This is a genomic window from Gemmatimonadaceae bacterium, from assembly GCA_036003045.1.
Classification (GTDB): Bacteria; Gemmatimonadota; Gemmatimonadetes; order Gemmatimonadales; family Gemmatimonadaceae; genus JAQBQB01.
Genome location: DASYSS010000038.1, coordinates 1 through 57,671 on the forward strand (window position 1 = coordinate 1; position 57,671 = coordinate 57,671).

General features: G+C 66.4%; 55 protein-coding genes (1 of these 55 running past the window's edge). 14 read left to right on the top strand and 41 right to left on the bottom strand.

Annotated elements, in window-relative coordinates; genetic code table 11:
* Positions 1 to 2,490: TonB-dependent receptor (locus VGQ44_09385; GenBank protein HEV8447024.1), on the top strand; the 2,490-nt coding region annotated here is incomplete at its 5' end.
* A 13-nt stretch (positions 2,491 to 2,503) separates the two neighbouring features.
* Positions 2,504 to 3,634: a DUF4249 family protein gene (locus VGQ44_09390; protein ID HEV8447025.1), complete on the top strand. Its 1,131-nt coding sequence runs from the start codon at positions 2,504 to 2,506 to the stop codon at positions 3,632 to 3,634.
* Between the two features lie 87 nt (positions 3,635 to 3,721).
* Here the strand turns inward: VGQ44_09390 and VGQ44_09395 are convergent, their stop codons facing one another.
* The 6 genes from VGQ44_09395 to VGQ44_09420 all read right to left on the bottom strand — a co-directional run bounded on the left by VGQ44_09395 (position 3,722) and on the right by VGQ44_09420 (position 11,523).
* Positions 3,722 to 4,144, bottom strand: coding sequence for a hypothetical protein (locus tag VGQ44_09395; protein ID HEV8447026.1), 423 nt, complete (start codon positions 4,142 to 4,144; stop codon positions 3,722 to 3,724).
* A gap of 2 nt (positions 4,145 to 4,146) precedes the next feature.
* Positions 4,147 to 5,271, bottom strand: a complete 1,125-nt coding sequence (locus VGQ44_09400) for a hypothetical protein (protein ID HEV8447027.1) — start codon at positions 5,269 to 5,271, stop codon at positions 4,147 to 4,149.
* A gap of 126 nt (positions 5,272 to 5,397) precedes the next feature.
* Positions 5,398 to 6,024 (bottom strand): outer membrane beta-barrel protein, encoded by a 627-nt coding sequence (locus VGQ44_09405; GenBank protein ID HEV8447028.1) that lies wholly within the window; start codon positions 6,022 to 6,024, stop codon positions 5,398 to 5,400.
* A gap of 98 nt (positions 6,025 to 6,122) precedes the next feature.
* Complete coding sequence (gene priA / locus VGQ44_09410) at positions 6,123 to 8,390, bottom strand: primosomal protein N' (GenBank protein HEV8447029.1); 2,268 nt, start codon at positions 8,388 to 8,390, stop codon at positions 6,123 to 6,125.
* A gap of 20 nt (positions 8,391 to 8,410) precedes the next feature.
* Positions 8,411 to 10,684: an ATP-binding protein gene (locus tag VGQ44_09415; protein HEV8447030.1), complete on the bottom strand. Its 2,274-nt coding sequence runs from the start codon at positions 10,682 to 10,684 to the stop codon at positions 8,411 to 8,413.
* 35 nt (positions 10,685 to 10,719) lie between these two features.
* A complete protein-coding gene (locus tag VGQ44_09420; protein HEV8447031.1) occupies positions 10,720 to 11,523 on the bottom strand; it encodes a GvpL/GvpF family gas vesicle protein in 804 nt (267 codons plus the stop codon).
* Between the two features lie 179 nt (positions 11,524 to 11,702).
* Here VGQ44_09420 and VGQ44_09425 point away from each other — a divergent pair, with 179 nt between their 5' ends.
* The gene (locus VGQ44_09425) at positions 11,703 to 13,253 is read left to right on the top strand and encodes a M20/M25/M40 family metallo-hydrolase (GenBank protein HEV8447032.1); all 1,551 of its coding nucleotides are present in this window, start codon (positions 11,703 to 11,705) and stop codon (positions 13,251 to 13,253) included.
* 167 nt (positions 13,254 to 13,420) lie between these two features.
* Here the strand turns inward: VGQ44_09425 and VGQ44_09430 are convergent, their stop codons facing one another.
* The 14 genes from VGQ44_09430 to VGQ44_09495 all read right to left on the bottom strand — a co-directional run bounded on the left by VGQ44_09430 (position 13,421) and on the right by VGQ44_09495 (position 27,762).
* Positions 13,421 to 14,167, bottom strand: coding sequence for a hypothetical protein (locus VGQ44_09430; GenBank protein HEV8447033.1), 747 nt, complete (start codon positions 14,165 to 14,167; stop codon positions 13,421 to 13,423).
* Positions 14,168 to 14,513: 346 nt separating this feature from the next.
* Entirely contained in the window at positions 14,514 to 15,800 is a 1,287-nt protein-coding gene (locus tag VGQ44_09435) for an ankyrin repeat domain-containing protein (protein ID HEV8447034.1), read from the bottom strand.
* Positions 15,797 to 16,825: a dipeptide epimerase gene (locus VGQ44_09440; protein HEV8447035.1), complete on the bottom strand. Its 1,029-nt coding sequence runs from the start codon at positions 16,823 to 16,825 to the stop codon at positions 15,797 to 15,799. The genes VGQ44_09435 and VGQ44_09440 overlap by 4 nt, the downstream gene beginning before the upstream one ends.
* Positions 16,822 to 17,829 (bottom strand): serine/threonine-protein kinase, encoded by a 1,008-nt coding sequence (locus tag VGQ44_09445; protein ID HEV8447036.1) that lies wholly within the window; start codon positions 17,827 to 17,829, stop codon positions 16,822 to 16,824. The genes VGQ44_09440 and VGQ44_09445 overlap by 4 nt, the downstream gene beginning before the upstream one ends.
* A gap of 4 nt (positions 17,830 to 17,833) precedes the next feature.
* Entirely contained in the window at positions 17,834 to 18,490 is a 657-nt protein-coding gene (locus VGQ44_09450) for a GvpL/GvpF family gas vesicle protein (GenBank protein ID HEV8447037.1), read from the bottom strand.
* A 10-nt stretch (positions 18,491 to 18,500) separates the two neighbouring features.
* Positions 18,501 to 19,427, bottom strand: a complete 927-nt coding sequence (locus VGQ44_09455; GenBank protein ID HEV8447038.1) for a histone deacetylase — start codon at positions 19,425 to 19,427, stop codon at positions 18,501 to 18,503.
* A 22-nt stretch (positions 19,428 to 19,449) separates the two neighbouring features.
* Positions 19,450 to 19,773, bottom strand: a complete 324-nt coding sequence (locus VGQ44_09460; protein HEV8447039.1) for a hypothetical protein — start codon at positions 19,771 to 19,773, stop codon at positions 19,450 to 19,452.
* Complete coding sequence (locus VGQ44_09465; GenBank protein HEV8447040.1) at positions 19,770 to 20,051, bottom strand: hypothetical protein; 282 nt, start codon at positions 20,049 to 20,051, stop codon at positions 19,770 to 19,772. Before VGQ44_09465 ends, VGQ44_09460 begins: the two co-directional genes overlap by 4 nt.
* Positions 20,052 to 20,063: 12 nt before the next feature.
* Entirely contained in the window at positions 20,064 to 21,419 is a 1,356-nt protein-coding gene (locus VGQ44_09470) for a GAF domain-containing sensor histidine kinase (protein ID HEV8447041.1), read from the bottom strand.
* A gap of 207 nt (positions 21,420 to 21,626) precedes the next feature.
* Positions 21,627 to 22,313: an SDR family NAD(P)-dependent oxidoreductase gene (locus VGQ44_09475; protein ID HEV8447042.1), complete on the bottom strand. Its 687-nt coding sequence runs from the start codon at positions 22,311 to 22,313 to the stop codon at positions 21,627 to 21,629.
* Positions 22,314 to 22,324: 11 nt separating this feature from the next.
* A complete protein-coding gene (locus tag VGQ44_09480; protein ID HEV8447043.1) occupies positions 22,325 to 23,836 on the bottom strand; it encodes a hypothetical protein in 1,512 nt (503 codons plus the stop codon).
* Positions 23,833 to 25,182 (bottom strand): glycine--tRNA ligase, encoded by a 1,350-nt coding sequence (locus tag VGQ44_09485; protein HEV8447044.1) that lies wholly within the window; start codon positions 25,180 to 25,182, stop codon positions 23,833 to 23,835. Before VGQ44_09485 ends, VGQ44_09480 begins: the two co-directional genes overlap by 4 nt.
* 278 nt (positions 25,183 to 25,460) lie before the next feature.
* Positions 25,461 to 26,480: a YpdA family putative bacillithiol disulfide reductase gene (locus tag VGQ44_09490; GenBank protein ID HEV8447045.1), complete on the bottom strand. Its 1,020-nt coding sequence runs from the start codon at positions 26,478 to 26,480 to the stop codon at positions 25,461 to 25,463.
* Between the two features lies 1 nt (position 26,481).
* Complete coding sequence (locus VGQ44_09495) at positions 26,482 to 27,762, bottom strand: adenylosuccinate synthase (protein HEV8447046.1); 1,281 nt, start codon at positions 27,760 to 27,762, stop codon at positions 26,482 to 26,484.
* 413 nt (positions 27,763 to 28,175) lie between these two features.
* Here VGQ44_09495 and VGQ44_09500 point away from each other — a divergent pair, with 413 nt between their 5' ends.
* A complete protein-coding gene (locus VGQ44_09500; GenBank protein HEV8447047.1) occupies positions 28,176 to 28,607 on the top strand; it encodes a hypothetical protein in 432 nt (143 codons plus the stop codon).
* Here the strand turns inward: VGQ44_09500 and VGQ44_09505 are convergent, their stop codons facing one another.
* Genes VGQ44_09505 through trpS form a run of 9 tightly spaced genes read right to left on the bottom strand, consistent with a single transcriptional unit; the run spans position 28,608 to position 35,779 of the window.
* Positions 28,608 to 29,099 carry a DUF456 domain-containing protein gene (locus VGQ44_09505; GenBank protein ID HEV8447048.1) on the bottom strand — a complete coding sequence of 164 codons (492 nt, stop codon included), beginning with the start codon at positions 29,097 to 29,099 and terminating at the stop codon, positions 28,608 to 28,610. It abuts the gene before it with no gap.
* Positions 29,099 to 30,166, bottom strand: coding sequence for a M28 family peptidase (locus VGQ44_09510; protein ID HEV8447049.1), 1,068 nt, complete (start codon positions 30,164 to 30,166; stop codon positions 29,099 to 29,101). The genes VGQ44_09505 and VGQ44_09510 overlap by 1 nt, the downstream gene beginning before the upstream one ends.
* Complete coding sequence (locus tag VGQ44_09515; GenBank protein ID HEV8447050.1) at positions 30,167 to 31,072, bottom strand: dihydrodipicolinate synthase family protein; 906 nt, start codon at positions 31,070 to 31,072, stop codon at positions 30,167 to 30,169.
* Positions 31,069 to 32,289 (bottom strand): type IV pilus twitching motility protein PilT, encoded by a 1,221-nt coding sequence (locus tag VGQ44_09520; GenBank protein ID HEV8447051.1) that lies wholly within the window; start codon positions 32,287 to 32,289, stop codon positions 31,069 to 31,071. The genes VGQ44_09515 and VGQ44_09520 overlap by 4 nt, the downstream gene beginning before the upstream one ends.
* Positions 32,289 to 33,326, bottom strand: coding sequence for a D-2-hydroxyacid dehydrogenase (locus tag VGQ44_09525; protein HEV8447052.1), 1,038 nt, complete (start codon positions 33,324 to 33,326; stop codon positions 32,289 to 32,291). Before VGQ44_09525 ends, VGQ44_09520 begins: the two co-directional genes overlap by 1 nt.
* Positions 33,323 to 34,072: an MgtC/SapB family protein gene (locus VGQ44_09530; protein HEV8447053.1), complete on the bottom strand. Its 750-nt coding sequence runs from the start codon at positions 34,070 to 34,072 to the stop codon at positions 33,323 to 33,325. The genes VGQ44_09525 and VGQ44_09530 overlap by 4 nt, the downstream gene beginning before the upstream one ends.
* A gap of 43 nt (positions 34,073 to 34,115) precedes the next feature.
* Positions 34,116 to 34,619 (bottom strand): hypothetical protein, encoded by a 504-nt coding sequence (locus tag VGQ44_09535; GenBank protein ID HEV8447054.1) that lies wholly within the window; start codon positions 34,617 to 34,619, stop codon positions 34,116 to 34,118.
* 15 nt (positions 34,620 to 34,634) lie between these two features.
* Positions 34,635 to 34,769, bottom strand: coding sequence for a hypothetical protein (locus tag VGQ44_09540; GenBank protein ID HEV8447055.1), 135 nt, complete (start codon positions 34,767 to 34,769; stop codon positions 34,635 to 34,637).
* A complete protein-coding gene (trpS, locus tag VGQ44_09545) occupies positions 34,766 to 35,779 on the bottom strand; it encodes a tryptophan--tRNA ligase (GenBank protein ID HEV8447056.1) in 1,014 nt (337 codons plus the stop codon). The genes VGQ44_09540 and trpS overlap by 4 nt, the downstream gene beginning before the upstream one ends.
* A gap of 29 nt (positions 35,780 to 35,808) precedes the next feature.
* On the opposite strand from trpS, the gene VGQ44_09550 reads away from it, so the two are divergent.
* The 3 genes from VGQ44_09550 (at position 35,809) to ftcD (ending at position 39,073) form a co-directional block, all read left to right on the top strand.
* On the top strand, positions 35,809 to 36,582 hold the full coding sequence (locus VGQ44_09550; protein ID HEV8447057.1) for an inositol monophosphatase family protein: 774 nt from the start codon (positions 35,809 to 35,811) through the stop codon (positions 36,580 to 36,582).
* 340 nt (positions 36,583 to 36,922) lie between these two features.
* The gene (locus VGQ44_09555) at positions 36,923 to 37,432 is read left to right on the top strand and encodes a hypothetical protein (protein ID HEV8447058.1); all 510 of its coding nucleotides are present in this window, start codon (positions 36,923 to 36,925) and stop codon (positions 37,430 to 37,432) included.
* A 117-nt stretch (positions 37,433 to 37,549) separates the two neighbouring features.
* Positions 37,550 to 39,073, top strand: coding sequence for a glutamate formimidoyltransferase (gene ftcD / locus VGQ44_09560; GenBank protein HEV8447059.1), 1,524 nt, complete (start codon positions 37,550 to 37,552; stop codon positions 39,071 to 39,073).
* A gap of 258 nt (positions 39,074 to 39,331) precedes the next feature.
* Here ftcD and VGQ44_09565 read toward each other — a convergent pair whose 3' ends face one another.
* The 3 genes from VGQ44_09565 to VGQ44_09575 all read right to left on the bottom strand — a co-directional run bounded on the left by VGQ44_09565 (position 39,332) and on the right by VGQ44_09575 (position 42,398).
* Complete coding sequence (locus VGQ44_09565) at positions 39,332 to 39,829, bottom strand: LURP-one-related family protein (protein ID HEV8447060.1); 498 nt, start codon at positions 39,827 to 39,829, stop codon at positions 39,332 to 39,334.
* Between the two features lie 58 nt (positions 39,830 to 39,887).
* On the bottom strand, positions 39,888 to 41,291 hold the full coding sequence (locus VGQ44_09570) for a M20/M25/M40 family metallo-hydrolase (GenBank protein HEV8447061.1): 1,404 nt from the start codon (positions 41,289 to 41,291) through the stop codon (positions 39,888 to 39,890).
* 330 nt (positions 41,292 to 41,621) lie between these two features.
* The gene (locus VGQ44_09575; protein HEV8447062.1) at positions 41,622 to 42,398 is read right to left on the bottom strand and encodes a carboxypeptidase-like regulatory domain-containing protein; all 777 of its coding nucleotides are present in this window, start codon (positions 42,396 to 42,398) and stop codon (positions 41,622 to 41,624) included.
* Positions 42,399 to 42,548: 150 nt separating this feature from the next.
* Here VGQ44_09575 and VGQ44_09580 point away from each other — a divergent pair, with 150 nt between their 5' ends.
* The 7 genes from VGQ44_09580 to VGQ44_09610 all read left to right on the top strand — a co-directional run bounded on the left by VGQ44_09580 (position 42,549) and on the right by VGQ44_09610 (position 52,036).
* Positions 42,549 to 44,483 (top strand): amidase, encoded by a 1,935-nt coding sequence (locus tag VGQ44_09580; protein HEV8447063.1) that lies wholly within the window; start codon positions 42,549 to 42,551, stop codon positions 44,481 to 44,483.
* A gap of 17 nt (positions 44,484 to 44,500) precedes the next feature.
* A complete protein-coding gene (locus VGQ44_09585) occupies positions 44,501 to 45,112 on the top strand; it encodes a gluconate 2-dehydrogenase subunit 3 family protein (GenBank protein HEV8447064.1) in 612 nt (203 codons plus the stop codon).
* Between the two features lie 101 nt (positions 45,113 to 45,213).
* Positions 45,214 to 45,546 (top strand): PadR family transcriptional regulator, encoded by a 333-nt coding sequence (locus VGQ44_09590; protein ID HEV8447065.1) that lies wholly within the window; start codon positions 45,214 to 45,216, stop codon positions 45,544 to 45,546.
* The gene (locus VGQ44_09595) at positions 45,539 to 48,223 is read left to right on the top strand and encodes an ABC transporter permease (GenBank protein HEV8447066.1); all 2,685 of its coding nucleotides are present in this window, start codon (positions 45,539 to 45,541) and stop codon (positions 48,221 to 48,223) included. The genes VGQ44_09590 and VGQ44_09595 overlap by 8 nt, the downstream gene beginning before the upstream one ends.
* A 77-nt stretch (positions 48,224 to 48,300) precedes the next feature.
* Positions 48,301 to 49,992, top strand: coding sequence for a GMC family oxidoreductase (locus VGQ44_09600; protein HEV8447067.1), 1,692 nt, complete (start codon positions 48,301 to 48,303; stop codon positions 49,990 to 49,992).
* The gene (locus VGQ44_09605; GenBank protein HEV8447068.1) at positions 49,989 to 50,855 is read left to right on the top strand and encodes a TIM barrel protein; all 867 of its coding nucleotides are present in this window, start codon (positions 49,989 to 49,991) and stop codon (positions 50,853 to 50,855) included. The genes VGQ44_09600 and VGQ44_09605 overlap by 4 nt, the downstream gene beginning before the upstream one ends.
* A 230-nt stretch (positions 50,856 to 51,085) precedes the next feature.
* Complete coding sequence (locus tag VGQ44_09610) at positions 51,086 to 52,036, top strand: branched-chain amino acid transaminase (protein ID HEV8447069.1); 951 nt, start codon at positions 51,086 to 51,088, stop codon at positions 52,034 to 52,036.
* Positions 52,037 to 52,069: 33 nt separating this feature from the next.
* Here the strand turns inward: VGQ44_09610 and VGQ44_09615 are convergent, their stop codons facing one another.
* The 9 genes from VGQ44_09615 to VGQ44_09655 form a co-directional block, all read right to left on the bottom strand.
* The gene (locus VGQ44_09615) at positions 52,070 to 52,561 is read right to left on the bottom strand and encodes an FKBP-type peptidyl-prolyl cis-trans isomerase (GenBank protein ID HEV8447070.1); all 492 of its coding nucleotides are present in this window, start codon (positions 52,559 to 52,561) and stop codon (positions 52,070 to 52,072) included.
* Between the two features lie 28 nt (positions 52,562 to 52,589).
* On the bottom strand, positions 52,590 to 54,464 hold the full coding sequence (locus VGQ44_09620; protein ID HEV8447071.1) for a HAMP domain-containing sensor histidine kinase: 1,875 nt from the start codon (positions 54,462 to 54,464) through the stop codon (positions 52,590 to 52,592).
* Between the two features lie 105 nt (positions 54,465 to 54,569).
* A complete protein-coding gene (locus VGQ44_09625) occupies positions 54,570 to 55,022 on the bottom strand; it encodes a hypothetical protein (protein HEV8447072.1) in 453 nt (150 codons plus the stop codon).
* A 171-nt stretch (positions 55,023 to 55,193) separates the two neighbouring features.
* Entirely contained in the window at positions 55,194 to 55,436 is a 243-nt protein-coding gene (locus VGQ44_09630) for a hypothetical protein (protein ID HEV8447073.1), read from the bottom strand.
* A gap of 10 nt (positions 55,437 to 55,446) precedes the next feature.
* Positions 55,447 to 55,665, bottom strand: coding sequence for a translation initiation factor IF-1 (infA, locus tag VGQ44_09635; protein HEV8447074.1), 219 nt, complete (start codon positions 55,663 to 55,665; stop codon positions 55,447 to 55,449).
* Entirely contained in the window at positions 55,662 to 55,865 is a 204-nt protein-coding gene (rpsU, locus tag VGQ44_09640; GenBank protein ID HEV8447075.1) for a 30S ribosomal protein S21, read from the bottom strand. The genes infA and rpsU overlap by 4 nt, the downstream gene beginning before the upstream one ends.
* A 3-nt stretch (positions 55,866 to 55,868) precedes the next feature.
* On the bottom strand, positions 55,869 to 56,108 hold the full coding sequence (locus tag VGQ44_09645; GenBank protein ID HEV8447076.1) for a hypothetical protein: 240 nt from the start codon (positions 56,106 to 56,108) through the stop codon (positions 55,869 to 55,871).
* Positions 56,105 to 56,317: a cold-shock protein gene (locus VGQ44_09650; protein ID HEV8447077.1), complete on the bottom strand. Its 213-nt coding sequence runs from the start codon at positions 56,315 to 56,317 to the stop codon at positions 56,105 to 56,107. The genes VGQ44_09645 and VGQ44_09650 overlap by 4 nt, the downstream gene beginning before the upstream one ends.
* A 356-nt stretch (positions 56,318 to 56,673) precedes the next feature.
* Positions 56,674 to 57,671, bottom strand: partial view of a M14 metallopeptidase family protein gene (locus VGQ44_09655; protein HEV8447078.1) — the 3' end only. 1,921 nt of this gene lie beyond the right edge of the window; the window shows 998 of its 2,919 coding nt (coding positions 1,922-2,919); the start codon falls outside the window, past its right edge; its stop codon occupies positions 56,674 to 56,676.

A 57,671-nucleotide genomic window follows, 5' to 3' on the forward strand; every position in this document is an offset into this window, starting at 1 on the left:
GAGATCGTGTCGTTCGACGACCAGATCGGCGCGCACGGGGCGGCAGGCGGGAATCAGTTGCATCCGTTCCTTATCGGTCCGGCGATACTGAATCTCGATCAAGAGACGATCGACGACCCGCGGGACGTGCACCGGGTGATCCTGTCAAAGTACGTCGCCGGCGCGGCGCTGGCTTTTGCATGCCTTGGACTGGGCGCGGCGCGAACCTCGCTTCGCGCGCAACAGACGCCGAGGCGAGACACGACCGGCGTGATCGTCGGTCGAGTCCTCGACGCCGAGCGAGCCGAGCCGCGCGCGGGCGCCGCCGTCTCGATCGTCGGGACGACGCAGGGCGCGCTCGCCGACGTCGACGGGCGATTCGTCATCAGCGCGGTTGCGGCCGGTGAACGGACGATCCGCGCGCACCTGCTGGGTTACGCCGCACTCGATCGTGTGGTCGTCGTGCGCGCCGGCGACACGACGCGTGTCGAGCTGCGGCTGCAAGCGGAAGCGCAGGTGCTGAACGCCGTACGGACCGAGGCGCGGCCGATCGATCGCGAGCTGTTCGACTCGAGACCGGCGGTTGGCACCGTTCAAATCACGGCGCGCGCGGCCGAGGGCGTACCGAGGCTCGGCGAACCCGACGTGCTGCGCATCGTGCAGCTGCTGCCGGGCGTCGAGGCGCGAAACGATTTCTCGACGGGGTTCAACGTGCGCGGCGGCGAGGCCGATCAGAATCTGATTCTTCTCGACGGCTATCCGATCTACAACCCGTTTCACGTCGGTGGACTCTTCAGCACGTTCATCGATCCGACCGTCGGCGACATCACGCTGATGACGGGCGGTTTCCCGGCGCGCTACGGCAGCCGGCTGTCGAGCGTGCTCGACGTTCATTCGGCCGACGAGACCCGCGCGGGCGTACACGGAACGGCAGAGCTCTCGTTGCTGTCGTCGACCGGCGAGTTGGGCGGATCGTTCGACCACGGGAAGGCGTCGTGGATGGTCGCCGGGCGACGCACGTACGCCGACGAGTTCGTGAGTCTGATCAGCGACAATCAATTGCCTTATCACTTCCGCGACGAGCAGGCACATTTCGCGTACGCTTTTTCTCCGACGACGCGCCTCATCGTGACGGCCTACGATGGACGCGACGTGCTCGACGCCAACATCGCGGCGTTCAACGACACGACGGGCGTGAACGCGACCGGCGGCACGTTCTTGTTCGACTGGGGAAACACCGTCGCCGGCGCGACGCTGGCGACGTCATTTCGCAAACCGAGCGCGCGATGGCTCTTCGGCGACAGCGCCACGGCCGAACAGCATCTGTCGCGCTCGAGATTCTCGACGAAGCTCGACATCGGCGCGGGATCGCTGACGCTGGCGAACACGGTGAACGACACGCGGATCGGCGGATCGATCACCGCGCGCACGGCGAAGCACGACCGCACGCTCGGCTACGACGTGGCGACGTTCACGATCGACTATGGGGCGTCGTCGCCGCAGACGGAGACGTTCCTCTACTCGTTGCACCAGCGCCCGACGTCGGGCGCGTTGTTTCTCGACGACCTCTGGCGCCCCTCGTCATCGTGGCTGGTGGAAAGCGGACTCCGCGGCGAGGCGTACAACGGCGCGGGGTTCAACTGGCTTGGCGTCTCTCCGCGCGTGTCGGCGAAGTACTTCATCACGCCCGAGCTCGCGGTGACCGCGGCGGTCGGGAAATTCACTCAGGGGATGCACTCGCTGGCGCGAGAAGACATCCCCGTTCGCCTGTTCGATTTCTGGGTCGCGAGCGATTCGGCGACGCCGGTATCGAGCGCGTGGCACTACGTGACGGGCGCCGAGAAGTGGTTCGGGAATTCGCGATACGTGCGCGTCGAAGGGTTCTACAAGCGGTACTCGCGGCTGTTGGACGGCAACCCGTCGCCCGATCCCGACGATCCGCGAACGAACTTCTTTTCGGTGGGCGGCGAGTCGTACGGCGCCGACGTGCTGTTGCGGCAGTTCGAGCGCGGGCCGTTCAGCGGATGGGTCGCCTATACGTACGCCGTCGCGGCGCGGCAGCTCGACTCACTGCACTATTTCCCGGGCCACGACCGACGGCACGACCTCAACTTCGTGGCGAACTGGCGGGCGAAGAAATATCTGATCGGGCTGCGGTTCGGATATGCGACGGGGACGCCATACACCGACATCGTCGGCGAGATCGTGCGGCGCGTGTACGATCCGGCGCTCAACGCGTTCGGCACGCGCGGCGGAAGTCCGCAGAACGAATTCGTCGGCGGCCCGCGTGACGGCGCACGTCTTCCGCCGACGCAGCGCCTCGATCTGAGCGTGACCCGGACGTACTCGGTGCGCGGCACGTCGATCTCGCCGTACGTGAGCGTGGTGAACGCGTACTACGCGAAGAACGTGTTCATGTACGTCTTCGACTATTCCGCGAGTCCGCCCACGAAAGAAGCGATCTCGCAGTTCCCACTTTTGCCGTCAGCCGGTGTCTCGATTCGGTTCTAGCGCAGCGCACGGCGTGGCGATCGCACTCGTCGCCCTCTCGGCATGCGAGCTGGAGAAGGTGAACGTCCCGCAATCGACACCGAAGCTCGTGGTGCACGCCGTGCTCACCCCGAGCGCCGCGGAGCAGATCGTCTTTCTCGAGCAGACGTTGAGCGGGGCGATCAACGCCGGCGACCACCACACGTTCAATCTCAACGACCCGATCGAGAGCGCCGGCGGCGTGCCGATCATCAACGCGCTCGTCGAGATCGTCGACTCGAGCGGGGTTGTGGTGAGGGGCTCCGAGACGCCCGTGCCGAGCGCCACCGTCAACGGGCCAGGCGTCTACCACGTTCCAATTCCCGGCCACTCGCTGCTCCTTGGCGCCCGGTACAAGCTCCACGTGCGCACCACGGACGGCGACGACATCACCGCGTTCACGCGCATCCCGCTCCCCGAAGTGACGACCACCGGCGGGCTCACGCGAACGCTGAATCGCGACCACGACACCCTCAACATCGTGTGGGGCGAAGCGCCCAAGGCACGGGCGTACGCGATGCGCGTCGAGAGTCCGTACGGTCCGTTCTTCCTGTTCACGGACAGCCTACACGTGCGTCTCACCGGCGATCTGCGAAATCTGTTCTCGGAGAATCTCCAGCACGTGCTGATCCCGGGGTTCCACCAGGATCTGCTCGTCGCGGCGGTGGACTCGAACTTCTTCGACTACTATCGGACGAACAACGATCCGTTCACCGGCGCGGGGATCATCAGCCGAATCAATGGCGGGCTCGGGCTATTCGGATCGCTCGTGACGCTCACGAACGGGACGCTGACCGTCATCGCCGACCAGACGGAGCCGATCGAGGGACGATTTCGTCTGCAACCGAGTGCCGACACGGGCTTCGTCGCGTCGTTCAACCTCTATGTCGAGTCTCCGGCCATCAGCAGCACCGCGCCCGCTGCGCTCAGCGGCAGGTACATCACCACGGGCACCAACCCTCGCGCCGACGGCGTCGTCGGCCGCATCAAGGGCAACGACGTGGTGCTCGCCTTTCTCAGCAATCAGACCGCGAGCGACACGCTGGGCGTCTTCGTCGGCCAGTTGAACAACGGCGTGCTCAAGGGCCAGTTCAACACTGGTCTGGCGGCGACGTTCTCCAAGTAGGAGGCCGCACGCTCGTGGGAGCTGCGCTCAAGGATACAGAGCCGCCGGCCATTACTACGACGGGAGTCTGCACCGGGAGACTGAGAATCAACGTCCACCGAGAGCGGAGCGAAGGTCGTCGGCGTCGAGCCGCGCGGGGTCGTCGAGATCGCCGGAGCGGCGTTGGACGCCGCGGACGACGGCGTCGACTGTCACCAGCGGCGCGTCGGCTTCGGCGACGATGGTCGTCTCCCACTTGCCGCGGTCGGGCCCCTTGAGCACGAGGCGGTAGTGCGCGGTGTAAACGACGTAGCGCGGGTCCTTGTCGGCGAGGTCCTGTCCTTCGAAGGGAATTGCCGCAACGACGGCGACGCCGCTTTCGACACCGCCTTGACGGATCGGCGCAAACAGATGCACCTCGGCGATGCGGTCGATGGCGATCTGCGCCGTGATCGCCAGGAGGAATCGCTCGCGCGCGTCCAGTGGATGAGTCGCGGGCGACTGCTTCGGTCGCGCGGGTGGGGGGGCCATGGTCATCGCGACGCCGCCTGCGCGACGCCTCGAGCGGGGGTCGCGCGCGTCTGGATCTCTTTTTCGACGTAGAGCCGAAGGATGTGCATGAAGTCCTGTGCGTTGGTGACGACGCCGAACGCCTGGTGCGTTCCGCGATCCTTGAGCTTGCTCACGACGAACTCCGACGAATCGACGCAGATGGTCGGCAGCTCGCGCATCGAGCCGTCGGGGTGTTGCACGAATGCAGGCAGCATATTGCCGGTCGCGATCGCGTGCAACGCCGTGGCGATCATGATCGCCATCGTCGCCTTGATCGTGTGGCGCCGCATCGCGTCCTGCGCGACGAGCATGTCGGTGATGACGTCCGGAAGCGGGCCGTCGTCGCGGATCGAGCCGGTGAGCACGAACGGGACATTGTTTTTGACGCACGAGTACATGATCCCGTCGGTGATGATTCCCTGCTCCACCGCGGCGGCTATCGACCCGGCCGCCCGCACCCGATTAATGGCGCGCATGTGCAGCCCATGCCCGCCCTGCGTGATCTCGCCCGTCGAGCTCATGCCGAGCGTGGTGCCGTAGATCGACGCCTCGATATCGTGCACGGCGACGGCGTTGCCGGCGAGCAGCGCGCCGACGAACCCGTTGGCGATGAACCAGCTCATGTCGGACCGCGCGCGCGAGTGGACGAGCGCCGGTCCGGTGACCCAGACCGGATAGCCCCCGCGATTCTTCTCGTCGATCAGGACGCGCGCCATGTGCGCGTAGTCGATCGGCTTTTCGCGCGACACCTCGCTCGACATGAACGTGAACGCGTCGGGGTCGACGCCGTGCGGCACCATGTGCGTCTGCACGAAGATGCCCTGCGAGCCGTCTTCTTTGTCGCCCACCGCGACGAGGTCGCCCTTCTTGAGCGTGCGCCCCTCGCGAACCCAGATGATTCCGTCGCGGTCGAGCACGAGGCCGCTGTCCATGCGCGGCTCGCGCGGCGCGACCCACTGGCCCTTGACGCGGACGAACGTCGGGAGATTGGTGGTCGAGAAGAAGCCGTCGGGCAGGACGCCGTCGGCAGGGGCAGCCGCAAATTTGGCGTCGGGGTAGCTCGTGAACGGCGGCTGCGAGAAATCCGGTGGCGGGAAGTTCGACACGCACTGGAATGTAGGTGGACGGGTGGACGGGTGGACGGCACCTGGCCACTAACGGCTGAGTTCTGTTGGCTGCGTGGGTCCCGGTCCAACGGTCCACCTGTCCACCCGTCCACCTGTCCACCCGGTTCAGCGGCCGCCCCACACGAATCCCATCCCGACGCCGAACCCGAAGCCGCTCGCGTTCTCGGTCAGGGCGTCGGGGTGCGAGAACGATCCGACGGCGTGGTAGTCGCCCTCGACGCGAAGCATGAAGTGGCGTGCGACGTACCAATCGGCGCCGGCGCCGAACCGCGCGCCGGCGGCGGTCTCGGTGGTCGTCGACGCGGCGCCGAAATCAGAGGCGTCGGCCACGCTATGGACGTACGGGCCGGCGGCGGCGGAGACGAACGGCCGGAACGAGCGGCTCAGCGAAAGAGGCTCCGGTGAGTATCGCACACCGAACAGCACCGGCGCGATCGTGTTGGCGTGGCTGTGGCCGAATTGCTCGAACGTATCGGTGTTCAACACGCCGAACGTGATCTCGACCGCGGCTTGCGGATGCACGTAGTGGCCGTAGCCGATGTATCCGAGCTCGCCCGTCGTGTGCGTGCTCGATTGCGTCGCGGTGGCCGACACGTCGCGCGCGCCGGTGAGCCCGACACCCAACGAGATGATGTTTCTTCCCGCGAGGCTCAAGGTGTCATCCGATCGCTGACCGAACGCCAGCGCGGGCACGAGGAGCGAAACCAACAACGGTATCGCCGCACGTCGCATAGCTGATTCCTGCGAATGGTGGGTTCCGAGAATGCTACCGACTTCGACCACTGTACCACGGTTCGCGAGAAGCCGCGAGACTCATGGCATCACGGATATCACAGCAGCGCCACGGGGTCCCGGTCGAGCGTCACGCGCAAGTCCGCGCGCTTGGGCGCCTTGAACCGCTCCATGAAATAGAGCCCGACCTTCGTGAGGTCGGCCGCACGATCAGACTTCAAGAGCGCGTGCCACCGCCACCGGTTCTTGATCCGTTCGACAGGACACGGCGCCGGGCCGACGACGGTGAGTCCGTGAATCGATCGCTTGGTCGACAGCGCGTGAAGCCATGCGACCGCCGACGCCGCGAGACGCGCCGTATCGCTCTCCGTCGTGCCGCTGAACACGATGTTGGCGAGCCGGATCGTCGGCGGATACGCTGGAGAGTCGCGCGCCGTCAGCTCTTCGCGAACGAAGCCGGTGTAGTCGTGTTTCATCGCGCAGACGACGGCGTGATGCGTCGGCACGCGCGTTTGAATCAACACGTCGCCGCCGCGCGGACCGCGGCCCGCCCTCCCCGCGACTTGACTCAGGAGCTGAAAGCACCGCTCGGACGCGCGAAAATCGGGCAGGTTGATGCCGACGTCCGCGTCCACGACGCCGACGAGCGTCACGTTGGGAAAATCCAATCCCTTCGCGATCATCTGCGTGCCGAGCAGTACGTCCACCTCGCCGCTTCCAACGCGATCGAGGATCTCGGCGTGGGCCCACTTGCCGCTCGTCGTGTCGACATCCATCCGCGCGATGCGCGCCGATGGAAAACGGTCGGCCAGCAAACGCTCCACCTGCTGCGTGCCGAGTCCGCGCTGCCGGAGCACGGCGCCGGAACATCTCGGACACGCTCGAGGCAGCGGCTCGGTGTGCCGGCAGTAGTGACAGACGAGCCCTTCCGGCGTTCGATGATACGTGAGGCTGATCGAGCAGTTGGGACAGGTCGCGACGTACCCGCAGGTCTCGCACTGCACGAACGCCGCGTACCCGCGCCGATTCAGCAGCAGGATGCTTTGCTCCTGCTTCTGGAGCCGCTGCGACAGCGCGTGCTCGAGCTCTTCGCTCAGTACGAGACGCAGCCAGTCGGTCGCGCTGCGCTCGGAGGCCGGACGCACGGCGGCGGCGCGCGACGCCTCGCGGCGGTCCACGACGCGCACGTCCGGCAGACGCCCGCCGCCGACGCGCTCGGGCAACGTGATCAACGTGTACGTTCCGCGCTGCGCGTTCGTCCAACTCTCCAGGCTCGGCGTCGCGCTTCCGAGCACGACGATCGCTCCTTCACGCCTCGCCCGCACGATCGCGACTTCGCGCGCGTGATAGCGCGGCGTCTCGCCCTGCTTGTAGCTCGACTCGTGCTCTTCGTCGACGACGATCGCGCCGAGGTTGGCGAGCGGCGCGAAGATCGCCGAGCGGGCGCCGACGGCGATTTGCTTGCGCCCTTCGCGCAGCGCGAGCCATTCGTCATACCGCTCGCCGTCGCCGAGCGCGCTGTGCAGCACCGCCACCGCGTCGCCGAATTCGGCGCGGAAGCGGTCGACCGTCTGCGGAGTGAGCGCGATCTCGGGGACGAGCACGATCGCCGTCTTTCCTTCGCTCAGAACGAGCCGCTTGAGCAGCTCGATGTAGACGAGCGTCTTGCCGCTGCCGGTGATTCCGTGGAGCAGGAAGACGTCGCCGCTCTTTCCGCCGGCAAGCGTCTCGAGCGCGGCGCGCTGCGCGGCCGACGGGGCGTGTCCGGTCGCCGCGGGAGCCGGGCGGCGCGCGAAGGGATCGCGCGACACCGTTTCGTCCGCGAGCGTCACGAGCTCGCGCTTCACGAGCGTCCGAAGCACGGCGGGCGAGAACTTGTGGCGCTCGGTGAGATGTTCGACCGGCACGGGCCCGCCGATCGATTCGATCAACTCGAAGAGCGCCCGCTGTTGGGGCGCCCGCTTGAACGTCGTATCGCGCTCGAGGAGCGACGGCAGCTCATCCCGAATCGCCACGATGCGCCGCGTGCGTCGCGACGGTTCCGGCGCCGCGTGAGACGCCAGCGCCGCGGGCAACGCGCTACGGATCACGACGCCGACCGGGGCGACGTAGTACTCGGCGATCCACGCGCAGAGCGACAGCATCTCGGCGCTCATCACCGGCTCGTCGTCGGGAATCGACTCGACCGGTTTCGCCGCAACGTTTCCCGGCTCGACGTCCGCCGCCACGATCACGCCCATCGCGCGTCGATTTCGAAATGGAACGACGACGCGCCTGCCCGGCCGCGCGCGGGACGTCAGCTCGGCGGGGACTTGGTACGTGAAGGTGTGGAAGAGCGGAACCGGGAGGGCGACCGAGACGAGCATCCTCGGAAAGTTAGGTCCTTCTAGTTCGCCCAGAGTCCTTCCGCCGCGGGAATGGCCAACGGCAATCGCACGACGAACGTCGTTCCCACGCCGAGCGTGCTTTCCACGCGCACCTGTCCGCCGAGTTGCTGCGTGAGTCGCCGCGCGATGCTGAGTCCGAGCCCGGTGCCGCCGTACGAGCGGGTGCGCGACTGATCGAGCTGGCGGAAATCCTCCCAGATCGCGTCGATCTCGTCGGGGCGGATGCCGACGCCCGTATCGGCGACGCGCAAGACGATCGCGTCGGGCTCGCGGTCGACTTGCAGCCGGATCGAGCCGCGATTCGTGAACTTGACGGCGTTCGAGAGAAGGTTGAGCAGGATCTGTTTGAGTTTCGTCTTGTCGGTTTGCAGCGGCGGACACTGCGCGGCGATGACCTTGCGGAAGGCGAGCCGCTTGGACGTCATCATCGGCTCGACCTGCTCCGCCACTTCGTTGATCAGGTCCTCGAGCACGACGCGCTCGACGTGGACCGGCATCTTCCCCGCTTCGATGCGCGACAGGTCGAGGATGTCGTTGATGAGCGACAGCAGATGGTGCGCGGCGGCGCGGCTTCGCGTGATGTAGTCCCGCTGCGCCTCGGTCAGCGCGCCGGCGATGCCGTCGAGCAGGAGCGCGGAGTATCCGATAACCGCGTTGAGCGGCGTGCGAAGCTCGTGCGACACGCTGGCGAGGAAGTCGGTCTTGAGCTTGTTCGCCTTCGCCAGCTCCTCGGACTGCCACAGGAGGCGCTCGTTCTGCTGCGCGAGATCCGACGTCGCCGCCGCGATGCGGCCTTCGAGCTCGCCGTTGAGCTGCTTGAGCGCGTCGTAGAGGCGCTCATTCTCCACTTGCTGCGTGAGATCGTGAAGCACGGATACGATCGCGATCGGCTCGCCGCGATCGTTGCGGATCTTACCCGACACGACTTCCACGGCGAGCGGCGCGCCGTTCATCGGATGCACGAGCGTCATGCGCTCGCGCTTGAGCCGCTGGTCGGTGAGCGCAAATTCGGAAATGAACGACGTGAACATCGTGTCGTTCTGTCTGACCGACTGCGAGACGCGATAGCTTCGCGCGCCGCCCTTCGGCCCGTGGAAGAGCTGTTCCGCCTCGTCGTTCATCAGGATGATGTTGGCGGCGCGATCGGTGACGAGAATCGGGTCGGCGACGTTTTCCAGAATCAAGTTGAGTCGGTCGCGCTCGTCCGTTGCCTCGACCTCGGCCTGACGCACGCGCTGCACCTGCCGCTCGAGCTCATTCGACGCGCGGCGAAGATCGGTGACGTCGCGCAACACGGAGAGCACGGCGTCGTCGGGGCCGGCTCGCTGAGCGATCGAATGCGTGAGCACCTCGAACAACAAGTCGTTCCCCTCGTCGGGATCCACGAGATTGAGCTCGCGTGGGCCCTCGCCGTGCGAGCCGCTGATCGTCGCGCGCGAGAGGAAGGAGCTGAACAGAAGGTTGTTCACCTCCACGGCGCGCCGGCGCCCCGGCGAATCCGCGTCGCTCACGAACAACAGATGCTCGGCGCGCTTGTTCTGAACGATGATGTCGTTCACGGCGTCGGTGATCACGACCGGATCGGGGAGCGAGTCGACCATTTGCTGGTAGCGGCCGCGCTCTTGGTTCACCCGCTCGTATCCGCGCTCGACGTCGATGTGCGCGGCGACGCGCGCGAGCACCGGACCGGCGTACATCACGATCGCTTCGATTTCTTCGACGAGGTGCGGCGGGAGCGCGAGATCAACGATCACGACGCCGCCGGGCGCCGTGACGAATCCGCGGCTCTCGCGCCTGATGATTCGCACTCCCGCGCCGAGTGGGGCGAGCACTTCGGCGGCGTACGCTTCCGGCCACGGCGGCGGCGCGCCGCGGTAGTGCGGCCGCGGCATTGGTAGCGCCGTCCATTCCTCGAATTGGATCCTCGTCGCCGACCGCGGCGGCGCGTCGGCGACGACGGTCGTCTGCGAGAGCGTGGCGACCATCCACGGATGCGTGCGCTCGGCGATCGTCAACTCGAGCGGCGCATCGTCGAGTCCCGTCTGCGATACGAGCGCGAGCTGTTGCTCGGAAGAGTCGAAGCCGAGCAGGCACGCGCGCCGGGCTCCGGTGGCCGCGACGACGTGGCTCAGGAGGAAACCCGCGGCCGCGTCCATGTCCGGCGCCTCGGCCAGCGCGGACAACAGCGCCAGCTGCGTGCGATCGCTCGACGGCCGCGACCGGGGAGGAGCCGGCGAAGCGGGACGCGCGACGGCAACGGGTTCCATCGTCATGACCACCACAATTTTTCCGCGCGCGCCAACGTCCGCTAGTCCGCCTTTTCCAACTTCAGTTTGATGTTGACGAAGTTGTAGGGGGGCCAGGGACCGGAATACTTGAACGAAAGCACGTCTTCGTACTTCCGACTCGTCTCCTTGACCCTCTCGTCGAACGCTTGTTCCTGCGCGCGGTCGACGAGGAACGCGGCATTGAGGATCATGCGGTCGCCGATCGGCTTGTTCGACCGGCTCGCGACGGCGACGGGCTTGAGCGCGTCGTGGACGTCGGCGACGTATTGCGAGCTCATCTCCTCGAGCGCCGAATCGACGAGCCGGCCGAGCTGCATGCGCGCGAAATAGGTCGAGGTCGTCGTGTGCCGGCTGATCTCGTCCTTCAATCGGCTGATCTCGTCGTTCTGCCGCTCGAGGTTCGCGATCACCTTCTCACGGTCCCAGAGCACCTTCAGCCCGAACTCGATCTTGTCCTGCATCTTGTCGAGCACGTCGCTGAATGCCTGATAGGTGGAACGGAGCAGCTCGGTGACGTCTTCCTCCGAGCGGAACACGGTGCCGAACGACATCGGGATCACCGTGAACTCCTTCATGACCGTCTCGTTGACGAACTCGTGAGCGAGGACGTTCTCGCGAGTTGGGTCGTAAATCACAATCGGCGTATCGCTGACCACTGCGGCGAGGTCCTGGTAGGCGACTGTGAAGACCCGCTGTCCGCCGCCGATGCCGATTGCCCCAAAGTCCCGCTGTCGCTCGCTGCGGACAATGCAGTACACGTATTTTCCGCCATCGACGCCACCACCGGCTACCGGCGTCGATTCCACGATTTGGGGCTCAGACATTCCTACCCTCGGTAAGGAAAAGCCGACTCTGCCGCGAGCGGGTAAAGCATTGCACGTGGAGGCGTTCCGCGCTAGTCGTGATGCAATTCATGCCGGTTCAGGCCCGTGAGGCGCATATGACCGACTATCCGTGGTACCATCCCCGAGCCCTTTCCCGATGCTGTGGTCGCTTGGTTTTTGTGACCTCGATCACCACGGCAATCGCTGGGCCGTTGTGGGCCCAGTCCCCCTCCGCCGACGCACTTCGTACCCGCGTACGGCAATATCGCACCGCGCACGATACATCGATCATTCGCGAGTTACGCGATTTCATCGCGATCCCGAACGTGGCGTCGGATACGGCAAACATCCGCCGGAACGCGGAGCGACTGCGGTCGATGATGGAAGCCCGAGGCATCGCGGCGAAGATCCTCGATTCGCCCACGGGTGGGTCGCCGGCAGTCTACGGCGAGCTGTCGGCCCCCGGCGCGACGCGGACGGTCGTCTTTTACGCCCACTATGACGGCCAGCCGGTGGACCCGGCTCAGTGGACGTCGCCGCCCTGGAGTCCGGTGGTACTCGACAAGCCCCTGGAGGCGGGCGGCAGGCCTCTGGTGTTGCCGTCGACGCCGGGCTCGATGCAGGGCGAGTGGCGCGTTTACGGGCGTTCGTCGAGCGACGACAAAGCACCCATCGTCGCCATGCTCACGGCGCTGGACGCGCTCAAGTCGGCGGGAGTACGCCCGTCGGTGAACCTCAAGCTTTTCTTCGAGGGCGAGGAAGAAGCGGGCTCCGGACACCTCGAATCCATTCTGGAGAAGAACGCGACGCTGCTTCGGGCTGACGCGTGGCTCTTCGGCGACGGGCCGGTGCACCAGTCGCGGCGGCAGCAAGTGGTGTTTGGCGTTCGAGGCGTGACCGGGGCGGAGATCACGCTCTACGGCCCGTCGCACGCGCTTCACAGCGGGCATTACGGAAACTGGGCACCGAATCCGGTGACGATGCTGGCAAACCTCATTGCCAGCATGCGCAACGACGACGGCCGCATCCTGATCGCGCACTTTTACGACGACGTCACGCCGATCTCGCCGGCGGAGCGTCGCGCCCTGGCCAGCATTCCGCCGGTCGACTCGGCGATGCGCGCCGAGACTCAGCTTGGCGCGACGGAAGCCAGCAATGCCGCGCTCGTCGAGCGGATCATGCTGCCGGCCTTGAACCTCCGGGGGATTCGGGGCGGCGCGGTGGGCGCGACGGCGGCGAACGCCATTCCCACGGAGGCCACGGCGTCGATCGATTTTCGGCTCGTGCCGCGGCAGACGCCCGACCACGTCCGCCGGCTCGTCGAGACCCACATTCGGGAACGCGGCTACACGATCGTGCAGCACACGCCGACGCCCGAGGAGCGGATGCACCACGCGCGCATCGCGAAAGTGACGTGGGAGGCCGGCTACGCCCCGACGCGCGTCGCGATGGACTCGCCGCTCTCACAGGCGGTACTTCGCGCGACGTCGGAGGCCGTCGGCGGCCCGGTGGTCGCGCTCCCGACGCTCGGCGGGAGCCTGCCGATGTACACGTTCGAGAAGGTGCTGCATGCGCCGTTGATCGTGTTGCCGATCGTGAACCACGATAACAATCAGCACGCGGCGAACGAGAACCTACGCCTTCAGAATCTGTTCGACGGTATCGACGTTTACGCGGGCGTGCTGGCGCGACTGGGGACGTACTGGGATCGCGAGCGAGTGCATCCGTAGCAGCGCGAGCCACGATTCACGGGAGAAGACTCAGCGCGGCTGAACGCAGATTTGAAGAGCAAAACCGCGGATCAGGGCCTCAGTTTTTACCTGCGCAGATTGCCGTTCAGACCTGCGTCATCGTTGTTCCCTTCTTGGTCGTCCGGGCGACTGGCTAACAGCCAGAATCATCTCTCTCGCGTCCACAGCATGAGGGCACCACACGAGGTCCCGGCGCTCGAGTACTCGGCTGGCATCGTCGCGCCGCTCGGGTAGTACTCGACGCCCTGTAGCTCCGAGACCTGCATCGTGTTCAGGTTGAACGGAAACCGGCCCGCCTTCATCGCTACTCCATCCACGAACACCTCGGGGGCGCCGCCGGTGCCGCCTCGGCCGCATGTCAGATACGCCGATCCGAATCCAGCCTCGCGGATGAATGCGCCCGGCAGTTGCGATCGCAACAGATTCGAGAACGAACGGTTTTCGGATTTGCGGAGCAGCGAATCCATGATGAAGTATCCCGCCACCCGCATTCGTGCCCGTTCTTCGAAGGCGTTCAAGTTGCCGGAGATGTAGTGGCGCGCGGTGTCGCGGGTGACGACGGCCGGGAGCTCGGCAACGCGAGAGAGAAGCAACGTGATCGGCGCGGTGTCTCGCGGCGAAATCGCGATCTTGGTCAAGACCGGCGCGTAGCCGACCTTCCGAATCCGCACGAGGCCGCCGCCCTCAGGAAGGAATAGGAGACTCACGGTGCCGGTCGCCGTCGTTTTCGCCGACCAGCCGGTGCTTACGTCGACGACCTCCGCGCCCTCGACTGGATCGCCCGTCGTCTGGTCGAACAGCCCGAGAACCCGGTTCCGGTATGCCTGGCTGCGGGTCGTGTCGCGAGACGGGGCGCTCTGAGCGGCAGGGCTGCCGATCGCGATGGCGGACAAGAGGCCGCTGACAGCCAATTGTTGTCGAAATTGAGTGGTCAGGCGCCGACGTTTCCGCAAACCGCCCATCCGCGTAAAGGTTCCTCACGACGACGTGGAGTACGGCCGGCGGGCAGAAACGTCCGTCGCGCAGAAAGCCGCCAGCGCGCCGATCGGCCACCGACCAATAGAACCCTAACGTGAACTCGGGGAATTAAGAAAACTCAACGCAGATGCGGCAGATCCAAACGACAATTCCGCAGATGAAGCCTGGCTGTATCTGCGGATTCGCAGTTCAACTCTGCGGAATCGTTGTTCCCTTGTTGGTGTCGTGCTCCGAATGCTGAGTGGAGTTGGGCCAGCGGCCCTAGCGCCTGAGACCGTGGGCTCGCAGCACTTCGAGAACGGGCTCACTGGCGGTGTACTCCTCGTGGACCTTCGCGCCGGCGTCCAACAGCGCGTTCACGACGCCGGGATAGTCCGCGGTGCGGCGTCCCCAGCCGTTGCGCGAGCCGTACATCGCCCAATCGAGGGGCGTTCCGTCGAACTCGCCGTCCTTGAACGCGAGCGGCGCGCCGCGGGCGAGCAGCAGCTTCGCGATCTCGACGTCGCCGTGAAAGCCGGCCCAGTGAAGCGCGGTCACGTGCTTCGGCATGGTCGCGTCGACGGGCCATCCGGCATCGAGGAACCGGCGGACTGCCGGCACGTTCGACGCTTGGGCCGCCACCGGCAGTCGCTCGAGCTCTTCGTCGGCGAGCGTCTCGACGATGCCGGGGTTGTCGGCGATCAACCCCTCGGCCGCGCGCTCGTCGCCCAACTCGAGCGCGACGGCGAGCGCGAAAGGGGCACGCGTGCGCGACATCAGCAGCGCGAACACGTTTTCGTGGCCGAACTCGCGCGCGATCTGATGCGCGGTCTTGTGGCCGCCGAGCGTCCAGATGTAGATGGTGCCGCCGGCGCGCGGATTCGTCTTCGGGAAGTAGCGGTCGGACACGGTCGACCGCACGCTCGCGGGCGCCTTGTCCAGGTGACTCCGCACCAGATCAACATCGCCGAGGGCGGCGGCCAGGAGGATGTCAGCCTTCGCGCCGCGAGAAACGAGGAAGCGCGCGACGTCCGTTCGTTCGCGAATGGCCCACTGTGCTGCCGTCGACTCGTGGTCCACATCAACGGCGTCGATGTCGGCCCCCGCGTCGAGCAGCACGCTCGCGACCTCGATGTTCGCCGCGTAGTGCAGCGGCAGCTGGCCGTCGCCGCCGCGGGCGTGCACGGCGCGTGGATCGTCGCGAAGAATCCGTTCGATCTCGTCGATCATGCCCAGCCGGGACGCGGCGTGAAGCGTCAGGACGGCGCCACGTTCGCGCAAAAAGGGCACGAGCGACGCATCCGCCGCGTCGATCGGTCCGAAGCTGCCCGCCCACCAGTGGCTCCGCGCGTTGACGTCGGCGCCCGAACGAACGAGCAGGTCGATCATCTCACGCCGATTCTGCTCGACGGGCTGGCGTAGGATCGTTCCGCCGAAGCTTTCGCCCGGCGCCGGATCGTTCAACTGACTCGAGAGTGATGGATTCGAGGCGAGGATCGACTTGGCGCGGCCGACGTCGTTCGACCGCACCGCGGCGGCAAGCTCGGCGAACGCATCGCCCGCGGTCACCGCCGAGTGACTCCGAGCCCCGCGGCGTCGGGGATCGCGATGCGCCCGCGCTCGATCGTCGCGCCGCAGTATGGGTCGTCCGAGAGCAACGCTGCCCCATCGTAGTCGGCGTAGTCGAGCAGCGGCGCAAAGTGCGCCGCCGCGGTGATCCCGAGACTCGTTTCGATCATGCAACCGGCCATCACGAGCATGCCGTGTGCGCGGGCCGTGGCGATCATCTTTAGCGCTTCGCGGAGCCCGCCGCACTTGGAGAGCTTGATGTTGATCCCGTCTGCTACGCCGACGAGGCGCGCGACGTCGGCGGGTCCGACGCACGACTCGTCGGCGATCACCGGCAGCCGCGATCGCTCGCGCACGAACCGCAGGCCGTCGAGGTCATGCGCCGCGACCGGCTGCTCGACGTACTCGACGCCGCACTCGGATAGGACGTCGATCATCCGCAGCGCGTGCTTCGGCGTCCACGCCGCGTTCGCGTCGACGCGTAGCACCTTCTCGGGCGCCGCGTCACGCACCGTGCGGATGATCCGCTCGTCGTGATCCGTGCCCAGTTTCACCTTCAGCACCGGATACGGCGCGGCGTCGGCGACGCGCTTGCGCAGCTCGTCGTCGTTGGCGGCGATCGCGATCGTGAAGCTGGACAGCGGCGCGCGCGTGGGATCCAACCCCCAAAGTTTATAGACTGGAACGCCGAGCCGCTTGCCCATGAGGTCGTGCAACGCCGCGCTCACAGCCGACTTCACGGACCCATTGTAGCGCAGCGCGCGGTGCAGCTCCGCCTCGACGTCTTCGAGGTGCCACGGGTCGGCCGCCGAGACGATCGGCGCGAGACGCTCGAGCGCGGCGAGCGCGGTGTCCGGCGTCTCGCCGTAGAAACGATTCGGCGCCGCCTCGCCCCAGCCTTCGCAGCCGTCGTCGGCGATGAGCCGCACGCGTACGAGGCGATGCTCGGTCGCGCCGCCGCGCGCGATGACGAACGGATGAGTTGTGTGGACCGTCGCGACGTCGTGCTCGACCTTCAGCGTCATCTGCCCGAGAGCAATCCCGCGCGGCGCGCGATCGTCGCCATCCGGTGCGGCGTCGAGCCGTCGGCCGTGGAGCGAAGGAAACCGATGAGCGCGTCCGCGAGCTCGTTGCCGCGGCCGTAGCGTCCCGAGGGCGCCTTCGAGAGACACTTCATCACGATGTCGGAGAGCGCGGCGGGCACGCGCTGGTTCGCCGTCGACGGCGGCACCGCGGTGTCGTGCACTTGCTTGTAGCTCACCGAAAAAGCGTCGGCGGCGTCGAACGGCGGCTGACCGACGAGCGCCTCGTAGAGCAGGATGCCGATCGCGTAGATGTCGCTCCGCCCGTCGACGAGCTTACCCATCGCCTGCTCGGGCGACATGTAGTGCGGCGTCCCCATCGCGCGGCCGCTCGCCGTGAGACGCCCGTGGAAGCGCGCCGTCGCGATGCCGAAGTCGGTGATGATCGCGTTGCCGTCTTCGTCGAAGAGCACGTTGTCGGGCTTCACGTCGCGGTGGACAACGCCGCGGCGATGCGCGTAATCGAGCGCGCACGCCACCTGGGCCGCGACCGCCGCCGCCTTCATCGGCTCGACTTGCCGTTCGACCTGAATGAGGTCGGCCAACGCGCCACCCTCGAGGAAGGGCATGACGGTGTACACGACGTCGTCGGTTGCACCGTAGTCGAGGACCGGACAGATGTGCGGATGAACGAGCTTCGCCGCCGCCTCCGCCTCGCGCCGGAAACGCTCAGCGACTTCCGCGTCGCGCGCGAGATGCGCGTGCAGCACCTTGATCACCACCTGCCGCTCGAGCTGCGCCTGCTCGGCGAGATAGACCTCGGCCATGCCGCCGCCGCCGTGACGGCGAAGGACGCGATACCGGTTTCCCGTCGCGCGGCGAAGGCGCGTCAGCTCGTCGTCGGGGCGCTCGAACGCCCCGCGCTTGAGCTCCGGAAGGGCTTCGCCGCAGCGGTCACACGCCGCCGACGAGGCTCGATTCCAGGTGCCGCACTGAGGACAGAACACTCGGTCAGCCCCCGAACTGCATTTGCACGAAGTCGTACGGCGCCCAGGGCCCGGTCACTTCGAACTTGAGCGCGTGATGCGCTTCGTGTTGGTCGGCCACGGCGCGCAGGAAGTCCTTCCAGTGATCGCGCTCGACGAGAAACGCCGCGCTCGAGACGCGCCCGCTCGCCGCATCATAGGCGAGTGGGACGGCCATCACCGCCGCGCGGCGCAGAGCGCGGACCGCCTCGTTCGCCGCATTGGCCACGTCGGCGTCGGCACCGGCGGCGGCCGCGGCCGCGCGGCTGGAATTGTTTGGCGTAGCCGAGATGTGCACGCGGGCGGCCGCGCGATCCTCGACGAACTCCAACGCTCCCGTCAACGACACGTAGTGAAGTTCCATCCACCGGGTGAGTGCGTCCGACGACCGAAAGACCACGCCCACCGGTGCGGGGAGCACGGGGGCGATGTGGAACACGGCGTCGACGATCGCCCGATGCTCCTCGATTCGGCCGCTGTCGACGTCATCCAGCACAAAACTCTTCTGGTCAGAGACGACCGCGCCGACGTCTCGATACGAGATGAGGCGAGTCCCCCGGGCCGCGCCGGGGACCTCCGGGAGGGCATGCCCGTCGGAGAGGACGATTCCGTGGAGGAGGAGAGGCGACTGGGCGGGTGGCATATGACGCGATCTATTCTAGAGCCCGCATGTGCACGACGCACGCCGCCGCCAACCGCTCAGGGACGTAGCCCCCCTCCAGCGCGCTGACGACGCGGCCGCCGCACCACTGCTCCGCACGGTCGACGACGAGTCGCGTCAGCTGTTCGACGTGCTCGAGCTCGAGGGTGAAGCCGCCGAGTGGGTCGCCGGCCAGCGAATCGAAACCGGCCGAGATGAACACGACGTCCGGGACGAAATCGGCGGTCGCCTCGTCGAGCGCGCGCTGGAAGCCCTGGACGTAGGTCCCAGGCTCGAGGCCCGGGGGCATCGGGAGATTCCACACATTGTCGTGCGGACCTCGGTCGTCGGCCGAACCGGTTCCAGGATACCAGGGCCATTGGTGCATCGAGACGAACCGAATGTCGCGCTCTTGTTCGACAAGCGCCTGGGTGCCGTTGCCGTGGTGAACGTCCCAATCGACGATCAGCACTCGCTCGGCGCCGTGGCGCTGGCGTGCGTAGTGCGCGCCGATGGCGACGTTTCCAAAGAGGCAGAAGCCCATCGCGCGCGCGCGAATCGCGTGGTGTCCGGGCGGACGAACGGCGCAAAAGCTTCGGCGCGGGCCGTCGACGAAGGCGAAGTCGACGGCGTCGAGCACCGCGCCCGCCGAAGCCGTGGCGGCGTCCCACGAGCCTTCGCTCACGACGGTGTCGGGATCCAGCCGGCCGCCGCCCGCGGCGACGAGCGCACGCACCGCGTCGACGTACGCTCGGTCGTGCGCGATCGCCAACTCGTCGACCGACGCGTGGCGCGCGTCGACGTGCTCGATGCGTCCGAAGAGCTCAGGGTCTTCGCGGAGCGCCCTCGGAATCGCGCGAAGGCGTCCGGGATGCTCGGGGTGACCCCAACCGGTGTCGTGCCGACCGCAGTCGGAGCTCGAGATGAGCGCGATCGTCACGCGGGTGGCGGGGCCGGGGAGGCTAACGAACCGGCCGCCTCCGCCGAAACATCATGACCAGGATCGATCCGTCTTCGATGCCGGCATCGGCGAGCGACGCCATCTCGTCGAGGATCTCCCAGCCGCGCAGCTTGACGACCATTTCCTCCGGCGCCGCCTCGGGATAGAGTGCGTCGAGCGCCGCGGTTTTGACGTCGATCACGGGCTGCGTCGGCTCGGCGACGATGCGAACGACGTCCCACACCTCGGGCATCTCGACGCGAATCGTGATCGCGAGCGCGTTTTCGGGCGCGACGCGGATCGTCGCGTTGCGCGCGCGCAGCGTGGTTACGAACGGAGCGCTCACGACGAGGCCTCGGGCGCGGGGTTGAGCGTCGCGAAGAAGCGCGAGACCTGCATGTCGAACAGGTAGCTCGATCCAGTCACGCGCGTGCCGCCGCTGGGGCTCGCCGCGACGCCGATCGCGATCTCCTCGCCGCCCTGGCCACGGAAGGTGGCGAAACCAGGACCTTCTTCATCGATGTAGGCGGTGTACAGCGACGGGCGATTCGCGAAAAACACCTTGGCGCGAGCCAGCACTTCGTCGGGGCTCGCGCTGGTGGTCGTTTCCTGGAGAGTCGGCATGGGTTGCGAAAGTCAGTGAGCGCTGGCGGGTGTCGGCCGCGGCGCGCGAAGCGGGACGTCGAGTCGGAAGGTAGAACCCTGTCCAACGGTGGACGTCACCGTGATGTCGCCATGCAGGAGCCGGGCGAGACGCCGTCCCAGCGCGAGGCCGAGTCCCGACCCGCCGTACTCACGGGTGAGTCCGCCATCCACCTGCTGGAATTCGTCGAAGATCGTGTGCATGGAGTCGGCGGGAATGCCGATGCCCGTGTCGCTGACGAAGTAGACGGCCCGCTCGTTCCCGATCTCGAGCGAGACCCGCACCTGCCCCGCGCGCGTGAACTTGTACGCGTTCGCGAGCAGGATGCGAATCACCTTCGACAGCATCCGGCCGTCGCCGATCATTGGCGGAACGATGTCCGGCTCGGAGATGTTCAGCGTGACGCCTTCGCGCTTTCCCTTGGCGGCCTTGATCGCGTCGCGCATCGGCACGCGCGGATCCAGCTCGGCGAGCTCGAGGTCCAGCGCTCCGCGCTTGAGCGCGGTCAGCTCGAGCAGGTCGCCGATGAGGGTGAGGAGATGCTCGCTCGCCGCGTTCACCTGCTCGAGCGTGTGCTTCTGTTCATCGGTGACCGGGCCGGCGACGCCCTCCTCGAGCAGCGCGGTGTAGCCCATCACGGCGGTGAGCGGGGTGCGCAGCTCGTGCGAGATGTTCTGGAGGAATTGGTCTTTCACCCGCCGCGCCTCGACCGAGTCGGCGTATTCCTGCTCGAGCTGATTGTTCGTGGCCGTGAGCGCGGCGTTGGCGCGCTTGAGATCCTGGATGAGGCGCGCCTTCTCGGCCGTCGCGGCCATTTGATCCGCGACCATCCGAACCAAGTGACGCGTGTCCCGTCCCACGGCGTTGGGAGACGTGAAGTAGAACGTCACGGTCCCGAGCACGGCGCGCGGCGTCTGGAGCGGCAGCGCGACGAACGACCTGAACCCCAGCTCCTTCGCGACTTCTCGCCAATCAGTGAGCGTCGGATCCTGGAAGACGTCGAGCACTTCGATCGTGCGACGCTCGGCCGCGGCGACACCGCTCGGCCCCTGGCCGAGGCGCACGCGCATTTGGCTGAGGAACTTCGCGTAGCGCCCGGGCCAATTGTGGACCGCGGCGAGCCGCATCAAGTCGCTCCCGTCGTCTACGACGTAGACGCAGCCAAAGGAGGCGCCGATGAGCGGACTGACGCGGTCGAGCGCAAACTGAAAAACTTCTTCGGGCCGCTCGGCAGTGATGAACGCGTGGACGATCTCGCGAGCCGCCATGAGCTCGCGAAGCCCGACATCCCCGTCGGGTGCGCGGTAGGGGGGGGACGTGGTCGTCGACATCGTCGTCGTCACGTTCACGGAAACTAGACGAGGGGGGGATGGGTGGACAGGTGGACCGGTGGACGTGAGCGGGTGGACCGGTGGACCGGTGGACCGGTGGACCGGTGGACCGGTGGACCGGTGGACCGGTGAAAATGACGAGAGATCGGATGTCTGATATCAGACGTCTGACGCGAGATTCGTCCAGTCGCGTCGTCGGCTCTACCGGTCCACCGGCCTACCGGCCTACCGGCTCTTCGGCACCGTCAACGTCCGAATCTCCACGCGATGGATCAGCACCGCCGGTGGCGTCGCGAGGATCGACGCGACCGCGTCGGCGACGTCGCTGGCGGCGAGCGCCCAGCTCGAGTTGTCGCGCTCGGAGAAGCTGGTCGCGACGGAACCAGGGTTCACCACCGAGACCTTCACCCCGGAGTCGCGCAGCTCGAGCATCAACGACTCGGCGAAGCTGTTGGCCGCGGCTTTCGTGGCGGCGTAACACGTTCCGCCCACCGACGGGCTTCGTCCCGTGATCGATCCGATGATCACCACGTGCCCCGAGCGCCGCGCGACCATCGCCGGCACGACGGCGCGCGTGACGTCGAACAGCGAATTGAAGTTGAGGTTCACCATCCGCAGCCACTGGTCGCGCGTCAGCTCGAGGAGCGGCTTGAGCACGCCGACGCCGGCGTTGTTCACCAGGACTTGCGCGTCGATCCCGCGAAGCGACGCCTCGACGGCCGCGGGATCTGTGATGTCGATGGCGATGGCCCGGCACGATCCACCCGCCCCCGCAATCTCGCGCGTCAACGCCTCGAGCTGGTCCGCCGAGCGTGCGACGGCGACGATATCAAACTCGGCGGCCAGCCGCTGGGCGATCGCGCGGCCGATGCCGCGAGACGCTCCGGTGACGACGGCGATTGGCTTGGCCATTCCGGGATTCGTCAGCCGAGCATTCGCTCGACGGAGCGAAGCAGCGGCGCAAAGGAGAGACCTTTGCCGGAAACGCGCTCCGCCTGCTCGTGCGCCAGCTCGCGCTGGCCTTCACCGAAGAGCGCGGAGCAGATCCACGGACCGGCGCGCGGATTGCGCCACCAATCCACGTCGTAGCGCTCGACCAGCGTCTCGTTGATGAGAGCCTGCAGCTGCCAGGCACGGAGGTAGCGCGCGGCGTAAAACCGCGGATCGACGTCGACGAACGCGTCGGCGCGGCCGTATTGGAACGTCGTCGCCGACGTGAGGCGATCGACATAGACGTCGGGCAGCGATTCCCAACTCTTGGAACCGCCGTACAGTTCCAGCTCGTAGATCAGCTTCGCGCAGTAGCGACGCAGGAAATGCAGCTCTTCGAAGCCGATCGCCCGAATGAACGCGGGAAGATTCTTGGCGCTCAGCTCCGTGTAGCGCGCCAACCAGCCGCTGTCCTGCATGCGGTGGTCGAACAGCATCGCGTAGCCTTCGGTGATCGAGTTGTCGCCGAGCCAGCGGTACTCGAACGCGAGGTCGGGCTGCATGTAGGCGAAGTGCAGCGCGTGCCCCAACTCGTGGAGGAAGGTCATCCAGTCGGTCTGCCCGCCATGCGGGCGCATGACGAGATACACTTCGTCCGGCACTCGCACGCTCGAGCAGAAGGCGCGCGAGCGCTTCCCTTCGCGCTCGCCGGTGTCGAGCACGATGCGGCCGGCGGCGAGCGGGTCGATGCCCATCTCGCGCACTTGGCGGCGAATCGATTCCTCCATTCGCGCCGCCGGGAACGACGCGTCGAACGATCGCGCGCGAAAGAGAGCTCCGGCGTCGGCGCGCGTCAGCTCGGACGGCTCCATGCCGAGAACGCGACGTGAGAATTCGGGGAGCACCTCGCGCCACATGTCGTCGGTATCGCGCAGGAAGCCCTCGCACGCGGCCGCGAGATCGACGAGCGAGACGCCGCTCAACTGCTCGAACGTCTCGATATAGTCACCAAGCCCGAGCTGCTCGACGATGTCGATCTCTCGCTGAAAGCGCTCGCGGCGGAGCGGCGCCAGCTCGGCGGCGACGAGCCTGTCGCGCGCGGACTCGATCGTGTGACGCGCTCGCGCGTCGCGTTCGTTCGCCAGCTCGATCGCGACCGCCTGGAACTGCACTTGCCGCGTGTCGCTGACGTTCACGACGGCGGTGCCTTCCCACTCGATCTCGCGCTCGTCCTGCGCGGCGAGCTGACGCGAGCTCTGCGACTCGACCTGCCAGTCCAAGAGGGCGCGCGAGGAGCGGCGGTCCTCGCTTTCCTCCGGCGCGCCGAGAAAGGCCTCGCGCGTGAGCTCGAATGATTCCTGACCGAGAATGGCCGAGTGCTTTCGGTACACCGGCTGAAGCTCGGGCGCCTGCTTTTGCCCCGAATAGGCCAGGTAGTACTCGCGCGAGATCTCTTCCATGAAGACTTCGCCGTCGCGGCGAAGCCCATCGAGCGACATGGTCACGCCGACAGACGCTCCTCGATGATGGCGCCGACGCGTTCGGCGGCGATGCGGTCCTGGAGAAGCGTGTCGCGATCGCGCACGGTGACCGTGCCGTCTTCGGCGGTCTGTCCATCGATGGTGACGCAGTATGGCGTTCCGACTTCATCCTGCCGGCGGTAGCGGCGGCCGATCGCCCCCGACTCGTCATAGAAGACCGGGAAGCGCTTGCGCAGGTCGGCCGCGAGCTTCTCCGCGAACTCCGGCATGCCGTCCTTCTTCACGAGCGGGAATACGCCCGCCTTGATCGGAGCGAGCGACGGATGGATGCCGAGAACGGTGCGCCCTTCCTCCTCGCCCTCGACCTTCTCTTCCCGGTATCCGTTGACCAGCACGGCCAGCGTCGTGCGGTCGGCGCCGACCGACGTCTCGACGACGAACGGCACGTAGCGGCGGTTGTTGGGCTGGTCGAAGTACTCGAGCTTCTTGCCCGAGAACTCCTGATGCCGCGAGAGGTCGAAGTCGCCGCGGTTGTGGACTCCCTCGATTTCCTGGAAATCGAGCGTGCCACCGAAGTCGAACTGGATGTCGAACGCCGCGCGCGCGTAGTGCGCCAACTCTTCCTTGGTGTGCTGGTGAAAGAGCAGCCGCTTCGGATCGAGGCCGAGCGACTTGTGCCACTCCATGCGCTGCTCTTTCCAGTACTCGAACCAGTGCATGTCGGTGCCCGGCTCGACGAAAAACTGCATCTCCATCTGCTCGAACTCGCGAGTTCGAAAGATGAAGTTTCCCGGAGTGATCTCGTTTCGGAACGCCTTGCCGATCTGCGCGATGCCGAACGGAACCTTCTGACGCGTCGATTGCTGGACGTTCAGAAAATTCACATAGATGCCCTGCGCCGTCTCGGGGCGAAGGTAGGCGATGGAAGCGCTGTCTTCGACGGGCCCGATAAAAGTCTTGAACATCAGGTTGAACATTCGCGGAGCGGAAAGCGTGCCCTTCATGCCGCAGGCCGGACACTGCGCGTCGGGCGTCCCCGGCGTGCCCTTGATCTTCGGGTCGTCGGCGCGAAATCGCTTCTTGCAATTGCGGCAGTCGACCAGCGGATCGGTGAAGCCGGCGACGTGGCCGCTCGCCTCCCACACGCGCGGATGCATCAGGATCGCCGCGTCGAGTCCCTCGATGTCGTCGCGCGCGCGGACCATCGCGCTCCACCAGCGGTCCTTGACGTTCTTCTTGAGCTCGACGCCCAGCGGTCCGTAGTCCCACACGGAACCCGCGCCGCCGTAGATCTCCGACGATTGGAAGATGAATCCGCGGCGCTTGCAGAGCGAAACGAGCTTTTCGAGAACGTCGGGCTGGTTCGGCATGTAGTACTTGAAGGAATCGTACGCGAAGGCCAGAACCGAAATTAGCGAGGCCTGAGAGGGAGCGCATGCGCCGACGGGCTCGCTGGCGTCGCCGACTGAGGTCCCTTGTAATGCGAGAAGGTGCAACGCGGATGAACGCGGGCTGGAAGGGCGATTGCCGCGGATGAATCAAAAGGATGAACTGCGAAACCTCGGTCCCATCCGCGATCGCTTTTCAGATCCGTGGCCATCCGCGTTCAAGTTGCTTCCAGGTTCTCGTGGCCGGCCCAGCGACAGGATTATGTATCCAATTCTGCGCTCAGCTTGGGCTCGGCGGGAGCCCGCGCTCCCGTCAGACGCGCGACGATCTTGTCGCCGTGGTAGCGCCCGTTCTCAATGAACACCTTGTTGGCGTCGTACCCCGCCACGACCACGCCCGCGATGAACAGATTCGGGATCGCGGTCTCCAACGTGTTGGCGTCATGCGACGGGATCCCCGTCTGCGAGTCGATCGGGACACCCACCTCGCGAAGCAAGTCCGTATTCGGAGCGAATCCCGTCATCACGTAGACCAGATCCGCCGGAAGACGCTCCTCACCGCGCCGCGACGCGATCGTCACGCTTTCCGGCTCGATGCGGACCACGCGCGAATCCCAGCGCGTCGCGATGCTACCCTCCTTTTCCCGGTTCAGGAAGTCGGGCAGCACCCACGGCTTGATCTTCTTGTCGAACGTCGGACCGAAGTGCACGAGCGTAACGCGCGCGCCGGAGCGCCAGAGGTCGAGTGCCGCTTCGGCGGCCGAATTGCCGCCACCCACGACGACGACCGTCTGGTCGAACGCCTCGTGTCCCTCGCGGAACACGTGGGTCACGTGCGGCAGATCCTCACCCGGCACGTGCAAGTAGTTGGGCGAGCCGAAATAGCCTGTGGCGACGACGACCGCGCTCGCGCGCGTCGCGCGAGGTCCATGCGCGCGCGACTCGGACCGGACCAGGAAACCGTCGCCGTCGCGCTCGATGGCGACGACGCGCTCGTATTGCCGCAGCGGCAAACCGAAGTGGCGCACGACCGCGCGATAGTAGGCCAGCCCGTCGCGCCGCGTCGGCTTCTCCGTCGCGATGATGAATGGCAGATCGCCGAGCGCCAGCTTCTCGGCGGTGGAGAAAAAACGAACGTACGTCGGGTAGTGCGCGACCGTGCTCACGACGGCCGACGCCTCGATGATCACGCACCGCAAACCGGCGCGTTTGGCCGAGATCGCCGCGGCGAGCCCGCACGGGCCGCCGCCGACGATCAGGAGATCGACGGCGTCCGCCATGTCAAGGTCCGATGATCTGATCGCGGCGCGTGCCCACGCTCACGTACGTGATTCGCGTCTCGACGAGCTCCTGCAAACGATCGAGATACGCCCGCGCCTGCGGCGGCAGCTCCGCGAGGCGGCGACACGCGTTCGTCGGACTCAGCCAGCCGTCGAGCCACTCATACCTCGGCGTGATCTTGTCGAGCGCCGTCACGTCGCCGGGGAATTCCGTGTGCAGGTCGCCGTCGTATTCGTAGCCCGTACAGACCGCGATCCGGTCGAGCGTGTCCAGAATGTCGAGCTTGGTGACGGCGACGTCGGTGAGGCCGTTGATACGCGTCGCGTAGCGCACGACCACCGCGTCGAACCAACCGCAGCGGCGTGGCCGACCCGTCGTCGCGCCGAACTCGCCGCCGAGCGTGCGCACGCGCTCTCCCATCGCGGTGTCCATCTCCGTCGGCAGTGGACCCGCGCCGACGCGCGTCGTGTACGCCTTCACGACGCCGAGCACCGCGTCGATCGAGCGCGGCGAGATGCCGGCGCCTGTCGCCGCACCACCGGAAGTCGTGCTGCTCGACGTCACGAACGGATAAGTGCCGTGGTCGACGTCGAGCAGCGAGCCCTGGGCGCCCTCGAGCAAGACGGCCGCGCCGTTCTTGATGGCGCGGTGAACCACGAGCCCCACGTCCTCGGCGAGCGAGAGGAGCCGTTCGGCTGCGCTGGAAAGCACGTCGATCGACGCGTTCACCTCGGCGCGCTTCGGGCTGCCGAACGCCGCGAGCTGCGCGTTCGCGTGCGCTACCCCGGCTTCGACCAACTCGCGCAGCCGGCCCGGATGTCTGAGGTCGAGGACCCTGATGCCGCGCCGCGCGACTTTGTCTTCGTACGCCGGTCCGATTCCGCGCCCCGTGGTGCCGATGGACTTGGAGTGGCCGCTCTCGGCGTCGACCAGCTTGTGGTACGGCTGCACGAGGTGCGCGCGGTCGCTTACGTAGAGGCGTCCCTCGACGTCGATGCCGTCGGCGACGAGCTGATCGATCTCCGTGAAAAGCTTTTCCGGATCGAGCACGACGCCGTTGCCGATGGCGCAGCGCACGCCCTTGTGTAGAATGCCGCTCGGGATCTGGTGAAGCACGAACGACAGGTCGCCCAGATCGACCGTGTGTCCGGCGTTGGCGCCGCCCTGATAGCGCACCACCCAATCAGCGCGCTCGGCGAGCACATCGACGAGCTTTCCCTTCCCTTCATCGCCCCACTGCGCGCCGACGACGACGACCGTGCGGTGGGACGGGCTGAACATTTTCGGAGCGGGCGAGGGAGAGGGGGAGCGGCCCGGGGAGCGGGCAAAAAAATACGCCCCGGCGAACCCCGGGGCGTTGTGTCAATCTATCGGGACGAGAAGCGGAGTCAATGAACGGAGGAGTCGGTCACCGGTCTTTGGTCATGATCTCCGATCTGATATCTCTGTAGTTCCGGTGGCCGGAGACCGGTGACCGGAAACCGGTGACCGGTGACCGGAAACCGGTGACCGGTGACCGGAGACCGGAGACCGGAGACCGGAGACCGGTAACCGGTGACCGGTGACCGGAAACCGCAAACCCGATCTTTCCCTCGCGACAGAGCAGACCTATCGTTCAGCTTGCCCGCTCCCCCGCCCCGGGCCCGCAGCAGCCTCTCCTCCCGGTCGTACTCCTCTCTCAGCCGGAGGCAGTGATGGCGATCAACACCTCGAAGGTGATCGTTGGCGGCATCGTCGGCGGAATCGTGGCGAATGTGATCGATTTCGTCGGCAACTCGTTCATCCTCGGCGGCATGCATCAAGCCGAGATGACGAAGCTGAATCCTGCGCTCGCGGTCGCGCCGTCGGGCGGACAGATCGCCGGGTTCGTGATCTTCGACATCATCTGGATCATGACCGCGGTCTGGATCTACGCCGCGATTCGTCCGCGATTCGGGCCCGGCCCCAAGACCGCCGTGTACGCGGCGGTTGCGTCGTGGCTCATCGGAAGTTCGGTCGCGGGATTCTTCTGGATGCTCGGCATGTTCGGCACGCACCTGTTCTTCGCGAGCGCCGTGCTGGAACTCGTCAACGCGATCGTCTCGACGCTGGTCGGGGCCTGGCTCTACACCGAGGAGCCCGCGTAGTCAGAGAAGCGCCGCCGCGACCATCCAGACCGCCATCACCAGCCCGATGGCGACCTTGGTCGCGGCGGCGACGACGCGTCCGAGAAACGCGCCCCACGCCACGCGTGCAGCGTCGCCGTGTCCGCTGCCGCGGCTCCACTCAGCGACGAACGCGCCGATGAACGCGCCGGCGAACGCGCCGATGATCGAGCCGACGATCGGCACCGGCACTCCCACGAACGCGCCGATCATTCCGCCGATGATCGCGCCCCAAGACGCTCGTCGCGATCCGCCATAGCGCCGCGTGAATCGGCCCGTGAGCACCCACTCGAGCGCCTCGGCGATCACCATCAACACTCCGACACCGACGACGGTGATCAGACCGACGCCGCCCGCGGGCACGAGTAGGTGGTAGCACAGCGCCGCCGCGAACAGCACGAGCGTGCCCGGGAAACCGAATGGGATCATCACCAGGCCGAGCAGAATCGCGGCGACGAGCAGCAGTTGCGGCATTACACCAACCTTGCGGCGGTCCGGGCGAGCATGCGCGCTGCGCCCTCGATCCCTACGCCGCGCATCGAGCTCAGATTGTCGCGCGACGTGTGGATCCTAAGAAGCGTACGCAGCGTGCCCCGGCTCAGTGTCAGCGTCTCCCAGCCGGCGTCGGCGAGCGCGACGCTGTCGGTGAGGATTCCCGGCAACAGCCTCGTCACCCGCAGCGGCTCCTGCAGAGCGGCGGACGCCTCGGTGAGGGCCGCCAGAAGTCGATCGGGGCGCCGACGCGTGAACATCGCCGTGAGCTCCCCGTCGTCGTCGACGCTGTCGCAGTTGAGCGCGACGCCCGCGGCTCGCGAGCGCGCCCACGCGCGCGCCCCGGCCAGCGACAACTCCTCGGCGTCCGTGATCAGTACCCCGATCGGGAGCGCGGGTGACAGCGCGGCCGCGGCGTCCAACACGGCGGCGACGCCGCTCGCGTTGTCGAGCGCTCCCGCGCTGCGGTTGCCCACAATCGAGAGCATGAGCGGCACGCCACCGATCCATGCCACGATCAGCGCGCCGACGGCAGCAGTCGGCTTGACGACGAGCGCGAGGGCGACGGCGAGTAGACCAAGCGCCATCACGACGACGCCGGCTACGCGCACGAGCATGGGAACAGGCTGCGACTTGGAGTCGAGATGCGCGACGAGCCAGAGTCGCGCGGGTGACGGTCCTCGGGTCGCCTCGATGTTCACTCCCGACTTCCGCATCACGGGCGCGCCGAGCACGCCCCGCGTCAAGACGATCGCCGCCCCGATCGCGAGGACGACGCCGCCGAGCGCCAACCAAGGAACGTCCGCCACCGGTCCGTTCCGCGTCGCGACGGCGATCGTCGCGGCGAGGGGAAGCAGCGCCCCGAACGACGGCGCTCCGAATCGTCCGGCAAAGGCGGAGTACTCGAACGGCTCCTCGCGCACGACGAAACCCAAACGATGCAGCTCGATGGCGCAGTAGGCGCGCGCCGTCGAAACGGCGGCGCCGCCGGTCGGACGCGGACTGGCGGCGAGCCGGGCGAGGTGTGGTGACCCGCCCGCGTTCTTCACTTATGCCGTGACGAGCTCCGCACTGCGCAGTAGCTCGGACACGATTTTGAGTTGGGGCTCCTCGAGCGGCAACAGCGGTGGCCGGACCAGCCCGCCGACGAGCCCTCCGCCGACGGCATCCATGGCCGCTTTCACGCCCGCGATGCCAAGCTCGCCGATGATCTTCGTGCCGAGCGGTGACATTCGCGCTTGCGCCGACCGCGCCGATTCTCGTTCTCCGCGGCGAGACGACTCGAGGACGTCGATCGCCATCGTCGGCGCGAACAAAGCCGCCGCGAGGATTCCGCCGCGCGCGCCCATCTGAAGCGCGTCGAGAAACATCGGGGCGTTGCCCGTGAGCACGGCGAACGTGTCGGACTGGGCGGGCATATACGACGCGAACAGCTGCCGGTCACCGGAGCTGTCCTTGATGCCGATGACGTTCTGGTGGCGCGCCAACGCCGCGACCAAGGTCGCGGGCAGCGAGTAGTGCATGTACTTGGGAATGTTGTACAGCACGACCGGAACGGGCGACTCGTCCGCGACTCGTTGGTAGTGCTCGGCGAGCGCGCGCTCGGTCATCGAGGGCCCGTAGTAGTGCGGCGCGACGATGAGCACCGCGTCCGCGCCCCGGCCGGCAGCGTCTTTGGTGATACGAATGCAAGTTCGCGTCGACTCGGCGCCGGTTCCGACGATGAGCGGGCGGTCTCGCGGCACCACCGCGCGAGCCACGTCGATCAGCGAGTTGCGTTCTGCGCCGCTGAGCAGGGCGGCTTCGCCCGTCGATCCGTTGACGACGATGCCGTGAATCCCGGCGGCGAGGTGGGCGCGGATGTTCGCGCGGAATCCGGCGAAGTCGAGCTCTCCGTTCTTCGGAGAGAAGGTCGTGACGACGGGGGCGTGAATGCCCTCGAGCAGCTTGTTCATTGTGCCAGGAAGTCTAAGCCCCCTGTTTGCAGTCCGTCGAGCGCCTCTTCGAGTGGCGGCGGCGGTGCTTCCTCCTCCTCCTCTTCGGGCGGGGGAACGGACTGGTGGGAACCGGTCGCGCGCCCGCCTCCACCGCCACCGGCTGCCGGGCCGCCGGAGAACATCTTCATCTGGAGCTCGAAGTCCGACGGGTTGGACGCCGCGGCCTTCGCCGTTTCGAACGTCACCACGTTGTTCGTGACGAGGTCGGCGAGGCACTGATCGAACGTCTGCATGCCGTATTGCTCGCGGCCGGCGGCGATGAAGTCGCGGATCTCGCCGATGCGTTGGCCGTCGAGCATCAGCTCGCGGATCGCCGGCGTGTTGACCATGATCTCGGCAGCCACCGCGCGTCCCTTGCCGACCTTTTTCGGAAGCAGACGCTGCGAGATCACCGCGTGCAGCGACTCCGCCAGGCGGATGCGGATGATCTCCTGCTCCTCGGGCGGGAACATCGCCATGATGCGGAGGATCGTGCTTTGCGCGTCGGGCGTGTGCAGCGTCGACATGAGCAAGTGCCCCGTCTCCGCCGCCTTGATCGCCGTGTCCACCGTCTCGGCGTCGCGCATTTCGCCGATCATGATCACGTCCGGATCCTGACGGAGCGCGGCGCGCAATCCCATCTTGAAGTCCGTCGTGTCCGAGCCGACCTCGCGCTGCGTGACCGACGACTTGTTGTCGCGGTGCAAAAATTCGATCGGATTCTCGAGCGTGAGGATGTGTCGGCTCTCGCGCGAGTTGATGTAGTTGATGAGCGCCGCCATCGTGCTCGACTTGCCGGATCCGGTCACGCCCGTCACGAGCACCATGCCGCGCTCGGTGGCGGCGATGTCGGCCAGCACGGGCGGAAGCCCGAGCCGTTCGAACGTCGGCACCTCCCACGGAATCACGCGCATGATGATCGAGAACGATCCGCGCTGGCGCATGATGTTCACGCGAAAGCGCCCGATTCCCGACGCCGCCCACGAGCAGTCGTAGTCGAGGATCTTGTCGATGCGCGCCTTGTCGTCCTCGTTCTGCATGAGATGCAGCGCGATCTGGCGGGTCTGGTCCGGCGACAGCGCCTGCTTCGTGAGCGGAACGAGCTCGCCGTGAACGCGCGCGCGGAAGACGTCGCCGGCCTTGATGTGTAGATCCGAGGCTCCGCGATCGACCGCCGCCTTGATGATCTTTTCCATCAATAGCCCGCCCGTTTGTTCACCAGGTTCTTCAGGGGCATTCCGCTCACGTAGCGCCGCCAGTTGTCGAGGAAGAGGTCGAGTTGCCGGGGCCAGAATCGGCCCGGCGAGACCGGGGACACGTGCGGCGTGAGCAGAACCTGTCTGAGCTGCCACAGGGGACTGAACGTCCCCAGCGGCTCCTCGCGAAACACGTCAAGCACCGCGCCGCGCAACCTTCCGTCCCGCAGGCGTACGACGAGCGCCTCCTCGTCCAGCAACGCCCCGCGAGCCACGTTGACGATGATCGCCGAACGCGGCAGGAGGTCCAAACGCTTACCATCCAGTAAGCCGGCGGTGTTGGAGGTCAGCGGAGCGGCAAGAACGACCACATCGTGGCGCGGCAACTCCTCGTCGATCGCGTCCAGAGACACCACCCGCTCGAACCCCGGCGGCGGACCCAACTCCGGACGACGCCTGATGCCCGTGCAGTGGCCGCCAAGGGCGGTCAACCGCTCGCCGACCGCTTGTCCAATGCCCCCGGTTCCGACGACCAGCGCGTGCACGGTGTCCATCTCGCGCAGAACCGAATCGAGCCGCACGAACGGGGTCTTGTTCCACTCTGTGCGGTCCTGCTGGTCGACGGCGTAGTCGAGGCCGCGGAGAAAATGAAGCACGCCCGCGACGACGTATTCCGCCATCGGGATGGCGTGCACCCCCGCCGAGTTCGTGAACGCGACGTCGCTGGCGACCATCTCCGGGTACAGCGCGGTTCCCACTCCCGCCGCGGCGGAATGGACCCAGCGAAGATTTCGCGCCGCCAACAAAAGCGGACGCGGAATTCCGAACCCGAAGTAGACCTCTGCTTCGCGAACCGCGTCGAGCACCTCGTCGCTGGGTCGCGGCGGACCGTCACCATCGGAACTCGTCGCCGCTTCGACCATGTGGATGGTCCAGCCGGCGGGCGTTTCGGCCTTGATTCGTTGCGCGCCTTCAGGCGTGAGCGCCCAGTTTTTCGACGTCGCCGCGAGATCGACGACCAACAGGCGCGCCGTCACTCGGTGACGATGCTGACGACGTTCTTGTCGCGTCGCAGCGCATCGACCATCGCGTCGAGCTGTTTGGTGGCGCCGACCAGCATCAGCTCGAACGTCCGATCCTGCTCGTGCTCGAACGTTCGGTGGGAGAAGACGTGTATGCCTTCCACGTGAATGAGTTTCTCCATTTCGGAGAATGTTACGCCCGGCAGCACCCGCAACGTTGCGCGGACGCGCCGCCGCATCCGCATCAACCGCTGCTCGAGCGGGCGCAGACCGACCAGCACCAACACGATGAGCGCCGTCCCGCCGAGCGCGTCGACGTACGCTCCGGCGCCCACCGCCGCGCCGATTGCCGCAACGACCCACACCGTCGCCGCCGACGTCAGGCCGACGATCGCGCCCTCGGCATGCAGGATCGCGCCGGCGCCGAGGAACCCGATCCCCGAGACGATCTGCGCCGCAATGCGAGTCGTGTCGCCGTACGGACGTCCGTCCGGCGTAAAGCCGATTTGCGCGATGTCGATCGAGAGCTGCGTGAACAGCGCCGCGCCGACGCAAATGAGAATGTTCGTGCGCAAGCCAGCCGGCTTGTTCGACAGCTCGCGCTCGATGCCGACGGCGCCGCCGAGCAGCGTCGCGAGAAGCAGTTTGACCAGAACGGTGAGGCGGAGCGCGGACGCCAACGCCTCGAACGGCGTCTGGGCGCCGAGGGGAGCCGGGACGGGGGCGGCGTGAACGACGAACGCGGCGAGCTCGGGCGTCATCGAGATTGAAAACTGACTAGGCGCGATGGCCCGCGCCAGCGGCTCAGGTCAGCGTCGGGGCTTGCAGCACGGCGAACACCACCTGCATCACGATCAAACCGAGCGGCATCGCGTACGCGGCGAGCGAATTTCGCATTTCGTCGCGCAGCGACGAGCGGTACACGAGCCAGCACGCCACGACGATCACCGACTCGAGCACGACGTCGCGATAGGAATGCGTGTAGTAATGCAGACCCACCGACGGCCCGCCGGGCCACGTCGGCTTGAGGCCCGTCACGCAGTCGGCCACCCAGTGCGACACGTATGTCGCGCCGACCGCGATCGCGTCGACCGCGCCGAAGAACGGGGCCGAGCAGAGCGCGATGATTACCGAGACGATCCCAACCGAAACGAGCGAGTGCGAGATCTCCGGATTCGGATGGTGGACGACGTGGCTCAACAGGTCGATCCAGTCCGGTCCGAACGCGACGGGAACGAGCAGGGCGAGCGGCAGACGCGGCCGCTTGCCCTTCACGAACGTCGCGATGGCGGCGTGTCCGGCGAACATGAGACGGCCGGTCGGCTAGCGCTGACGGTTCAGCGTGCGGTCGATCGCGACGAGCCAGATCCAGGGCGCGAGAAGTCCCGCGAGAGTGACGGCCCGGATCGCGATGTTGCGCGGCACCATCGAGAACGCCGCCAGCGGGTCCAGGATCAAAAACCCATCCGGTCGCGGACGCCGTCCATCGTTTCGCGCGCGAGTCGGCGGCACTTGGCGGCGCCCGCGTCGAGGGCGTCGTCCACCAGCGTGGGCTTCGCCTCGAGCTCCGCGGCGCGCGTCCGAATCGGTCCCAGCTCGGTCTCCATCGATTCGGCGAGCACCTTCTTGCAGTCGATGCACCCCCAGCCGGCCGACGTGCACTGATTGTGCACGTGCTCCACGGTCGCGATGGGACTGAACGCCTTGTGCAGATGATAGATGTTGCACACCTCGGGAGTGCCCGGGTCCGTTCGCTTGATGCGCTTCGGATCCGTCACCGCCGGGCGCAGCTTCGCCCAGATGCCGTCCGGTGTATCGAGCAGCGGCACCGTGTTGCCCATCGACTTCGACATCTTCGACTGGCCGTCGAGTCCCATGATGCGGCGCGTCGGCGTGAGCAGCGGTTTCGGTTCGGGAAAGAACTCCTCGCGCTCTTCCCCGCCGTCGAGGGTACGACGCCCGGTGAGGTGCCCGAACGCCGCGTTCCAACGCCGCGCGATCACGCGCGAGAGCTCGAGGTGCTGCACCTGGTCTTCGCCGACGGGAACCATGTCGGCCTTGTAGAGCAGGATGTCGGCCGCTTGAAGCACGGGATAGTTGAGGATTCCCGCGAGGATGCTCTCCTGACGCTGCGCTTTCTCCTTGAACTGTGTCTGCCGTTCCAGCTCGCCGAGCGGCGTGATCGTGTTGAAGATCCACGCCAATTCCGTGTGTTCCGGAACCTGCGACTGCACGAACACGGTGCACACGTTGGGATCGAGCCCGGCTGCCAACAACGAAAGCGCCATCGCCCCGCGACGGACCCTCAGCTGTTCCGGCTCGTACGGATGGGTGATCGCGTGGTAGTCGACGATGCAGAAAATCGACTCGTACTCGTGCTGCAGCCGTGCCCAATTCTTGACCGCGCCGAGGTAGTTTCCGATGTGGAGCTCCCCGGACGGTTGAATTCCACTGAAAATCCGTGACATCCGCTCAACATAACAGCGCCCCTCCCCGGGTGCTGCTCGCGACCTGCGTCGCGGCCGCGGCGCGCGCCGCCGAAATCATTCGCCGCGGCGCCGAGACACGCGCCTCGCTCACCTGGGAGCGCAAGTCGGCGACGGATTTCGTCAGCGAGGTGGATCGCAACTCGGAGCAAGCGATCAACGAGATCGTCGCGTCGCGCCATCCCGACGCGCGCGTGCTCGGCGAAGAGCTCACGCCGTCCACCGACAACCGCGCCGGCCTCGTGTTCGTGGCCGATCCGCTCGACGGGACGACGAACTTTCTCCACGGGTATCCGTGGTACTCGGTGTCGATCGCCGCGCTCGTCGATGGGGAACCGATCGCCGGTGTCATTCTCAACGCCGCGACCGGTGAGCTCTTTTCGGCGACGGCCGGCGGCGGCGCACGGCTGAGCGGCCAGCCGATCGGCGTGTCGGCGATCGAGGACCCGGCGCTCGCGCTCCTCGGCACCGGCTTTCCATTCAAGACTCCTCATTTGGTGGATCCGTACGTGGCGTCGCTGCCCGTCGTCATGCGAGACGTCGCGGGGATTCGGCGCGCCGGCTCGGCCGCGCTCGACCTCGCCGACGTGGCGTGTGGCCGCTTCGACGGATTCTGGGAGTACTCGCTCGCGCCGTGGGACGTCGCGGCTGGAATCTTGTTGGTACGAGAGGCGGGCGGCGTCGTAACGGACGCATCCGGCGCTCCGGCGACGGTGAGCCATACGTCGATCGTCACCGGCAACCCGACGATGCACTCGTGGCTGCTCGAGCGCGTCCGCTTGTGACGCTCCAGCTTGTCAACCGACCCCGTACGAGCGGATGTTCGAGGTTGAGATCTACGAACTGGTACTGCGACGATTTCGCGGAAAAACCACGGCTTTTGCGGAGTACGACTAACAGCGGCAAGTCGTTGCCGAACGACCTCGGGAAGCCTCGCCATGACACCCCGGGTTGTTCCCAAATGGCTTTTCGCCGTTGCACCTCTGCGCCCAGTGTGTCACTCTACGTCCTCTGTGTCCCTCTGCGTCCCCTGCGTAGGTGTTGCAGTTTCGTGTTTCTCTCATGAGCGTTGTCCTAAGATCCGGTCTGTTGGCGGCGAGCCTCGCCGCCAGTGAGTGTGCGGTTGTGATCACGACCGGGAACCTCAACGCGTTCGTCGTTTTCGGCTTTACGTCAGGCGAAAAGCTTCTCACCATCTCGGGCGCCGACGTCAGCGTAAACCCCGCGCATCCGCGACCGTGCGCGTCTGCCGGCGGGTTCTCCGGTGGGAAGCTCGTTTCCACCCGCGTCGTTCTCTCCTCGCAAGGGGACGCGTGGGTCGGGCGTTCGATGGCGACGGCGGATGGAGACCTCGCGTTCACGCTGCGTTCGGCCGGCGTATCGAGCGGGAGGCGACTCGTGAACGGGACGTTCTCAGGCCACGCGGTGAGCGTCGCGACGCGGGCAACGAAGCCAAGCGGCGTGCGAATCGTGTTCGACTCGCTATCGGCGAAGACGATCGACGGCGACGGCGACGCGGCCAGCCAGGTCGCGAGCGGCAACATCGCCGGCAGCATCACGTTCGTCGACGCGAGGGGCAACGTCGCCACGTGCGATTGGGTGCAGTGGACAATGCAGCCGCTGCCGCCCGGGTGACGCACCCCGGGGTCGGGCGGCCCTTCATATATTGAGGCACGCTGCCGGCGCGTCCTCGGCGCTGCATCGTTTCGTTCCACCCGCCTCACCATCGCCTCAACTGCCCAACCGCATTTCATGAAGCTCGTCGAGTGCGTCCCGAACTTTTCCGAAGGCCGCCGGCCCGAAGTCGTCTCCGCGATCCGTGACGCGATCGCCGCCGTCGAGAGCGTCGCACTGCTCGACGTTTCGTCGGACGCGTCGCACAACCGCACCGTCGTCACGTTCGTGGTGGCCGTCGAGCATGCCGTGGATGCGGCGTTCGCCGGAATCCGCGCGGCGCGCGACCGCATCGATCTCAACTCGCACAGCGGCGAACACCCGCGTATGGGCGCGACCGACGTCGTTCCGTTCGTTCCGCTCGAAGGCGCGACGATGGAGGACTGCATCGTCCTCGCCAAGCAGCTCGGCGAACGGGTGGGCAAGGAGTTGGAGATTCCGGTCTTCTTGTACGAGCGCGCCGCCACACGTCCGGACCGCGAAAACCTCGCCGACATCCGGCGCGGCGAGTTTGAGGGAATTCGCGACGAGATGGCGAAAGGCGCCGCCAACCGCATCCCCGACTTCGGTCCGTCGAAGATTCATCCGACCGCCGGCACCGTGGCGATCGGCGCGCGACCGTTCCTCGTCGCGTACAACGTCTACCTCGGCCCCGCGTCGAACCTGCAGGTGGCGAAAAACGTCGCGAAGGCGGTGCGCGGGTCCTCCGGCGGACTTCGCTACGTGAAGGGACTCGGCCTCGAGGTCGACGGCCAAGCGCAGGTCTCGATGAACCTCGTCGACACCGAGAAGACGCCGCTCTACCGCGCCTTCGACACGGTGAAAATGGAAGCCGAGGCGCAGGGCGTGTCGCCGACCTGGAGCGAGATCGTCGGCCTCGTTCCCGAGCGCGCGCTGTTCGAGACCGCGGCGCGCCACATCCAACTCCGCGATTTCAAGCCGGAGATCGTCCTCGAGAACAAGGTGCGCGCGGCCGTGCAAGGCGGCGAATCGGTGTCGGGCTTCATCGCATCCATCGCGTCGTCGGCGCCGACGCCCGGCGGCGGCAGCGTCGCCGCGCACGCCGGCGCGCTCGCCGCGGCGCTCGCGCAGATGGTCGCCGGACTCACCGCCGGCCGAAAAAAGTACGTCGCCGTAGACGCGGAGATGCGCGCGCTCGCCCTCGAGGCCGCGGGTCTGGTCAACACACTATCCGCGCTCGTGGCCAAGGATGCGAACGCGTACAGTGCGGTCTCCGCGGCGTACAAGCTGCCGTCCGAGCCCGCCGAAGCGCTCGCCAAACGCAAGCGCGCGATCGACGACGCTCTCATCGGCGCGGCCGAGGTGCCGCTCGAGACGGCGCGCGCGTGCGCGAAGGTCGCCGAGCTGGCCGCGACGTGCGCCACGAAGGGGAACTCGAACGCGGTCTCCGACGCCGGAGTCTCCGCGCTCCTCGCCGACGCCGCTTGTCGCAGCGCGGTCTACAACGTCCGCATCAACATCTCGGCCCTCGACGACAAACCGCGCGGCGCCGGCCTCGTCGCCGAAGCGAATCAGTTGCTGACCAAGACCCGCGCGCTCGCCGACCAGGCGACTGCTGCCGTTGAAGCGGCGATCGGTTGACGACAACCGCAACCGCAACTGCAACCACTTGACGCAGAGGACGCAGAGAGGACACAGAGGACGCAGAGGAAACGGCGAAAGGGATTTGTGGAGCGACCTCGGTGTGCCACGCGTGGCGACCCGAGGTCGTTCAATAAATCCTTTCGCCGTTCGGTTGTACTCCGCGAAATCCGTGTTTTTTCCGCGAAATCGTTGCAGTACCAACTCGTAGACCTCCATCGGCCAACACGAACCTTCCACGCCAAGCGGACCGCGGCGCTAGTGACGCTTACCGTCATCCGGATGACAAGCTTCGTCGATCACGACGGCCACGGCCAATAAGAGCACCTGGTCCTCGCTGCTGCGGATGTCGATGCCGTACGTGTCGCCCCACGCGAACCACTGTTTGGACACCGTGGCCACGACGTTCTCTCCACGCATGATCTGGTACTCGTGGTCCGTGAGGTTGCCCTCGGCGTCGAAGTTGTCGTCGACGCCGGGGACTTCGACGGTGAAGCGGTGCTTGAAGAAGGCGAGCGGCTCTTTGCGGACCGTCGCGACGACCTGGCCCTCGCGAGAGATCTCGTACGTCTTTCCCCACGACAGCACGCGCTGCTTGATGAACGCCAGCTCGTTGCCGGCCAGATCCTGAAACGACAGCTGGTCGCCGATCGTGAACGCTTTGCCGTCCACGAAATACACGTCGTTCCCGTCCTTGTCTTTGATGTAGAAGTCGTCGCCCCACGACAGCAGCTTCTGCTTCATCATGTATTGCATTCTTCGGTGGGCCCGGTAGACAAGTGGACCGGTGGACGGGTACGACGAGACGCGGCAGCTACTCTTTGCCGGCGACGTCCACCAGCGCGCGATAGATCATTTCCGTTCCCTGCTTGAGCGACGCGACGCTCACCTTTTCGTCGTTGCCGTGCATGCGCGTCAGCTCGTCGGCGTCGATCGGATAGGGATAGATCCCGTAGACCGGCACGCCGCGCGACCGCCACGCCCCCGCGTCGGTCCCCGCCTGAAAGAGATACGGCGTGACCTCCGCGCCCGGGAACGTCGCGTGCGCTTCCTTCTCTAACGCGCGATACAGCGCCGTTGTGTCAGGCGATTCCGGCGACGCCGCGTAGACGCGGTTCCCGATCGAAAAATCCAGCCCCGGATCGCCGGCGACCTTCTTGAGCGTCGCGACGACCGCCGCCGGGTCGCTGCCCGGAATCAACCTGAGGTTGATCATCGCCTGGGCCGAGCCGGGGATCACGTTGTTGCGGAACCCACCGTTGACGATCACGGGCGCGATCGTGTTGCGGATCAACGAGTGGAGCAGCGGATCTCGGCTCACCACGGAATCGGCTCGCCGCGCTTTCACCGGATCGCCGCCGACGACGTCGCGGTAGTAGCCGGACATCGGCGGCGCGCTCGTCTTGGAGAGTGCGAGGAAGAACTTTCTGGTCGACGGCGAGATGGTGAGCGGCGTCTCATACGCGGAGATCTTCGCCATGCCGCGCGACAACGCGAAGATCGCGTTGTCGGGGCGCGGCATCGAGCTGTGGGTCGACGTTCCGTGCGCGGTGATCGTGAGCGGGATCGACATCTTGTCCGCGGTCGAGATGCTCACGTACCGCACGTGCCCATCGTCGCCCTTCATGATCCATCCACCTTCGTTCAGCGCGAACTCGGCGTCGATGTCGGACCAGTTGCTCTTCGCCAGCCATTCCGTGCTGTACGGGCCACCGCTCTCTTCGTCTGCCTCCGCCAGAAAAATCACGTCGCGCGCGAGCGGCACTCTTCGCTCGGCGAGCAGCATCACCGCCCGCGCGAAGACCGCCATCCCACCCTTGAAGTCGATCGCGCCGCGGCCGTACACGTACCCGTCCTTCTCGATTCCGTCGAACGGTTCGAGCGACCACTTCTCGCGCTCGACACCCACCACGTCGGCGTGCGCGGAGATCAACACGGGCCGCTTCGACCCATCGCCGCGAAGCCGAGCGATGAGGTGCGTCTTCGACGAATCCGGCGTCGGGACGATCTTCACGTCGAGCCCCAACGCCCGAAAACGCGCCGCGAGAATCTCGTCGACCGCCTGCGTTCGCCCCGGCGGATTGGCCGAATTCGCGCGAATCAGCTCGCGGAGCAAAGCCGCGGTGGAATCGCCTGCCGCCTGCGCGCCGCCGGCCATCGGAAAGGACAGCGCCGCCGCGAGGATCCACGACAAACCTGTGGTACGCGCTCGAATCATTGGATTGGTTGCGGCTCGGGGGAAGGACCTACGGGGAGTGCCGATCTATCTACGGCGCGGCCGGCTGCGTGTCCACCGTGTGGCGGTCTAGATGACAGACCAGCATCGAGGATCGAGCATCGGGATGGCGAGACGTGAGAGCTGCGTTGAAGCTGTTGCGCCAGGAATGCCCCCTACCGCCGAACCCAGGTGCGAGGATGCCCGTCTCCATTCTCCGGTCTGAGCACGGGCTCAGGCATCTCAGCTCTCAGGCAGTCTGAGTGCTCGACCCTCGATGCCGGTCTGGCTCCTCTCACTCGCTCCGCCTACGCCCCGAGACAAGCGCCGTTACTACTTGCTCGACAAATTCGCGAACAGATCCCAGTACACCGCGACTCCGCACCGCTGCCCGGCCCCCGAATCCCACATGTAGCGCTGGTATTCTTTCGGAACGTCATTCGGAGTCGGGTAGACTTCGAGTGCTATTAGGTCCCACGGCAGATCAGGGACGAAATTGGCCGCCGTCGCCGGGCGCCCGTTCACGAGCGACACCATGCAGTGTAGTCCCGTCGCCACCGGGATCCTGCGATTGCCGGTTCGTGTCGGCCGCACGTCGACGCGGAAGCCCGGGATGTCGCGGAAGAGATCTGCCGTCGTGAGCGGGTCCTTGTCGTCGATGTCCATGTAGTCCATGAACACGCCTTTGTCGCCGCGCTTCCGCCGGCACATGAAGCCGTCGAGCGAACGATCCGGGCAGCTTCCATCCTCACGGACGACGACCGTGTCGAGGTTCGCCATTCGGTGCTCGAGGATGAGCTTCACCTCGGCCGAGCCGTCACCATGAATGTCGGCCGTCGCCTCACCGGGCGAGTAGCCGAGCTTTCTGGCGTGCAACACGAACTGCCCGCCGCCGGTGCCGGTAATCGTGAACCGGCCGAGCGAATCGGTTCGCGCGTGATGGGGCCCCGGAGTCGCGACGACCTCGGCGTTGGCCACCGGCCGGTCCGCCGAGTCGCGGACAATCCCGCGCAGCGTTCCCCCACCGCCTCCCCCCCGAGCCCCGCCTTGGGCGAAGAGCATGGCCGGAAGGAGGGCGATCGCGCAGAGCGACACGGCCGATGAGCGCATGACTGGGAAGCTAAAGGGTGGCCCGGATGACTGCGCCAAACTTGGGACCAGACGTGCGCGAAGGCCGCGCCAAAGGGACGAAGCGGAGCCCTGTCGCCGCCCGGGCTCGGCGAACATACTTGTCGATCACCCGCGACCCGACGAGCGCCCATGAGCATTCGCGAAGACCTCGAGTTCCTCGACCAGACCCAGCACGAGCTGGAATTTCTCGGCGAGGAAATGGAAGAAACGCACGGCATCGACCGACGCGACTTCGTGTTCTGGTCGCTCGTGACGGCCGCCGCGAGCACGTTCGGGTTCGGCGCGAGTGCTCTCGCCCAAGGGGCGCCGACCGCTGCACCGAACGGGGGTGCGCCGCAGCAGCCGGCCCCGCCGCCGCTCGGCAACGGCGAACCGGTCTCGTGGACGTTCCAGCCGTATCACGAAGGCACCGGTGCGCTCATGGAAAAGCTGATCAACGAGCGCGGCGCGGCGGCCTTCCAGCGCGCCACCTTCGTTGTTCAACCATGGACGGGCAAAGTCCCGACCGATCCGACCGAGATCGCGTTCCTCCCAGCGCACCGCCTCTCCGCACTCGTCAAAGCTCGCCACATCACGTCGACGCAGCTCACGCGCATCTATCTCGACCGCATCAAGCGGCTCGATCCGACGTTGCTCTGCGCGGTCACGATCATGGAGGACCAGGCGATGGCCGAGGCGGCCAAGGCCGACGCCGACCTCAAGGCCGGCAAATACCACGGCCCGCTGCACGGCATCCCGTACGGCGTGAAGGATCTCTTCTCGACGAAGGGCGTCCGCACGACCTGGGGCTCGAAGGATTTCGAGAACCGCATCATCGATGAAGACGCCGAAGTCGTCGTGCGGCTGCGCAACGCGGGCGCGGTGCTCATCGCCAAGCTCGCGACCGGACTCTTCGCGCAAGGCGACCAGTGGTATCGCGGACGCACCAACAACCCGTGGGACATTCGCCGCGGATCGAGCGGATCGTCGGCCGGCCCGGCGTCGGCGACAGCCGCCGGCTGCGTCGCGTTCGGGATCGGCACGGAGACGTCAGGCTCGATCGTGTCGCCGTCACGCGAGTGCGGACTCAGTTCGCTGCGTCCCACGTTCGGCCGAGTGACGCGCCATGGCGGAATGGTGCTGGCGTGGTCGCAGGACCGCGTCGGACCTCTCTGCCGCACGATCGAGGACGCGGCGATGGTCTTCAACACGATTCACGGCGTCGACCCGAAAGATCCGGGTACGATCACGGTGCCCTTCCATTTCGACCCCAATATCAAGCTCGCTTCCGTACGCATTGGCATCGACGCGCAGGCGCCGAAGGAGTTCGTCGACAAGCTGCGCGAGCTCGGCGCGAATCCAAAGGAGATCGCCGCGCGACCCCAGATGGGGGGTGGCGGCGGGGGCGGTGGACTGGGTGTCGAGTCGGCCGCGGCGTTCGACTCATACGTGCAGTGGAAGGCGAAGGAGCTCGGCATCGACCTCGCGACGATTCCTGAGCCGCAAGGTCGCGGCGGGTTCGGCGGAGGTGGTGGTGGCAGAGGTGGACGCGGCGGAGCGCCGGGTGATTCCGTCGCGCTCGCGGGTCGCGCCGGTGGCGCGCCCGATAGCGCGGCCGCCGGTCGTCGTGGCGGCGGTGGTGGTGGCGGCGGTCGCGGCGACGCTGGAAATCCGACGGGCATGGCGGCGCTCACGCGTTGGACCGGCGGGCGATTCCCGAAGGCGATGGACTTCGTTCAGCAGCAGCGCCGGCGTCAGATTCTCATCACGCAGATGGCCGAGCTGCTCAAGGATCTCGACATGTACGTGCCGGGCGCCAACGGGTATGACGTTGGGCTGCACGCGCAGACGGGACATCCGTGCGCGGTCGTGCCGTACAAGTTCGAGCCGCAGCCCGCTGGTCGCGGTGGCCGGGGGGGCGGGGGCGGAGCCGCCGGCGATTCGACGACGCCACCGGTCACGTACAATCCGCAGCCGATCTGCACGGTGCTCGCGGGGAATTTGTACAACGACGACAAGATTCTCTCGGTCGCGCACCAGTATCAGATTCACACGGACTGGCACACGAAACACCCGACGCTCTAGTAGGAGTCCTGTCAGCGATGCAACGCCGCGATCTACTGAAAGCGTTCGGCGCCGCGACGGCGCTCGCGTTCATCCCTCGCGATGCGATGGCCATATGGGCGCGCGTCGCGAGCGGCGTGCGCCCAGCCGGCGGCCTCACCGACGCACAACTGTCGCTCGTCGGCGCGATCGCCGACACGATTCTTCCGCGGAGCGATTCGCCGAGCGCAACGGACGTCCAGGTTCCCTCGTTCGTCGACGTGGTCGTGAGCGAGAACTACTCCGATGCTGAGCGCGCCGCGTTCCTCGCCGGACTCACGACATTGAGCACCTGGTCGCCGCCGGCGCCCACATCTGCCGACACGACCGTGCAAGCTGGGCGCTCGACGCGTTCGTTCGTCGATCTACCAGGCGAAGAACGCGGCGCTCTCATCGAAGCGCTCGAGCACGCGCCGAGCCGCCGCGAAGAGCCGATGCGCACGTACTGGCGTCTCAAGGGACTCGTCATCCACGGCTACTTCACGAGCGAGCGCGTTTCCAAGGAAGTGCTCCACGTCGAAGTCATGCCGGGCCGATTCGAGGGGTCGGCGCCGCTCGCTGCCCCGGCCCCAGCGCACCGCAGCGGGGACCACGAAGCGGCGCGAAGTTAATTCAATCGTAATCGACGACACGTCGTCCGCTAATCCCGGGCGATTGACACATCGTCCTGGAGTCGCATATGTGTGGCTCACACATATCAGACTCCCCCCCCATGCTCACCGACGAGCTCAAAAAGGGCAGTGCCGAGTTTTTGGTGTTGTCGTTGCTCGACGCCGAGCCGCGCCACGGGTACGAGCTCCAGAAGTTGATCGAATCACGATCGGCCGGCGTTCTCGTATTTCACGTCGCCTCGCTCTATCCCCTCCTCTATCGAATGGAGGAGCGTGGGCTGATCCTCGGGCGGTGGGTGGAAAAAGCCGGTGAGCGGCGCCGCCGCTACTATCGAATCACACCCGCCGGCCGCTCCGCGCTCGAGGCCCAGCGCACGACCTGGCGCGAGTTCGTCGGCGCGATCAACCGGGTCGCGGGGGTGCGTTATGCGTGAGCGAAACGGAACATTCGATTGGCGCTCCGACGTTCGCGCGCGCCTCGCCGGCGCCAAGTTGCGCCCCGAGGACGAAGCGCAAATCGTCGAAGAGGTCGGGCACCACCTCGAGCAACAGTTCGAGGAGATGACCCCCAGGGTCGGACAGAAGGCCGCGCGCGAGGCACTGCTCGCGCAACTTCACGAGCGGGAGTTCGACCAAGCGGTCGCTGGAAAGCGCCGTCGCGAGGCGCCGAGCCGGGCACGCGTCTGGACGTCGTCGTCGATCCTGCAAGACATTCGATATGGGCTTCGTTCGCTGCGGCGCAGTCCGGGGACGCTCGTGGCAGGTAGCGCGGCGCTGGCGCTCGGCATCGGGCTCACGACGATGATGTTCAGCGTGATCTATGGGCTGCTCATCAAGGGCCTGCCGTACGACGATCCGTCGCGAATCGCGGTCGTCAAATTCATCGATCCGACACAGCCGGGTGTTGACGCGCTGGTGCCGCTGGCCGACGTTACGAAATATCGGACGCAGCAACGGTCGTTCGAGTTCCTTGGCGGCTATTCCGACGCGACCGTGAACGTCAGCGGCGGCGATCGCCCCGACCGTGTGCAAGCCTCGCGCGTGACGCGCGGCGTCCTCGACGTCGCGCGCGTTCGCCCCCGACTCGGTCGGCTCTTCGTCGAGGCGGACGTCGCTGCCGACGCACCGCCGACGGCGGTCCTCAGCTACGCGCTCTGGCGCGATCGGTTCGCGGCCGATTCCAGCGCGCTCGGTACCACGCTTCGGGTGGACGGCCGTCCGCATACCATCGTCGGCGTCATGCCACCGGGGTTCGAGTTTCCGGCCAGCACGAGAGTGTGGCTGCCGCTACCGACGGATCCCGCGCCCGCGCAGGCGGCCGGCGGAGGGCCGGTCGTCAGTCTCATCGGCCGACTGCGCCCCGACGTGCCGTACGACAATGCCAACGCCGAATTCAAGGAGCTGGCGCGACAGATCGCGGCCGCACGCCCGGTGGCGGATACCAACAGCCATCTGCGAATCGCCGTCCTGCCCTTCGTGCGCGCGAGCGTGAACCCGCGCTTCTTCACGCTTCTCTACGCGATGCTCGGCGCCGTTTTTCTGGTGCTGCTCGTCGCGTGCGCCAATGTCACGAACCTTCTCCTCGACCGAGCGGTGAACCGTTCGCGTGAGATCGGAATCCGTACGGCACTTGGCGCGTCACGCCTCGCCGTGATGCGACAATCGCTCGTCGAATCGGGCATTCTCGCCATCATCGCGGCGTGCCTCGGCATGGCAATCGCGCAGCTCGGGATCACGCTGTTCAATCGCGCGGTCGCCGGGGCGCCCGGACCGATGTTCTGGATGGATGTTCGTCTCCATCCACCGGTGCTGGCATTCGTCGTGGCGGTCGCGATAGCGGCAAGTCTCGTATCGGGGTTGCTCCCGGCCATCCAGTCGTCACGCCTCGACGTGGCGGCGATCCTCAAGGATGAGTCGCACGGCGCGTCATCGCTGCGCGTCGGACGTCTCAGCCGGGCGATCGTCGTCGTTCAAATCGCCGTCTCGTCCGCCGTGTTGCTCGCCTCGGGATTCATCACGCGAACGATCGTCGAACTGCGCAACGTCGATCCGCGATTCGACACTCGAGGAATCACGACGGCGCACGTCACGCTGGCCACTCGCGACACGTCTCGCCAACGCGCTTTCTTCGAGGCGCTCGCGCGCGACGTCGAGAAACTTCCGGGACACGAGGACCTGTACGTCGGCGCCGGCCTGCCGGGAACGGGGTGGATCGCGCACCATATCACGGTCGAAGGCCAAACGTATCGTGGCGACCGCGATCACCCGATCGCCCGAACGCTCAGCGTCACGCCCGGTTTCTTCCAAACCTTCGGCGTTCGTGTCGTCCGTGGGCGGACGATTGCAGCCGGCGACCGGGCCGGGACCGAAGGCGTCGCCGTGGTGAGCGAGTCCTACGCTCGCCGCGTGCTCAAGGGTCGTGACCCGATCGGCGGTCGACTTCGTGTCTCATCAGCGCCGGACGCGCCTTGGCTCACCGTTGTCGGCGTCATCCCCACGTTGTTCGCCTCGACGTTCGACGACCCCTGGCCACCGGAGGTGTTGACGTCATTCTCGCAGCAGACCGGCGTTGCCTCCGCCGCGCTGGCGTTTAGGGGAGGGGGCGACGGCGCGTCCGCCGCGGCCGCCTTGCGCAAAATCGTCGCGGCGATTGATCCCGAGGTTCCGGTCTACGGCGTGCAGAGCATGACCGACGTCATGGCGCAGCCGCTGTTCCTGTTCGACGTGTTCGCCAGCATGTTCGTGGTCTTCGGCGTCGTAGCCCTCGCGCTGTCCGCGATCGGACTGTACGCCGTGATGACGTTCTCGGTCAGCCGCCGCGCCCGCGAGATGGGAATCCGGCTCGCGCTCGGCGCGACGGCCGGGGCGGTGCTGCGTCTGATCGCTCGCCAAGGCGCGCGACAAACGGCGCTTGGCATGGCGATCGGATTCTCTTTGGGCATGCTGCTCGTGCGCGCGATTGCCGCATCGCTTTTCGGCGTGCGACCGAACGACCCAATCGTCCTCGTGGTCGTTGCCGCCGTGCTCGGCGGGTCGGCGACGATCGCGTGCGTCGTTCCGGCGCGTCGAGCCACGCGCGTCGATCCTGTCGTGGCGCTTCGATCGGAATGACTTGACGACCGCGGAGGGTCGGGCCAGCATAGACGACATGAACCTCCTCCTCCCGATCCTCCACGAAAAACCGACGCATGCGTGACACCACGCATTTCGACGCGATCGTCGTCGGCTCGGGGATCTCCGGCGGCTGGGCGGCCAAAGAGCTCACTGAGCAGGGACTCAAGACGCTCGTGCTCGAGGCCGGCGGCCCCGTCGATCCGAACCACGACTTCGTCGAGCACGTCCAACCGTGGCAGATGCATTTCCGCGGGCTCGGCGACCGCAAGCTGCTCGAGGCGGATCATCCGATCCAACGCGAGTGCTACGCGTGCGACGAGGTGGGACACAAGTTCTTCGTGAAGGACGCGGAGAATCCGTACACGAACCCGGCCGACGCGCCCTTCCGGTGGTTCCGCGGCCGGCAAGTTGGCGGACGGTCCATCACGTGGGGTCGCCAGGTGTATCGCTGGAGCGATCTCGATTTCACCGCGAACGCGAAGGACGGCCACGGCAACGACTGGCCGATCCGCTATTCCGACATAGCCCCGTGGTATTCGCACGTCGAGCGTTTTATCGGGATCACCGGTGCACGCGAGGGCTTGTCGCAGCTGCCCGACGGCGAATTCCTGCCGCCGATGCAGATGACCGCCGTCGAGCACGACGCTCGGCCCAAGATCCTCAAGGCGTTCAACAACGAACGCGTGATGACGATCGGCCGCGCGGCGATTCTGACCAAGAATCACAACGGTCGGCTGGCCTGCCACTACTGCGGCCCGTGCGAGCGCGGCTGCATCACGCACTCGTACTTCAATAGTCTAGGGTCGACTCTGCCCGCCGCGTCGAAGACGGGCAACCTCACGCTGCGCCCGAACAGCGTCGTCGCGGAGGTGCTCTACGATCCCAAGAAGTCTCGCGCCAGCGGCGTCCGCGTGATCGACGCCAACACGATGGAATCCCGCGAGTACACGGCGCGCGTCGTGTTCTTGTGCGCGTCGACGATCGAGTCGGTCCGCCTGCTGCTCAACTCGAAGAGCGCGCGCTTCCCCGACGGCCTCGCCAACTCGAGCGGCTTGCTCGGCCGCTACGTGATGGACCATCACTACGGATCGGGCGCGGGCGGCACGGTGCCGGGCTTCACCGACAAGCGAACGATCGGCCACCGCCCGAACGGCATCTACATCGTCCGCTTCAGGAACGTGACGACTGAGCATCCGAATTTCCTGCGCGGCTACGGGATGCAGGGCGGCTCAGGGCGGGGCGGTTGGGGACGCGGGTCCAGTATGCCGGGGTACGGCGCGGCGTTCAAGCAGTCGCTGATCGACGAGCTCGGGCCGTGGTCGCTGTCGGCGTCGGGTTGGGGCGAAACGCTTCCCCACCCCGACAACCGCGTCACGCTCGATCCCGACGTCAAGGACAAGTGGGGCATTCCTGCCGCGCACATGGACGTGCGCTGGCGCGAGAACGAGCGGGCGATGGACGAGGACATGAAGACCGCGATGGCCGAGATGCTCGACGCCGCGGGCTGTACGGACATCCGCACGCATGGGTCGAACAATCCGCCGGGCCACTGCATCCACGAGATGGGCGGCGCCCGCATGAGCAAGACAGCCACCGAGGGCGTGCTCAATCGCTGGAACCAGGCGTGGGACGTGAAGAACCTCTTCATCACCGACGGCGCGTGCATGGCGAGCAACGGCTGCCAGAATCCGAGCATCACGTACATGGCCCTCACCGCGCGCGCGGTGTCGCACGCCGTGACGCTCACGAAGCAGAACGCGCTGTGACGCGCGACCTCTCCCGTCGCGAAGCGCTCGGCGCGTTGGGCGCGCTGACCGCCGGCGTCGCGCTCGCGCCGCAAGCCGCGTTCGGCGAATCGCGGCTCGAGACTCGCGCGTCGCGGCTCAAGCAGTCCGTGTCGCGCTGGTGTTACGCGAAGATTCCGCTCGACGACCTGTGCGAGTCGTCGAAGTCGATCGGCTACAAATCCGTCGAGCTGCTGAGCGAGCCGGAATGGCCGGTCGTGAAGAAGCACGGCCTCGAGTGCGCGATGGCCAACGGTTTCGGCCAGATTCCCGTCGGCTTCAACCGCCCAGACAACCACGACAAGCTCGTCGCCGACGCGACGCGGATGCTGCCGCTGGTCGCCGCCGCCGGAATTCCGAACATCGTCGTCTTCAGCGGCAACCGCGCCGGTCTCTCCGACGGCGAGGGGATCGCCAACTGCATCACCGGTCTCAAGCGCGTCACGCCGATCGCCGAGCAGCAGGGCGTGACGCTCTGCCTCGAGATGTTGAACAGCAAGGTCGATCACAAGGACTATCAAGCGGATCACACGGCGTGGGCTGTCCAGGTCGTGCAAGGCGTCGCATCGCCGCGCCTCAAGCTGCTGTACGACATCTATCACATGCAGATCATGGAAGGCGACGTCATTCGGACGATCCGCAACAACTCGCAACACATCGCGCACTATCACACCGGCGGCGTCCCAGGCCGCGCCGAGATCGACGAGACGCAGGAGCTGAACTACCGCCGCGTAATGCAGGCGATCGCCGACACGGGATACACCGGTTTCGTGGGGCAGGAGTTCGTCCCCAAACGCGATCCGATCGCATCGCTCAAACAGGCCTACGAGATCTGCGACGTGTGAACGGCGATGACGCTGATCGGGCGCCGGTGCGCCCCGGCGAGTTTCGATCGGCGGACGACAAAACTCAACGCAGACGACACAGACTTTGAAAGGCGATCCAGCCTGCGTTCTCTGCATCGAATTTTCTCGCCCGAGTTGGTAGCCCGAGGCGCCAAAATGACGGACTGCCGCTTGCCTCGCTCTAGCACTCGCGGCATACTCCCACGGTCGACCTCCAACTCTCGGGAACCATGGCCCCCTTCACCAAATCCGACTTCATCTGGCTCAACGGCGAGCTCGTGCGCTGGGCCGACGCCACCATCAACGTCAGCGCCCACGCGCTCCAATACGGCACGGGCGTCTTCGAGGGAATGCGTTGCTATGAGACGCCCGAAGGCCCCGCGATCTTCCGTCTCGACGCGCACATCAGGCGCCTCTTCATGTCGGCGTCCTTCTACGAGATCGACATTCCGTTCGACTTCAACCAGCTGTGCGCCGCCTCGCTCGAGGTCGTTCGCGCGAACGGGCTCACGAACGCGTACCTCCGGCCGCTCGCGTTCTTCGACTCGTACAGCTTCGCCGTGTGGCCGAAGGATTGTCCGGTGAGCGTGGCGATCATCGCCGTCCCCGGCAAACCGTACTTCCAGGGCGAATCCAACCGCGGCGTGCGCACGACCGTCTCGACGGTCTCACGCATCGACTCATCGACGCTTCCGCCCTTCGTCAAAGCCTGCGGCCACTACACCAACTCGGTGCGCGCCGTCCAGGAAGCGATTCGCCGCGGCTACGATGACGCGATTCTGCTCAACTCGAAGGGGGATGTCGCGGAAGGCTCCGGCGCGAACCTGTTCATCGTCCGCGACGGAACGCTCATCACGAACGACATGGACGCGTCGATCGTCATGGGTATCACCCGCGACAGCGTGCTCAAGATCGCCCACGACCTCGGAATCACGGTCAACGTGCGTCCCATCAGCACGACCGACATCGCGCTCGCCGACGAGTTGTTCTTCTCCGGCACGGCGGTCGAGATCATGCCGATCACCGAAGTCGACGGACGCGCGCTCGGCGACGGCCGCCCAGGCATGGTCACGAAGCGCATCCAGCAGGCGTTCTTCGACGTCGTGTACGGGCGCGACGCCGACTATCGCGAGTGGCTGGCCTACGCTGGCGCGTCGAGCGAGGCGGTCGCCGGCGTCTGATCGCGCGGCACCTGCCGTGGCGCGCGGCGCGCGCTACGGCAGGTCCTGCAGCGAATCCAGCGTGACCGTGAAGACGAGCGTCGAGTTGCTCGGAATCGCCGGCGGACGTCCCTGTGTGCCATACGCCAACGCCGATCCGATCACGAGTCGTCGCGTGCCGCCGATCTTCATGCCGACGATCCCCTGATCCCATCCCTGGATCACCTGACCGACGCCCAGCGTGAACGTGAGCGGCGTCTTGCCGACGTTGCTGTCAAACTGCGTCCCGTTCGCGAGCCAGCCGGTGTAGGTCACGGTCAGCCCGTGGCCCTTGGCCGCGGCGCTGCCCGTTCCGGTGACGAGATCCTGGATGTACAGCGCGTCGGAGAGTTTGGTCATCGCCGAGATGTTCACTCCCAGCGACGCCGCGTAGGTCGTGGTCGCCGGATCGGTGCCGCCTGGCGGCGCGGGGGCGACGGTTGAATCGCCACAGCCGGCCAGCAACGCGGACACCGCGCAGGCTGCGGCGAGCGTTCTTCTTCGCAACAAGATCTGATCCTTTGTAATGAGTTGACTAACGGCCGTTCGACTCGGCGGGCACGGCGGGCACACCATACGCTCCCGTTTGCATGCTCGAGGTCGAGGCGTCGACGGTGCCCGCCGGCAAGGTGAGCCGGAAGCAAGACCCTTCGCCGGGAGCGCTGGTCACCGTGAGCTCGCCGCGCATTCCGTGAGCGAGATCCCGGCTGATCGACAGTCCGAGGCCCACGCCCTCGTTGGTGCGCGTAAGCGAGCGGTCGAGCTGCACGAACGGCTCGAAGATCACCCGCTGCCGGTCGAGCGGAATGCCGGGACCGGTGTCGCTGACCTCGATCGCCACCGTCGTGTCATCCAGTCGGTGCGCGCTCATCGTGATCGTCGCGCCACTCGGCGAGTATCGGACGGCGTTCGAGAGAAGATTCAGGACGATCTGGCGCACTTTTTCGCGGTCGGCCAGCGCCGCGACGTCCTGCTCGCCGCGATACACGAGCGTCTGCTGTTTGACGGTCGTCTGCGGCAGCACGAGCGCCTCGAGGCCGGCGAGCAGGGGATCGAGCGCCACGTTCTCCTCGGCGTACGTGATCTGTCCTCGCTCGATGCGGCTCATGTCGAGCAAGCTGCCGATCAAGCCGAGAAGGTGCGACTGGCTCGTGCGAATGCGAGAGAGGTCGCGTCGCTGCTCGTCGGTGATCGGTCCGCGAACGCCCATCTCCATCAGCTCCGCGTACCCGCCGATGGCGTTGAGCGGCGTGCGCAACTCGTGGCTCATCGACGCCAGAAAATCCGACTTCGCGCGATTCGCCGTCTCGAGCAGCTTTCGGTCGTCGCCGATCTGCTGCGCCATGCGATTGAAGCTCGACGCAAGCCGCACGACATCTTCTCTGCCGACCGCTCCGACGCGCGTCGAATACTCGCCGCGCGCCACCGCGTCGGCGGCGTCCGTGAGCTCGGTGAGAGGCCGCAATATCCGGTGGCCGACGAACCACGTGACCAACGCGGCCGCGAGCGCGAGCAATAGGCACAAGAGCGCCAGCTGCCGCGACGTTGCGTTGGGAACGGCGAGAACGGCGGCGCGCGGTGTCTCCAGTCCGAAAACGAGCGGCGTGCCGGCGACGCGGCCTTCGGAAAAAAGAACTCGTCCCCCCGCGGTCGCTCGGAATCGTTCACCCCTGCCGCCCTGATTGGAAAGGGTCGAATCGGGCGGCGACTCTGGGAATCCTCCGACGGAGGTCCACGTGCTGCCGTCGACGTTCCTCCAGTACCCGGTCGCTGAGCTCAGCTCTCGAATCGTCGCTTCGGTCTGGGGATTCGTCGCGATGTGCCGCCGCAACGCCACGAAACCCAGAAGCATTCCGCTCTCTCGCACCGGCACGATGAACCAGAAGAGCGTGCGGCCGCCCACTCGCTGGAGCTCGCCGATCTGCGCCGTATCCACGATGCGCAGGGAGTCCAGTCCGCGGCCGCTGATGGACTCCGGCTCCGATTCCGCCGGGATGTTGAGGCCGATCGTCCCGCCGCTGTCCGTGCCGACGGCGGCCAAGCGAGCTCCCGCCTCATTCCAAAGCTCGATCGGAAGACCCGAGTCGGGGCGCACGCCGAGGCTTCGCAGCGCCCCGCGGGCCGCGTCGAAGTTTCTTGGCGCGGGCGTTCGGAGAGCGTTCCTGATCGCCGTATCCTCGGCGATGCGAGCATATCGAAGCTGACCGGTCCGAATACTGTTTACGGTGACGTTCACGAGCTGCCGAACCGCCCGGTCCAGTCCCGTCTGGGCGTCATTGACCGCCGCGCGGGTCAACGTGACCCACACGACGATAACGGCAATTCCCAGCGCGGCCGCGACGATCGCGGTGCTCGCGATCGACAGCGTCTGGGCGGCGGACAGCCGGTGACGGGTCAGGGGCCTACTCACGTGTGGCGAGGGTCACACGGTCCCATGCACACTCGGGGCCGCCACGACGGAAGGGCGCCTGCCGCCGCTTCGCGCGACTTTCCGCGCCCCGCGAAGCCCTTCGGCTCAGGGCAGCAGCTTGTAGGTCGCATTGCCCGCGGCGTCGCGAAGCGTGGCACCATACTGACCGCGAGCCCGCCGCTTGGCGCTGTCAGGCTCGAGCGCGACGCCGGCCGCGTCGAGGGCGGCCGACAGGCCCGCCAGCTGCGCCGAATCGCGAAGGATGAAGACCCGCATGTGCGTCCACGTCGACGATGTGTCGCTGGCCAAATAGGTCGTCACGGACAAGAACGCGCCGCGGCGCTGTGCTTCGCGATCGATCGGCTCGGCCAACTTCGAGATGTAGTCCGTGTACTCGGCGAACTTACCCGGCTTCGCGCGCCAGTAGTAGACCCGAGCGAGCGTAGCGGATCCCGAACCGGCCGACGGTGAAGTCTGTGTCGCGGCTGGAGAGTGCGTGCAGGCGAGCGCTCCAACGACGACCAATCCCACCGCGGCCACCGTGAGTCTTTTCCGCATCACCACGTCCTCAGCCCGATCTTTTCCCCCGGCGGCTCGAGGGCCTCATCATATCTCGCCGTGGCCCTGCCGTGCAAGTCGACCGAGTCGCGTACCGTCGCGCTTCTCGCGTGAGCTTCTCGTTCCGCGTTTGCGGCGACTGAGACGGCCGTCCGTTTGATCGCTATTGCGTCATCGGTGATGGTGCACGGCGAGTCCGCGGCTTCTCGCCGCATTACTCACGAGCAGCCAGCGAAGCCACGCGTTGACCAGGTTCGATGGGCCGTTGAGGAGCATGTAACGCGCACCGCTTCGTGCCTTCTCCGTCCGCTCGTGCAGCCGGAAATCTTCGTGCAGCGTCAGCTCGGCGCTGAGGAGGTTGGCGTTGTCCAGTGACGATATCCATCGAGCGTCGACTCGAACGGGAATGATCATGCGTGTACCCTCACGTCTTGTGACGGAATGTGATGCGGCCGCGGCCCAAATCGTACGGTGAGACGGCGACCGTGACGCGATCGCCAGCGAGGATGCGAATGCGGAATCGCCGCATCTTGCCGGCCGCGGTGGCGAGCAGCCGGTGGCCGTTGTCCAAGTCGACACGAAACATCGCGCTCGGGAGCACCTCGAACACCGTGCCGTCCATCTCGATGGCTTCTTCTTTCATGCATTCCTGGTTTTTTTGCGCGCGGCTCGATCCCGCGCTCGTTTGGCCGCCTTCGACTTGATCTGTCGCGCGGCGCTCGGTTTGACGTGATGACGGCGTCGGCGAAGCTCCTGGAGGATGCCCGCCCGCTGCACCAATCGCTTGAACGTCTTGAGCGCCCAGTCGAGGCGATCGGTCTCGTCGAGAATGATCTCTGGCATGCGTTACCTCGTTCCGTCGAGAACGATGTCGCGGAATCCGACCAAACCCTTACGGTCTTCGTCCCAGAGCGCGAGTCGTAAGCCGGCGGTGCCTGAAACGGCGTGGGTCGCCCACATCGGCAGGGCCAGTGGGATCGGCGTCGCGGCGAGCCGAAACGACGCGCGCCGTGCGTTCGGGCCGGCGAACGGCTCGACTACACGGCGCTGGTCCGCTCCCTCGCGGGAGCCGACGACTCGGGTCAACGACCCAGCTTTGTCACGTTCTCCGCGGCCGGCCCCTTCTGTCCCTGCACCACGTCGAACTCGACGCGTTCGCCTTCGGCGAGCGTCTTGAAGCCGCCACCCTGAATGGCCGAGTGATGAACGAAGCAGTCCTTCTGCCCGCCTTCAGGCGTGATAAAGCCGAAGCCCTTCTCATCGTTGAACCACTTGACCGTGCCAGTCGTACGCATATGTCCTACTCCTCGTGTTCTTTGTTGTGTTCGGAGTTCGAGGATACCGTACGAACCAACACAACGTGCTTCGTGATCATGCCCTCACGATGGGTTTCCCGCGATCGCGGGACAAAAGCGGTTGGACGCAAAAAGGACCTGCTCGCAATTCGGCAGGCCCCAAGTGAATTCGGAACTTGTCCATGCAAACTGCACATGTTTCGCTTATTTAAATATAGCGCTGCGAAACCATCCCGACAAGGCCCGCCGACGTCGGACGACTTCGGACGCGGCCGCCTGGTTGCGCCTCGCGCACGCAAGCCTTCAACACCGCGCGAGCGCCGACGGGCCCGCCTGCACGGGCCCGTCGGCTTCCCTTATGGAACGATTGCCTGCGTCATGTTCGTCGGCGCGTAGATGCCGTTGAACAGGAACTTGAACGTCCCGTGCGGCTGCCCGCGGAACGTGATCTCAGGTCCGAACAGATAGACCTTGCCCTTGCCCACGCTCGACTCGACGGCGGCGACGCCGCCCTCGAGATAGTTCTGCCCCCACGCCCAACCGCTGCGCAGCGGGGTCGCGCTGTCGAACCATGCCACAGCCTTCGTTCCCTTGAGCGCGGCGTCGGGCGACAGGCGGAACACCGGGCTGTTGTCGAAGAAAACGTCGAGGTGCTTGTCGAAGCCCGCCGCGACCGGATCGGTGTTGTCCACGGCAACGTTGAGGATCGAGCCCGGCACGTAGTACTCCTCGCCGGTCAGCGCGCGATCGGGCTGCCCCGGTCCGCGCACGATGAGGTGGTTCTCGATCGGCAGGTTGAGCGCGTAGCCGAGCGACGTCGCCGTTCCGACCGCGACGATGACTCCACCGTCGTTCAGGAATTGCTTGAGCGCCGGCACGGTCGCCTCGGGCGTCATCTGTCCGGTCATCTTCTGATACTCGGCCGGGATGTTGCCCCCGCGACCGCCGCCTCCGCCCCCACCCCCGCCGCGGCCACCGAAGCCCGCGCCGCCGGCGCCGCGAACCTGCGCGCCCGACGGGAGGATGAGCACGTCGAATTTACTCTTGAGATTCCCGGCGTCGAGGTCCTGCGGATACACGACGGTATAAGGAATCTCGAACTGCTCGAACTCGTAGCGCGTCCAACCCGATGGCATCGATCCGCCGTATTGATCGAACAGCGCGATGCGCTTCTCGGAGAGCTTGATCGCGTCGGCGGGACGCGAGGTGACACCGACGAAGCTCACGCCCAAGTCCGCGGCCGACTTTTGCAGCACGGCCGCACTCGCCGCCGGAATGAAGAACGTGCCGGCGGGATACGTCTTGCCGTTCGCCTGAACCGGCGAGCGCAGCCAATCCACCTCGCCGTTCGCCT

Bases quoted from the DNA above. Each gene is read 5' to 3' on its own strand.
- VGQ44_09395 (HEV8447026.1), bottom strand. From the start codon at position 4,144: ATGGCCCCCCCACCCGCGCGACCGAAGCAGTCGCCCGCGACTCATCCA.
- VGQ44_09405 (HEV8447028.1), bottom strand. From the start codon at position 6,024: ATGCGACGTGCGGCGATACCGTTGTTGGTTTCGCTCCTCGTGCCCGCG.
- priA (HEV8447029.1), bottom strand. From the start codon at position 8,390: ATGCTCGTCTCGGTCGCCCTCCCGGTTCCGCTCTTCCACACCTTCACG.
- VGQ44_09415 (HEV8447030.1), bottom strand. From the start codon at position 10,684: ATGACGATGGAACCCGTTGCCGTCGCGCGTCCCGCTTCGCCGGCTCCT.
- VGQ44_09420 (HEV8447031.1), bottom strand. From the start codon at position 11,523: ATGTCTGAGCCCCAAATCGTGGAATCGACGCCGGTAGCCGGTGGTGGC.
- VGQ44_09440 (HEV8447035.1), bottom strand. From the start codon at position 16,825: ATGACGCTGAAGGTCGAGCACGACGTCGCGACGGTCCACACAACTCAT.
- VGQ44_09450 (HEV8447037.1), bottom strand. From the start codon at position 18,490: ATGCCACCCGCCCAGTCGCCTCTCCTCCTCCACGGAATCGTCCTCTCC.
- VGQ44_09465 (HEV8447040.1), bottom strand. From the start codon at position 20,051: ATGCCGACTCTCCAGGAAACGACCACCAGCGCGAGCCCCGACGAAGTG.
- VGQ44_09475 (HEV8447042.1), bottom strand. From the start codon at position 22,313: ATGGCCAAGCCAATCGCCGTCGTCACCGGAGCGTCTCGCGGCATCGGC.
- VGQ44_09485 (HEV8447044.1), bottom strand. From the start codon at position 25,182: ATGCCGAACCAGCCCGACGTTCTCGAAAAGCTCGTTTCGCTCTGCAAG.
- VGQ44_09490 (HEV8447045.1), bottom strand. From the start codon at position 26,480: ATGGCGGACGCCGTCGATCTCCTGATCGTCGGCGGCGGCCCGTGCGGG.
- VGQ44_09495 (HEV8447046.1), bottom strand. From the start codon at position 27,762: ATGTTCAGCCCGTCCCACCGCACGGTCGTCGTCGTCGGCGCGCAGTGG.
- VGQ44_09500 (HEV8447047.1), top strand. From the start codon at position 28,176: ATGGCGATCAACACCTCGAAGGTGATCGTTGGCGGCATCGTCGGCGGA.
- VGQ44_09505 (HEV8447048.1), bottom strand. From the start codon at position 29,099: ATGCCGCAACTGCTGCTCGTCGCCGCGATTCTGCTCGGCCTGGTGATG.
- VGQ44_09515 (HEV8447050.1), bottom strand. From the start codon at position 31,072: ATGAACAAGCTGCTCGAGGGCATTCACGCCCCCGTCGTCACGACCTTC.
- VGQ44_09520 (HEV8447051.1), bottom strand. From the start codon at position 32,289: ATGGAAAAGATCATCAAGGCGGCGGTCGATCGCGGAGCCTCGGATCTA.
- VGQ44_09530 (HEV8447053.1), bottom strand. From the start codon at position 34,072: ATGACGCCCGAGCTCGCCGCGTTCGTCGTTCACGCCGCCCCCGTCCCG.
- VGQ44_09535 (HEV8447054.1), bottom strand. From the start codon at position 34,619: ATGTTCGCCGGACACGCCGCCATCGCGACGTTCGTGAAGGGCAAGCGG.
- trpS (HEV8447056.1), bottom strand. From the start codon at position 35,779: ATGTCACGGATTTTCAGTGGAATTCAACCGTCCGGGGAGCTCCACATC.
- ftcD (HEV8447059.1), top strand. From the start codon at position 37,550: ATGAAGCTCGTCGAGTGCGTCCCGAACTTTTCCGAAGGCCGCCGGCCC.
- VGQ44_09565 (HEV8447060.1), bottom strand. From the start codon at position 39,829: ATGCAATACATGATGAAGCAGAAGCTGCTGTCGTGGGGCGACGACTTC.
- VGQ44_09570 (HEV8447061.1), bottom strand. From the start codon at position 41,291: ATGATTCGAGCGCGTACCACAGGTTTGTCGTGGATCCTCGCGGCGGCG.
- VGQ44_09575 (HEV8447062.1), bottom strand. From the start codon at position 42,398: ATGCGCTCATCGGCCGTGTCGCTCTGCGCGATCGCCCTCCTTCCGGCC.
- VGQ44_09580 (HEV8447063.1), top strand. From the start codon at position 42,549: ATGAGCATTCGCGAAGACCTCGAGTTCCTCGACCAGACCCAGCACGAG.
- VGQ44_09585 (HEV8447064.1), top strand. From the start codon at position 44,501: ATGCAACGCCGCGATCTACTGAAAGCGTTCGGCGCCGCGACGGCGCTC.
- VGQ44_09590 (HEV8447065.1), top strand. From the start codon at position 45,214: ATGCTCACCGACGAGCTCAAAAAGGGCAGTGCCGAGTTTTTGGTGTTG.
- VGQ44_09595 (HEV8447066.1), top strand. From the start codon at position 45,539: ATGCGTGAGCGAAACGGAACATTCGATTGGCGCTCCGACGTTCGCGCG.
- VGQ44_09600 (HEV8447067.1), top strand. From the start codon at position 48,301: ATGCGTGACACCACGCATTTCGACGCGATCGTCGTCGGCTCGGGGATC.
- VGQ44_09610 (HEV8447069.1), top strand. From the start codon at position 51,086: ATGGCCCCCTTCACCAAATCCGACTTCATCTGGCTCAACGGCGAGCTC.
- VGQ44_09625 (HEV8447072.1), bottom strand. From the start codon at position 55,022: ATGCGGAAAAGACTCACGGTGGCCGCGGTGGGATTGGTCGTCGTTGGA.
- VGQ44_09630 (HEV8447073.1), bottom strand. From the start codon at position 55,436: ATGATCATTCCCGTTCGAGTCGACGCTCGATGGATATCGTCACTGGAC.
- infA (HEV8447074.1), bottom strand. From the start codon at position 55,665: ATGAAAGAAGAAGCCATCGAGATGGACGGCACGGTGTTCGAGGTGCTC.
- rpsU (HEV8447075.1), bottom strand. From the start codon at position 55,865: ATGCCAGAGATCATTCTCGACGAGACCGATCGCCTCGACTGGGCGCTC.
- VGQ44_09650 (HEV8447077.1), bottom strand. From the start codon at position 56,317: ATGCGTACGACTGGCACGGTCAAGTGGTTCAACGATGAGAAGGGCTTC.